This window comes from Anoxybacillus tengchongensis (genome assembly GCF_014201585.1).
GTDB classification, from domain to species: Bacteria; Bacillota; Bacilli; order Bacillales; family Anoxybacillaceae; genus Anoxybacillus; species Anoxybacillus tengchongensis.
In genome coordinates this window covers 1-57,671 of record NZ_JACHES010000007.1, presented here as the reverse complement: position 1 = coordinate 57,671, position 57,671 = coordinate 1, and the positions used below count along the sequence as shown (strand labels likewise).

Annotated in this window: 49 protein-coding genes, 1 rRNA gene, 1 pseudogene and 2 riboswitches (1 of these 53 running past the window's edge); of the genes and pseudogenes, 8 read left to right on the top strand and 43 right to left on the bottom strand. The window is 43.0% G+C overall.

All coding sequences use genetic code 11. The features are described 5' to 3' along the window. The 10 genes from qoxC to HNQ82_RS08900 all read right to left on the bottom strand — a co-directional run. On the bottom strand, positions 1-99 hold the 5' end (the start) of the coding sequence (qoxC, locus tag HNQ82_RS08945; RefSeq protein ID WP_032100978.1) for a cytochrome aa3 quinol oxidase subunit III. Its footprint begins 507 nt before the window's first position; the window shows 99 of its 606 coding nt (coding positions 1-99); the start codon lies at positions 97-99; its stop codon lies beyond the left edge, outside the window. Further along, positions 89-2,065 carry a cytochrome aa3 quinol oxidase subunit I gene (gene qoxB, locus HNQ82_RS08940; RefSeq protein ID WP_183248968.1) on the bottom strand — a complete coding sequence of 659 codons (1,977 nt, stop codon included), beginning with the start codon at positions 2,063-2,065 and terminating at the stop codon, positions 89-91. Before qoxB ends, qoxC begins: the two co-directional genes overlap by 11 nt. Continuing rightward, positions 2,055-3,035, bottom strand: coding sequence for a cytochrome aa3 quinol oxidase subunit II (gene qoxA, locus HNQ82_RS08935; RefSeq protein ID WP_183248966.1), 981 nt, complete (start codon positions 3,033-3,035; stop codon positions 2,055-2,057). Before qoxA ends, qoxB begins: the two co-directional genes overlap by 11 nt. Positions 3,036-3,411: 376 nt before the next feature. Next, a complete protein-coding gene (locus HNQ82_RS08930) occupies positions 3,412-4,761 on the bottom strand; it encodes an aldehyde dehydrogenase (RefSeq protein ID WP_246348966.1) in 1,350 nt (449 codons plus the stop codon). Beyond that, positions 4,754-5,377, bottom strand: a complete 624-nt coding sequence (locus tag HNQ82_RS08925; protein ID WP_183248962.1) for a PIN domain-containing protein — start codon at positions 5,375-5,377, stop codon at positions 4,754-4,756. Before HNQ82_RS08925 ends, HNQ82_RS08930 begins: the two co-directional genes overlap by 8 nt. Next, complete coding sequence (locus HNQ82_RS08920; RefSeq protein WP_183248960.1) at positions 5,361-6,029, bottom strand: helix-turn-helix domain-containing protein; 669 nt, start codon at positions 6,027-6,029, stop codon at positions 5,361-5,363. The genes HNQ82_RS08925 and HNQ82_RS08920 overlap by 17 nt, the downstream gene beginning before the upstream one ends. Before the next feature lie 57 nt (positions 6,030-6,086). Beyond that, positions 6,087-7,331, bottom strand: coding sequence for a TIGR02679 family protein (locus tag HNQ82_RS08915; RefSeq protein WP_183248957.1), 1,245 nt, complete (start codon positions 7,329-7,331; stop codon positions 6,087-6,089). Beyond that, positions 7,315-11,460: a TIGR02680 family protein gene (locus HNQ82_RS08910; RefSeq protein ID WP_183248956.1), complete on the bottom strand. Its 4,146-nt coding sequence runs from the start codon at positions 11,458-11,460 to the stop codon at positions 7,315-7,317. Before HNQ82_RS08910 ends, HNQ82_RS08915 begins: the two co-directional genes overlap by 17 nt. Beyond that, positions 11,450-12,616 carry a TIGR02678 family protein gene (locus HNQ82_RS08905; RefSeq protein ID WP_183248954.1) on the bottom strand — a complete coding sequence of 389 codons (1,167 nt, stop codon included), beginning with the start codon at positions 12,614-12,616 and terminating at the stop codon, positions 11,450-11,452. The genes HNQ82_RS08910 and HNQ82_RS08905 overlap by 11 nt, the downstream gene beginning before the upstream one ends. A gap of 13 nt (positions 12,617-12,629) precedes the next feature. Then, a complete protein-coding gene (locus tag HNQ82_RS08900) occupies positions 12,630-14,111 on the bottom strand; it encodes a TIGR02677 family protein (RefSeq protein WP_183248951.1) in 1,482 nt (493 codons plus the stop codon). Positions 14,112-14,291: 180 nt separating this feature from the next. Between HNQ82_RS08900 and HNQ82_RS08895 the strand changes: the two genes are divergently transcribed. Continuing rightward, complete coding sequence (locus HNQ82_RS08895; RefSeq protein WP_183248949.1) at positions 14,292-14,816, top strand: BLOC-1 subunit 2 family protein; 525 nt, start codon at positions 14,292-14,294, stop codon at positions 14,814-14,816. 40 nt (positions 14,817-14,856) lie between these two features. Here HNQ82_RS08895 and gatB read toward each other — a convergent pair whose 3' ends face one another. From gatB to gatC, 3 genes are read right to left on the bottom strand one after another with little or no spacing between them, the layout of a single operon-like run. After that, complete coding sequence (gene gatB / locus HNQ82_RS08890; protein WP_183242881.1) at positions 14,857-16,287, bottom strand: Asp-tRNA(Asn)/Glu-tRNA(Gln) amidotransferase subunit GatB; 1,431 nt, start codon at positions 16,285-16,287, stop codon at positions 14,857-14,859. A gap of 14 nt (positions 16,288-16,301) precedes the next feature. Further along, a complete protein-coding gene (gene gatA / locus HNQ82_RS08885) occupies positions 16,302-17,759 on the bottom strand; it encodes an Asp-tRNA(Asn)/Glu-tRNA(Gln) amidotransferase subunit GatA (RefSeq protein ID WP_183248947.1) in 1,458 nt (485 codons plus the stop codon). A gap of 12 nt (positions 17,760-17,771) precedes the next feature. After that, positions 17,772-18,062, bottom strand: coding sequence for an Asp-tRNA(Asn)/Glu-tRNA(Gln) amidotransferase subunit GatC (gatC, locus tag HNQ82_RS08880; RefSeq protein WP_183242883.1), 291 nt, complete (start codon positions 18,060-18,062; stop codon positions 17,772-17,774). 143 nt (positions 18,063-18,205) lie between these two features. Next, positions 18,206-18,307, top strand: a riboswitch (purine riboswitch). Positions 18,308-18,329: 22 nt separating this feature from the next. Between gatC and ade the strand changes: the two genes are divergently transcribed. Both ade and HNQ82_RS08870 read left to right on the top strand, forming a co-directional pair. Continuing rightward, a complete protein-coding gene (gene ade / locus HNQ82_RS08875; protein WP_183248945.1) occupies positions 18,330-20,042 on the top strand; it encodes an adenine deaminase in 1,713 nt (570 codons plus the stop codon). A gap of 42 nt (positions 20,043-20,084) precedes the next feature. Further along, positions 20,085-20,633, top strand: a complete 549-nt coding sequence (locus HNQ82_RS08870; RefSeq protein ID WP_183248943.1) for a hypothetical protein — start codon at positions 20,085-20,087, stop codon at positions 20,631-20,633. Between the two features lie 123 nt (positions 20,634-20,756). On the opposite strand, the gene HNQ82_RS08865 is transcribed toward HNQ82_RS08870, so the two are convergent. From HNQ82_RS08865 to HNQ82_RS08835, 7 genes are all read right to left on the bottom strand, one after another. Continuing rightward, on the bottom strand, positions 20,757-21,074 hold the full coding sequence (locus HNQ82_RS08865; RefSeq protein WP_171335084.1) for a hypothetical protein: 318 nt from the start codon (positions 21,072-21,074) through the stop codon (positions 20,757-20,759). 26 nt (positions 21,075-21,100) lie between these two features. Beyond that, the gene (locus HNQ82_RS08860; RefSeq protein WP_343053477.1) at positions 21,101-21,622 is read right to left on the bottom strand and encodes a DUF3238 domain-containing protein; all 522 of its coding nucleotides are present in this window, start codon (positions 21,620-21,622) and stop codon (positions 21,101-21,103) included. 186 nt (positions 21,623-21,808) lie between these two features. Then, positions 21,809-22,965, bottom strand: a protein-coding gene (locus HNQ82_RS08855) for an IS3 family transposase (protein WP_281380809.1) whose coding sequence is annotated in 2 segments (ribosomal slippage) — positions 21,809-22,710 and positions 22,710-22,965 — 1,158 coding nt in all. Because the reading frame shifts where the segments join, the coding sequence is not laid out codon by codon here. Between the two features lie 426 nt (positions 22,966-23,391). Continuing rightward, positions 23,392-23,763 (bottom strand): thiol-disulfide oxidoreductase DCC family protein, encoded by a 372-nt coding sequence (locus HNQ82_RS08850; RefSeq protein WP_021096031.1) that lies wholly within the window; start codon positions 23,761-23,763, stop codon positions 23,392-23,394. 152 nt (positions 23,764-23,915) lie between these two features. Then, positions 23,916-25,187, bottom strand: a complete 1,272-nt coding sequence (locus HNQ82_RS08845) for an MFS transporter (protein WP_021096032.1) — start codon at positions 25,185-25,187, stop codon at positions 23,916-23,918. Positions 25,188-25,199: 12 nt separating this feature from the next. Further along, complete coding sequence (locus tag HNQ82_RS08840) at positions 25,200-26,372, bottom strand: SagB/ThcOx family dehydrogenase (RefSeq protein ID WP_183248940.1); 1,173 nt, start codon at positions 26,370-26,372, stop codon at positions 25,200-25,202. Between the two features lie 21 nt (positions 26,373-26,393). Then, the gene (locus HNQ82_RS08835; RefSeq protein ID WP_183248938.1) at positions 26,394-27,539 is read right to left on the bottom strand and encodes a SagB/ThcOx family dehydrogenase; all 1,146 of its coding nucleotides are present in this window, start codon (positions 27,537-27,539) and stop codon (positions 26,394-26,396) included. A gap of 387 nt (positions 27,540-27,926) precedes the next feature. Here HNQ82_RS08835 and HNQ82_RS08830 point away from each other — a divergent pair, with 387 nt between their 5' ends. After that, the gene (locus HNQ82_RS08830) at positions 27,927-28,403 is read left to right on the top strand and encodes a GNAT family N-acetyltransferase (RefSeq protein ID WP_088223588.1); all 477 of its coding nucleotides are present in this window, start codon (positions 27,927-27,929) and stop codon (positions 28,401-28,403) included. A gap of 122 nt (positions 28,404-28,525) precedes the next feature. Further along, on the top strand, positions 28,526-30,061 hold the full coding sequence (locus tag HNQ82_RS08825) for a hypothetical protein (RefSeq protein WP_183248936.1): 1,536 nt from the start codon (positions 28,526-28,528) through the stop codon (positions 30,059-30,061). Positions 30,062-30,286: 225 nt separating this feature from the next. Here HNQ82_RS08825 and tnpC read toward each other — a convergent pair. The 10 genes and pseudogenes from tnpC to HNQ82_RS08775 all read right to left on the bottom strand — a co-directional run bounded on the left by tnpC (position 30,287) and on the right by HNQ82_RS08775 (position 43,587). Continuing rightward, positions 30,287-31,728, bottom strand: a pseudogene (gene tnpC, locus HNQ82_RS08820) (IS66 family transposase). Between the two features lie 108 nt (positions 31,729-31,836). Continuing rightward, positions 31,837-32,568, bottom strand: a complete 732-nt coding sequence (locus HNQ82_RS08815; RefSeq protein ID WP_183249136.1) for an HI0074 family nucleotidyltransferase substrate-binding subunit — start codon at positions 32,566-32,568, stop codon at positions 31,837-31,839. A 131-nt stretch (positions 32,569-32,699) separates the two neighbouring features. Beyond that, positions 32,700-34,247 (bottom strand): L-glutamate gamma-semialdehyde dehydrogenase, encoded by a 1,548-nt coding sequence (pruA, locus tag HNQ82_RS08810; RefSeq protein WP_183248934.1) that lies wholly within the window; start codon positions 34,245-34,247, stop codon positions 32,700-32,702. An 85-nt stretch (positions 34,248-34,332) separates the two neighbouring features. Then, positions 34,333-35,466, bottom strand: a complete 1,134-nt coding sequence (locus tag HNQ82_RS08805) for a CamS family sex pheromone protein (protein WP_183248932.1) — start codon at positions 35,464-35,466, stop codon at positions 34,333-34,335. A gap of 15 nt (positions 35,467-35,481) precedes the next feature. After that, positions 35,482-37,488 (bottom strand): NAD-dependent DNA ligase LigA, encoded by a 2,007-nt coding sequence (ligA, locus tag HNQ82_RS08800; RefSeq protein ID WP_183248930.1) that lies wholly within the window; start codon positions 37,486-37,488, stop codon positions 35,482-35,484. A 5-nt stretch (positions 37,489-37,493) separates the two neighbouring features. Next, a complete protein-coding gene (pcrA, locus tag HNQ82_RS08795; protein ID WP_032101069.1) occupies positions 37,494-39,659 on the bottom strand; it encodes a DNA helicase PcrA in 2,166 nt (721 codons plus the stop codon). 42 nt (positions 39,660-39,701) lie between these two features. Further along, on the bottom strand, positions 39,702-40,397 hold the full coding sequence (pcrB, locus tag HNQ82_RS08790) for a heptaprenylglyceryl phosphate synthase (protein ID WP_032100961.1): 696 nt from the start codon (positions 40,395-40,397) through the stop codon (positions 39,702-39,704). A 61-nt stretch (positions 40,398-40,458) separates the two neighbouring features. Further along, positions 40,459-40,776: a YerC/YecD family TrpR-related protein gene (locus tag HNQ82_RS08785; protein WP_032100960.1), complete on the bottom strand. Its 318-nt coding sequence runs from the start codon at positions 40,774-40,776 to the stop codon at positions 40,459-40,461. Positions 40,777-40,786: 10 nt separating this feature from the next. Further along, positions 40,787-41,809, bottom strand: a complete 1,023-nt coding sequence (locus HNQ82_RS08780) for a DUF3048 domain-containing protein (RefSeq protein WP_183248928.1) — start codon at positions 41,807-41,809, stop codon at positions 40,787-40,789. Positions 41,810-41,844: 35 nt separating this feature from the next. Next, positions 41,845-43,587 (bottom strand): adenine deaminase C-terminal domain-containing protein, encoded by a 1,743-nt coding sequence (locus tag HNQ82_RS08775; protein WP_183249134.1) that lies wholly within the window; start codon positions 43,585-43,587, stop codon positions 41,845-41,847. 85 nt (positions 43,588-43,672) lie between these two features. On the opposite strand from HNQ82_RS08775, the gene HNQ82_RS08770 reads away from it, so the two are divergent. Together HNQ82_RS08770 and HNQ82_RS14740 are read left to right on the top strand one after the other, a co-directional pair. Next, positions 43,673-43,936: a YgaP family membrane protein gene (locus HNQ82_RS08770; RefSeq protein ID WP_032100958.1), complete on the top strand. Its 264-nt coding sequence runs from the start codon at positions 43,673-43,675 to the stop codon at positions 43,934-43,936. Positions 43,937-43,986: 50 nt separating this feature from the next. Beyond that, positions 43,987-44,091: an EYxxD motif small membrane protein gene (locus HNQ82_RS14740; RefSeq protein ID WP_342413237.1), complete on the top strand. Its 105-nt coding sequence runs from the start codon at positions 43,987-43,989 to the stop codon at positions 44,089-44,091. On the opposite strand, the gene purD is transcribed toward HNQ82_RS14740, so the two are convergent. The 12 genes from purD to purE form a co-directional block, all read right to left on the bottom strand. Further along, positions 44,054-45,334, bottom strand: coding sequence for a phosphoribosylamine--glycine ligase (purD, locus tag HNQ82_RS08765; protein WP_032100957.1), 1,281 nt, complete (start codon positions 45,332-45,334; stop codon positions 44,054-44,056). The two genes, HNQ82_RS14740 and purD, sit on opposite strands and share 38 nt — an antisense overlap. A 15-nt stretch (positions 45,335-45,349) precedes the next feature. Continuing rightward, complete coding sequence (purH, locus tag HNQ82_RS08760) at positions 45,350-46,885, bottom strand: bifunctional phosphoribosylaminoimidazolecarboxamide formyltransferase/IMP cyclohydrolase (protein ID WP_032100956.1); 1,536 nt, start codon at positions 46,883-46,885, stop codon at positions 45,350-45,352. Then, entirely contained in the window at positions 46,863-47,465 is a 603-nt protein-coding gene (gene purN, locus HNQ82_RS08755) for a phosphoribosylglycinamide formyltransferase (RefSeq protein ID WP_183248925.1), read from the bottom strand. Before purN ends, purH begins: the two co-directional genes overlap by 23 nt. Further along, positions 47,462-48,499: a phosphoribosylformylglycinamidine cyclo-ligase gene (gene purM / locus HNQ82_RS08750; RefSeq protein WP_183248923.1), complete on the bottom strand. Its 1,038-nt coding sequence runs from the start codon at positions 48,497-48,499 to the stop codon at positions 47,462-47,464. The genes purN and purM overlap by 4 nt, the downstream gene beginning before the upstream one ends. Next, positions 48,462-49,889 (bottom strand): amidophosphoribosyltransferase, encoded by a 1,428-nt coding sequence (purF, locus tag HNQ82_RS08745; protein ID WP_183248921.1) that lies wholly within the window; start codon positions 49,887-49,889, stop codon positions 48,462-48,464. Before purF ends, purM begins: the two co-directional genes overlap by 38 nt. Then, on the bottom strand, positions 49,865-52,087 hold the full coding sequence (purL, locus tag HNQ82_RS08740) for a phosphoribosylformylglycinamidine synthase subunit PurL (protein WP_183248919.1): 2,223 nt from the start codon (positions 52,085-52,087) through the stop codon (positions 49,865-49,867). The genes purF and purL overlap by 25 nt, the downstream gene beginning before the upstream one ends. Continuing rightward, complete coding sequence (purQ, locus tag HNQ82_RS08735) at positions 52,071-52,757, bottom strand: phosphoribosylformylglycinamidine synthase subunit PurQ (RefSeq protein WP_171335091.1); 687 nt, start codon at positions 52,755-52,757, stop codon at positions 52,071-52,073. Before purQ ends, purL begins: the two co-directional genes overlap by 17 nt. Further along, complete coding sequence (gene purS, locus HNQ82_RS08730) at positions 52,754-53,008, bottom strand: phosphoribosylformylglycinamidine synthase subunit PurS (RefSeq protein WP_171335092.1); 255 nt, start codon at positions 53,006-53,008, stop codon at positions 52,754-52,756. The genes purQ and purS overlap by 4 nt, the downstream gene beginning before the upstream one ends. Continuing rightward, the gene (gene purC, locus HNQ82_RS08725; protein WP_183248917.1) at positions 52,996-53,718 is read right to left on the bottom strand and encodes a phosphoribosylaminoimidazolesuccinocarboxamide synthase; all 723 of its coding nucleotides are present in this window, start codon (positions 53,716-53,718) and stop codon (positions 52,996-52,998) included. The genes purS and purC overlap by 13 nt, the downstream gene beginning before the upstream one ends. Before the next feature lie 70 nt (positions 53,719-53,788). Continuing rightward, on the bottom strand, positions 53,789-55,081 hold the full coding sequence (purB, locus tag HNQ82_RS08720; RefSeq protein ID WP_183248915.1) for an adenylosuccinate lyase: 1,293 nt from the start codon (positions 55,079-55,081) through the stop codon (positions 53,789-53,791). Next, complete coding sequence (gene purK, locus HNQ82_RS08715) at positions 55,078-56,226, bottom strand: 5-(carboxyamino)imidazole ribonucleotide synthase (protein ID WP_183248913.1); 1,149 nt, start codon at positions 56,224-56,226, stop codon at positions 55,078-55,080. The genes purB and purK overlap by 4 nt, the downstream gene beginning before the upstream one ends. Continuing rightward, a complete protein-coding gene (gene purE / locus HNQ82_RS08710) occupies positions 56,210-56,698 on the bottom strand; it encodes a 5-(carboxyamino)imidazole ribonucleotide mutase (RefSeq protein WP_032100948.1) in 489 nt (162 codons plus the stop codon). Before purE ends, purK begins: the two co-directional genes overlap by 17 nt. 106 nt (positions 56,699-56,804) lie before the next feature. Then, a riboswitch (purine riboswitch) is annotated at positions 56,805-56,906 on the bottom strand. Between the two features lie 149 nt (positions 56,907-57,055). Between purE and HNQ82_RS08705 the strand changes: the two genes are divergently transcribed. Next, positions 57,056-57,445, top strand: coding sequence for an Hsp20/alpha crystallin family protein (locus HNQ82_RS08705; protein ID WP_183248911.1), 390 nt, complete (start codon positions 57,056-57,058; stop codon positions 57,443-57,445). A gap of 128 nt (positions 57,446-57,573) precedes the next feature. On the opposite strand, the gene rrf is transcribed toward HNQ82_RS08705, so the two are convergent. Continuing rightward, a 5S ribosomal RNA gene (gene rrf, locus HNQ82_RS08700) occupies positions 57,574-57,671 on the bottom strand; the annotation flags it as partial.

Sequence of the window (57,671 nt, the reverse complement as noted above, 5' to 3'; positions counted from 1 at the left end):
AATTTCTGCTCCAAGAAAAATCCAAAACCCTAAAATATTTAATCGGTTTTGCTCAGTTTGATATTCAAGTGGAAGCGAATGATTGACGTTAGCCGACATGGTTTTCCGTCCCCCCTTCTACATTTCTCCACGTTCGTTCGGTTTGCTTAATTTCATCGACGCTTACGTAATAGCCGTCATTGTAATCAAACGAACGGATAATAAGCCCAACGACAATTCCAATTGCCGCAACAGCTGCCGCGATATGTGCTTCAAAGACGAGGAAGAAACCTGTAATTCCAAACACAACCGCCATATAAAACGGCAATCCGGAGTTGCTTGGCATATGAATTTTCTTGATGTCGCTTTCTTTTAATGTGAGCGTTTCCCCACGTTTTTTCATATGCCAAAACGCATCTAATTGTTTCACTTCTGGCACGACCGCAAAGTTATAAAACTGTACTGGCGATGCCGTCATCCATTCAAGCGTACGTGCATCCCATGGATCGTGGGACACATTGCGCTTCGCATAACGGAAGCTCCAATAAATGTTATAACAAAATACCGCAAAACCGATCGCTAAAATAATCGAGCCGATCGCAGATACAAGGAAAAGTGGCGCAAAGCCGGATTCTGCTGAATACGTATAAGCGCGACGAACGGCTCCTTTTAAGCCAAGGAAAAACATCGGCATAAACGTCACGTTAAATCCGATTGTAAATAGCCAAAAATGATATTTTCCAAGCTTTTCATTTAACATAAAGCCAAACATTTTTGGCCACCAATAATACAATCCTGCAAATACCGCAAACACAACACCTGGAATTAATACGTAATGGAAGTGTGCGACTAAAAATAACGTGTTATGGTATTGAAAGTCTGCTGCTGCCATCGCCAACATGACGCCGGTCACTCCACCAATGACAAAGTTTGGCACGAAGGCAAGCGCCCATAACATCGCAGTTGTAAATTGAATGCGTCCTTTTCGCATCGTAAACAGCCAGTTGAAAATTTTCACCCCGGTCGGAACGGCAATTAACATCGTTGTAATCGAGAAAAATGAGTTTACCGCAGGCCCTGCATCCATCGTGTAAAAATGGTGCACCCATACGATCATACTTAAAAATGCAATACCAACAATAGAAATGACCATCGATGTATATCCATACAACGTTTTACGTGAAAACGTTGCAATGACTTCAGAGAAAATTCCAAACGCCGGCAAAATAACAATATATACTTCCGGATGGCCCCAAAGCCAGAACAAGTTTGCCCAAAGCATATCGCTTCCGCCTGAAGAAAGCGTAAAGAAATGTGTTCCGTACAAGCGATCAAACGTCATTAACGCTAATGCAACGGTGAAAATCGGAAATGCGGCAACGATGATAATGGACGTAATCAACGTCGTCCACGTAAACATCGGCATTTTCATTAATGTCATGCCTGGGGCACGCATTTTTAAAATTGTGACGATAAAGTTAATCCCCGTCATTAACGTACCGAGCCCTGCAATTTGCAACGCAATCGCATAGTAGTTGTTTCCGATTCCTGGACTAAACTCTTTTCCAGCTAGCGGGAAATACGATGTCCACCCTGCATCTGGTGAGCCACCAACAACGAACGAAATGTTAAATAACATCGCTCCGCTAAAAAATAACCAAAAACTAAGTGCGTTCAACTGCGGAAACGCGACATCGCGCGCTCCAATTTGCAAAGGGACAACAACGTTCATTAAGCCGATCAAAAATGGCATCGCCATAAACAAAATCATAATCACGCCATGCGTTGTAAAAATTTCGTTGTAATGCTGCGCATCTAAAAAGCTCATTTCTGGTCGAGCCGTTTGCGCCTTCATTAACAAGCCGTCCATTCCACCGCGGAAAAACATAAGTACACCAGATAAAATGTACATAATCCCGATCTTTTTATGGTCGACGGTCGTTAGCCATTCGCGCCATAGCCAACCCCATTTTTTAAAGTACGTTAATCCAACAACAATCGCAACGACAGTTAGTACGATCGCAATTTGTGAACCGACAAGAAGCGGGTCTCCCCCAACAAGCATTTCATTCCACTTAATGCCCATGATGTTCACCTCCGCTATCACTCTCTAAAGCTTGTTGTTCATCTTCTTCGTTACAATTGGATGATGAACTAGATTTATAGTTGTCTTCATCAGTAAAAGTTTTTCCTTGATACCCATGGCCACGATATAGCTCTGGGTTTGTGTACGTCTTGGAATGTGCATCCGCATGATTCACCCATTGTAAATGTGTACCTATAAATGTTAACCGTCCTAAATGTGTCGGCAACAATAATTCCTCATATTTTTCTTTCGTTAATTTCGGTGCCTTTTGTTTTACTTCTTGCACCCATTTTTCAAACTCTTTTGGCGTTTGCGCTAACACTTCAAACTGCATATGCGCATACCCACGTCCATTAAAGTTCGTATTTCGTCCTTCATACGATCCTGGGCGCTCCGCAACAACGTACAATTCCGTTTCCATTTTGTTCATCGTATATTTTTGCCCAGCTAATGCCGGTACCCAAAACGACTGCATTGTCGATGCGGAAGTCATTTTAAATAATACAAGTCGGTTTGCCGGAATATTGACATAGTTTACTGTTTCAATATTTTGTTCCGGGTAGCTAAAAATCCATTTCCAATCTGCCGACGTGACATGAATGACAAGTGGCTCTTGATCTTCGTACCCTTTCGGTGGTTTTTCTAAATCGTATAACGTTCTAACTGTTGGAATCGTTAATGCAATAACGATTAAAATCGGAATCACCGTCCATACAATTTCAAGCACCGTACTTCCGTGTTCCTCAGGCGGCTCCTCTCCCTTTCGCTCAGGTCGATCGCGATATTTCCATACGATATAAGCGAACAAAGCAAATACAACGACAACGACAAGAAGCATCCACCAAATCGACCAGTTAATCAACTCCGTAATGCTTCGTGCAGCTGGTCCTTGTGGTTGAAAAACGACCATCTCACAGCCTCCAAGGAGCGGAAGCAATCCAGCTACTAATAAGGAAAACAAACGCTTCATCTTTCTTCACCTCAACAAAAATTGTGATTCATTGAGCATCTCGATAAATGAGTAACGAACGAAATTTATTAACTTTGTAGTATTAACACTATTGAAATGATTTTAACATGTATTGTAAAAATAATTGTGACGAAAAAAGGAAGGAAGAAACTGCATTGAGGGGAAAATAAAAAGCAAAATCATTGACAAAAAGAAAAAAGCTTTTCTCAACTTTAAAAAATAAGCGAGAAAAGCGTTGTTTTTTGTATAATACATGGAAATGAAAAAAGAAATAGGATGTTCGTTTGAAAATGTGTCACATTTTCGTTAAATTTTTTTCGAAATTTGTTCAAATTTATTAACCAAAAACAAAAAGTACCCCGTTGGGAACATTTTTTCATCTCAATAACTTCCGCACCCATTTGAGCGCATGTGGAAAGTTTGGATAACGCAAAGGAATATCAAATTTCGTTGTCTGTTTGAGCACACTTTTGTAATGAGTAAATGCATCAAAACTTGCTTTTCCATGGTATGCACCAATTCCGCTTTGTCCAACGCCGCCGAATGGTAGATGTGGGCTGGCGATGTGCATGATCGTGTCGTTAATACATCCTCCACCAAAACTAACTTGTTGTAATACTTGTTGTTGCACATCGCGATCTTCTGAAAACAAATAAAGCGCAAGTGGCTTTTCGTAATCGTTGATCATTTGGATTGCTTCATCCATTGTCTTAAACGTAACGAGCGGCAATATCGGTCCAAAAATTTCTTCTTTCATAATGTCATCTTCCCACGTCACATCCTCTAGCAACGTCGGCTCGATCCAACGTTGCTCAATGTCATACGTTCCACCATGTACAACGATACCATTTGTTAAAAAACGAACGAGCCGTTCAGCATGACGAACAGTAACAATACGACTATACGCATCTTTATCACCGTATAACTGTTCTATATACTGCTTCATTCGCTCAATCAACAAAGATTTCACCGAAATATGAACGAGCACATAATCAGGCGCAATACACGTTTGCCCAGCGTTTAAAAATTTTCCCCATACGATTCGTTTGGCAGCTAAATCAATATGCGCGGAGGCGTCGACGATCACTGGGCTTTTTCCGCCAAGTTCCAGCGTGACAGGCGTTAAATGTTTCGCTGCCGCTGCCATGACGATTTTTCCAACCGGCACGCTTCCGGTGAAAAAAATATGGTCAAAGCGTAAATCAAGCAGCTGCTGGCTGACGTCCGCACCGCCCTCTACGACAGTAACATACTCTTCCGGAAACGCTTCGGAAACTATTGTTTTTAACAATGCCGACATCGCCGGCGTATATTCAGACGGCTTCACTACCGCACAATTTCCTGTCGCAATCGCGCCGATAAGCGGACTCATCGCAAGCTGAAACGGATAATTCCATGGCGAGATAATTAAAGTGACCCCATATGGCTCTGGATATATGTAACTTTTTGACCCAAAGTGCGTCAACGGCGTCGGCACACGTTGTGGCTTCATCCAATCGCTCAGTCGCTTCGTGATAAAATGGATTTCTTCATACACGATCCCGATTTCTGTGGTATATGCTTCCAACGGCGATTTATGCAGTTCTTTTGCTAGTGTATCGATGATTGCTTGCTCATGCGCTTGAATCGTTTCTTTCAAACGAGCAAGCTGCGCAAGCCGAAAAGACAACGAAAGCGTCGCCCCTGTGCGAAAATACCGCTTCTGTTTTTGCACAATGTCATTCATCGCTTTCCCTCTCTTTAAATACATATTCCATATCAGATAAATACCTATAAAACTCCCTCGGATGAATGCGCTTAATCGATCCAATCTGGGCTGGAAATCGCCGATAATTGGTCGTAAGTATGTAATCACATTCCTCTTGAATAGCTGTTATCCAAACATGAAAGTCTTCTTGATCAAAACGATAAAGTGGCTCAGACATTTCTTGCGAAGTAATAATCTGCTTAGCAGTTTCGTGATCGCATCCGCTTAACTCGACCAATACTTCTCCAATCGGACGATTCTCTTGCATGATTGTTTCAACACTATACCGACCAACTAAGCTATTAACAGGAAGGTTTGTATAGTACCGAAAGATTGGACATAAAAATTCGTTTAAAAATGCTTCGATTTCTTGCAGAGTGTATATAACCATCTTATCTCCTTTTCCAAGTCCTTGGAAAGCATTTCTAACAAACTCAAATAAACAAACACGTGATATGACTGGCTGAAAGAAATGTGGGAAACGAGCCGCTTTAAGAATCTTTCGGTTGATTCCATCGACTCGCAACGCACCGCATAAAACGGTCGTATCGATCAATACTTTAGGGGGACGCAGGGAATCATAGATTAAATTCATCTACATCCCCTGCCTCTTGGTTCTTTCTATCGATTTGGTGTAGGATTTGCTCTGCACGGTCATCTTGTTCTGGCGTTGTAACAAAAATGTCTTGTGGAATTCTCCAATGACCGCCATCTGTTTTATATGCCCCCGGGAATCTTCCAGTTTCACACATTCGCCGAATCGTTTGGTCACTTAACCCGAGCTTTTTCGCTACTTCAGTCGTCGTGTAATAAGCAATAGCAGTCTGTCTAGATGGAAATGAAACGATAGAGGTTGGTAGCTGGTAGTTTTTTATTTTATTGTTTAATTTAGCACTTTCACTTAACAGGGAAACAAGCAATTTTTTGCGAACATTCAGCGAATCCCCTTCCGCTATTTCGGACAGTTGTTCAATATAATCCACTAAATATTCATACGCCTTCTCCTGTTCTTTCGTTGTATAAGCCTCTCGCATTTTCTTTTCGATGTCCCGAAGCAAGGAAAGGTGCTCCTCATTTGGCAATGAAAAGCGAATGGTTGAAAAAACAGGGAGCGTAATCCCTAGTTGCCAAAAAGATTTTTCAATTGCTGCTTTAAATACAGCTTTCGCCTTTTCACTATTAATTTGCGAAAGAATGTACACACTATCCCACATATGTTCTTGTTCTCGGTCGATGGCACGTGTCACTTTTCCCACCTCCTGTTAAAATTATTTTACTACCAAAACTCCAACAAAATCAACAATTCAAATAAAATCAACATATCCCTCCACCTCCCTCCTCAACTGTTCCACAAGCGCCTCTTGGTATCCTGCTTTTTTCCGCCGCAACATTTCTTGTTTTACTGCTTGCAAGTCATGAAGCGTCACCGATTGCAATTTCGCTAAGCGCTCGCCCGGCAACAGAACGGTCGGTTTTGTCGCCAAATAATCAGAATAGTCGTAATGCCAAAGCCGAACAGATGAAGCGTATCGTTCAGCAAGGCGCTGCGCCATTTTTAATCCTTCTGGGTCAAAATCGCCCGAATAATAAAGGGTAACCCCTTCTTTTACGAGTAAATCAAGCAGCCATATCGTCGCTAAATTCAATTGACCATTTGTGCTGATGAGCGGCACGTTCGCGTCTAATAGCGTCGAAAACACGCCGGCATTTTCGACGACAAAGACGTTGTTGCCTACGGACGGATACGCCCGCACTAGCGGCATCACTTCCCGCAGCGGAACATTTAGCGCCATATTCGTTTTACATGCGGCAGCGAAAACAGGATGGCGGCCTTTCTCTGTTTCTGCCATCACGCCAGCGCATGTCACAAAGTTTAATACATCTTCCCGCAACAGCCGGTACGACTGCAACAGTTCGTTCACGTCTTCTACCGACGAAAGGTCGTATTCGGTATCCGCATAAAATTGCAGCGCCGAAAGCAATAGCTTCCCCGCAAGCGTATGCAAATCAAACGTATGTGGGTCGTTCGCTACTTTTTGCGCAAAAACGGGCAAGCGAACGTAGGTGGACGGAAGCTGTTCGAGCGCGCGGCAAACAGCAGAAAGCGCCGCCTCTAACGCGTGATGGTTTTGTTGATACGCTAATTGCACAAACCGCTGTTTTTCTACCGCCATCAACCAATCGCGCTGTGCCCGATACATACTTATAAGTCGTGCAAAATACGCTTCTTTTTCGCGCTCTGCTTCTATCTGCTGTTCTTTTTTCGTCACAAGCGGTTCGCCAAAATAGCATGACAGCAACTCCACGAGAGAAATGCCAGCAAACCTTGTATTCGCAAGCTGTTGTTCAAACGCCGCGAGCGACACGCGGCTCATTTCTTTGCCAAAAAACGACGCGATCGCTTCCTTTTCCTCCGCCGAAAAAGACGAAACGGAAATCGTACCCCCAATGCGGCCAAGCGATTCGTATTTCTTTTTCATTTCGCAAAAAAGGCGGTGAAACGAACGTTCACCGCGAAAAAATTGCACCGCCTCATCTAATCGGTTCAATGATCTCACCCTTTCTTGCATCCTCGACGACAAGCTGCTTTACTTTTCCGTTCCAATAATAGCGAATGACCGTCACGAACGAAGCATTTTTCGGACGAACGAGTTCGCAAATCGATAGCGCCGGAACGGTATCATAATCGCCCCAGAGCGCTTGCGAGTTCATCACATAGTTAAACCCAAGCTGCTCGACAAGCCCGAACATATTGCGAATATTATTTTCGTCTACCCCCGCGAACGCTTCATCCAACGAAATAATGTACGGCGCATCGTCTGCTGCTTCTTGATAGCGCGAATACGTCGCGGCAAACAAAGGAATATACATCGCCATCGCTTTCTCCCCGCCGCTAAATTGATAGAAACGTTGGTTCGTCAACTCCCGTTTCGGTTCATTCGTTTTTTGGTAATAAAGGGTAAACGAAAACCATTTCCGATAGTCTAATACTTCTTTAATAATTTGGTGGAGCGTATTGCCTTGGCCGCGCTCTTCTAGCAATTCGCGCGCCCGATGAATTTTCGAGCGGAAATGTTTCGTCACTCGCTGCAAATCTTCCTCTTTTAATAGCCGCGAGTTCATCCGCAACAACTCGACAAGCTCTTTCGTATCCATCTCTTCTTCCGTTTCCGCGGTGCGCGGCTTCCATTGAATAAACAACACAAGCCCGGAAGACGTGTCGAGCTGCTGCATTAGTTCATTCATATCTTTTACCCAACGCTCCGCCCGTTGAATGCGGCTGCGCAAAATTCGACCGATCGTTTTTAAAATAATTTCTTCATACAATTCGCGGTCTTGCTCTTTCATATATTCCCGCTGCAAGAAAATGTCGTTCTCGATTTCACGCAATACATAAAATGGTGATACGCGCTGCCCTTTATAATCAAGCAAAAGGACGATGCGGTCTTGCTTTTCTCTCCATCCGGAGACTTTTAATTCCATTTCTTCGTCTAGCTCGATATCCGTAAACAAATTGTCCTCCTCAGCTGCGACGGGCTCTTGGTTGAGCCGGTATTCCGTTAAATTCGCCGACTCTTGGAAAAAGACGCTATTTAATCGGTTCACAAGCGACGTTCGAGCTTCTTTCGCTAGCGCCCCGTATTGCTGCATCGCTTCTTTTGCTTTTTCCAACCAATCAGAACCGTGAAGCTCTACAAGCTCAAGGGAAAGCTCTCGCGCAAACGACCGCTTCCACGCCTCCGCTAGCCGCTTCGCGAACGTTTCTTTCACCGAAAGCTGCGCGCATTTTTCACGAATGGCTTTCAGCTCATGCTCTAGCGCAATGCGCTCGTTCATTTTCGCTGGCATTTCTCGCTGCAAAAATGCCAACCGGTCGCGGACGCGCTGAATTTCCGCTTGAACTTCTTCTGCGCCCATTAGTTGCAGCGTCCGCTCGATTTCTTGCCGTTTCAGTTCGAGTTTTTGCTGCTCTTTTGCGAGCATATGCCGTTCGCCTTTCGTTTCGTCGATCTCTTGTTGCAACGTTTCTAACTGCTCTGTCCGATGGTGAATCATGTCAAGCAAATGGAGAAACTCCCGATGGATCATTTGCAATTCATGAAGCCCGCGCATATACGATTTCATAAAAACAAGCGCCTGTTCATAGCCGTCTTTGGAAAACTCTAAATCGAGCCCCTCGGTTTGCTCGCGCAACGTTTGTTTTGCTTGTTGCCAATCGCGGGCAAGCTGGGCTAACTTTTCGTTTTTCTTTTCCCATTCGCGTTGTTTGCTTATTATCATTCGCTTCGTTTTTTCCCGTTCTTCAAAGGCTGCGCGCATGTCGCGGTCGGTTGGAAAGGCACGAAACCAGCGGGTTATTTGCGCAATCGTCTGATCGAGCTGTTTTAGCATGTCGGTTTCCTCATGAAGCTGGGCGCGAAGTTCGTGGAGTTCTGCTTCGAGTGCGGCGATCTTTTCTAGCCGCCAACGCTTGCGGGCAGTGCGTCCGATAAACAACGCTTTTTCCCGCGCCGGGGCATGCCCTTTGATTAAGCCGAGCGTATAACGCCCTTCTTCATGAAGCATAAACGTTCCGTCCATTTCTCCATCGGCAAGAACGATGCTTTGAAGTACTTCGTTAATGCGCGTTTTGGATACTTTGCATCCTTCATCTACATCCGGCTGCAAATAGTCTGCCAATGTATGCGCCAGTTCGACGGGGCGTGGAACAATCACTCGGTCACACGTTACTTCGACATCGGTTTCTGTAATTAACGCATCAAGTAGCCCTGCATGATACAATGCCGATTCAATCCGCTCCCGAAGCGGTTCTGGTACATGGTCTTGAAATTCCACCCCTGCATAAAACGGGACAAAAGCAATCCCTTTCTCATCTAGCTCCGCCCGCGCAGCGATCGTTTGTTCATCGCGCGTGAGCTCGGGGTCTTTTTGCGTTTTCCATTGGTTCCATTCGGCTTCTTTTGAGGCAATTTTTTCTTCTAATAACGTGCACGTATGCTTTTGCTTCATTTTTTCTTCGTTTTTTCGATTGAGTGCTTCGTAATACGCTTCCGTAAACGGTTGCTTCATCTCATCGACGTGATACGTTTCGTATAGTTCGTGAAGGCGCTGTAAAAATAGTTGGACAGAGGGTTCCGGTACGGAAACGTCTTGGTCTTGGCATTGTTCGAGCCAGCGAAATACTTCTTGTTGGAAACGCGCTTTTTCGTTTTCTAACAGTTCGAGCCATTTCGCTTCTTCATGGCGCAATTCGTCTACTTCCCGCTGCAGCTCCCCTGCCTCTTTACTCGTTTCTTCATAGCGCGCCTTCATTTCGTCATGGCGTCGCCAAAGCGCAATCGTTTGTTCTAGTTTTTCAACGTATTCTTGCCCTTCTCGCTTCCAGACGGTAAAGTCAAATTTCGTTTGGCGCTGTCGAGCAAAGTCCGCTTCGTTAAGAGCATGGGCAGAGAAGGAACTTTCCATCGCATCATGCCGTAAGTCTTCTACTTGCTGCGTGAGTTGCTTTTCCGTCTGGTACCGCCGGTCTTCGTCTTCTTCTAACTGGCGCTTATAGCGGCGTTCGAGCTGCTCTTTTTCATCGATTTGCCGCAATAGTTTTTGGTGCTTGTCATGAATGTCGCGTATTTCTTGTTGGACTCGCTCATATTCTTTCGCCGCTTGAAACACTTCGTGGCTCGCTAACTCTAATTCTCGTTGATGCAATACGTCCTGTTCGTTTGCAAGCGTTTGAATGTATTCGCTCAAATTGACAAGGTGCGCTTGCTTTTCCTGTTCCTCCGCAAGCCATTGCTTTTCTTCTTCTGCTAGCCGCTTCACTTGTTTGTCAGCCTTTATCCATTCGCTTGCTTTTTCCGCGATCATATACTCGTTATACGCTCGATATTGCGCACAAAGCCGTTTTAGTGATTGCTCATCGCGCTCTAGCTGCTCTAGCTGCTGTTTCGTTTGGTCCATATTTTCAATCGTTTCCGATAAATGGCGCAACTCGTCATCTGTCAACGCCGGAAGCGAGCTTTCTAAAATTTCGTAAATAACCGTCGGCTTAAAATCTTTCGATAGCTTCGGGCTACGCAATTGAATCAACAGCTCAATTAATTCTTGAAACGCCTCCATCGATTCAAATCGGAAAACGTGCTTATTGACGAGCTCCATATATTCTTTTTGCGAATCAACGACCGTTCCGCCGTTGCCAAGTACATTTGCTAGTTCGCGTTTGGTGAGCGGGATTTTTTCCGTTCCGTCCGCTGATTTTTCTGTTTTATATAAAAATAAATCGCGGCCGATGCGGCGGTTATCAAAAACGACGAATCCCCAAAAGTCCATATTTTTTTGCCGCTTTGCCCGTAAGCCAATCCCTGTCGTTACGTATTGTTCCGTCTGCATTCGCTTATATTCTAAAAATAAATAGCCTGTCCGCTCATCGCGATCGACAATTTCCTTTTCGCCAAGCAAGTAATCTTCCATTTTTCGTGCCCGAGAACCGAACGGGTCCAGCCGGTCGGGCGTTTTTTTTCCGTCCAATAAGACAGGAAGCAAGCTTTGCATCGTTACTGACTTCCCAGAGCCGTTCGTCCCGCGCAACAACAACTTGCCGTCTGCAAACTCGAAATATTGTTCGTCGTAATACCAAAAATTAATTAATCCCGCGCGATGAAGCACCCATTTATTTGTCATCATCGTCTCTTCCTTTCGTTGTAAAGTCGTCTGGATATTGACCGACAAGCCGTCCAAGCAGCGGATAAAGCACGACCATGCCCGTTTCCTGTTCATATTCTGCCATCTTCCAGTCTTTTAAAGCAGAAAGAAGTTCGGAGGCGAGCTGTGCCGTCGTCATTTCACGATACGTTTTGCTCCAGCCTTCGCCATACTGCTCGCTGCACCGGTGAAGCAGCTGCTGAAAATCGGACATCGTCATGTGGATTTGCCCGTATTCATCCGGTGGATAGTTGTCCAAATGAGCGCGAACGACAGAGGCAAAATGAAGGATAATATCCGACGTTCCCTTTTGATCTGGAAATAACGTATACACATGTTGCCGTTCTGGAATCGTCAGCAAGGCGGCATTTTTATATAGTTCGTAGCGAAAATCGGTATGCGCCTCGATATCATCACGCAATCGGTGGCGGAAGTTGCGCAAATAATAAAAGTTTGGGTCGTCTTTTTGCCGGCGATATACAACAGGAGATAAAAAGAGCTGCCGATAAATAAAGTGGCGGCGGTAGTCGTCCGGCGCTGCTTTCCATTCTTCTTCAAGCAGCTGCTCGATCGTTTCATATTGAATGAAGTCTTTCGGATAGGACCTCATAAAATAGCGGGACAGTACAGGAACTTCATACAACGCTTCTTCGTCTTCTTGGTTGGCAAACGCCTCAACTTCCCCGTCGACGTGATGTATAATCCCGATTTGCTCGGCTGTTTTTAAGACGCGAATTAACGCGCGCCGATGTTGGTAGTTCGTCCAGTCGAGCGCCGTTTCGCCTGGATACATCGCTTTTATTTCTTCACATACATCAGACAATAAAAATTTTTCTTCGACCGCTTTTCCTTCTAAATATGCTAACAAGCAACAAAATAACGCGTAGTCGAGCGGTTCTTGAAACGACTCCATTCCCATCCACGCTTCTGGCTCCGCTGGTATTTTTTCGAGCTTAGCAAAATAGCGGTGGACAATGAGCCGATAGCCGAATTTCTCTTGCACATACCGCTTTAACACTTTTTCACGTTCCCGTATTTTTTGAAAAAGTTCCGGCTCTTTTTCCCGAACAATCCAAAACTGTTCAAACAGCGCGGTTAACGCTTCTTTTGCTTTCTCATCGAACTCTTTTTCCATTCTTTCTCTTCTCCTAATCTAGCAAATGGATTTCGTAATTTGGCATCATGAGTGTGCCATCTTCTGCTTTCAGTATAATCGTTCCTTCGCGTTGGACTACTTTCACTTTCCATCCGTTTTCCGTTTGCACCATCCGGTCTTCTCGCCCCATCGCTTTCGCAATCCACCCGAGCAACGTTTTGCGAATATGCGAAGCAACGACCGGAAGCTCCTGAAGTACAATTTTTCCGTCGTTTATAAGCTGTGTGAGCTCTTCTTCTTCTTTTTGCTTCGCTGCTAAGTAGGCGGTCATCGTTTCCTCTTTTTCTTTTCGCCGATCAATCATTGCTTCTGGCTTTTTCTTTTCTCGGTAGTGGCGAACGCGCGGTTTTACGAGCCATTCTGCCGGCTGTTCCTCCCAAATATCGCGGTACATATTTTCCGTTGCATCGTTTTCGGCGACGATGTGCTTTGTATGAAAACAGCCGAACACAACCGCCGATAATTTATGCGCTTCTTCTATCGTTTCTAATGAAGAAAACCATTTCGCTAAATGCAAGTAATCTTTTTTTCGGCTGCGGAAGTGGTGATGGCGTTCCCCTAAGCGCTGAACGACGCGCGTCATTCGCCGAATCGCTTCGTTTGTCTGCTTTTGTAAAAACGACAGTTCGCTTTCATGCCCGTTTCGTCCTAAAAACCATTCGCTTAAACTGCGCCACGTGTCTAATTTCTCTTCTACTAGCTGTTCACGCGAAAGAATCGCCCCTTCAAAGCGTGGAATGGCAAGCTGGTAAGCGACCACTTCCTCAATAAAACGGCGAACACCGTCCTCTGGCAAGTCTTCGAGCAGTTTTTCAATTTGCATCGACGTTTTTTGCAATGCGACGATAAAATCGCGCAAATAAGCGGTAAACTGTTCTTTATAGACGAGAAATGAATCAGACATCATCCGTTCTTCCATGTTTTCTCCGTTTAAATAGGCAATATAGTCGGCAGAATTTTGGATGATTTTTTTAAAATAATCAAACGTTTCTTCCCACACTTGATTCATTTCTTCCCTTTTTTCGGCAAATCCATCGTGGATAATCGATTCCATTCGGACAAGCGACGCATACAAGCGGTCAAACCGCGTTTTTTCGAGCGAGCCGCCAAACGTCTCCCCTAGCTGCTCAAGCGTGCGAATCATTCGTTCGATTTCGACCGTATATGGGCTGCATTGATAGCGAAACCGTTTCTTTTTAAATTCTTCAATCGTCCGAATATGACCCGTTTCTTGTCTAGCGATTAAGTTTTTCCATTTGACGAGCTGCTCTAGGTCTTGTTGCAGCTCTTCTTCTGTATAATCTTGAAATTCATCGAATTGTTTTAAAAAAGCATACACTTCTTCTGGAAACAAATATTGCCGCATTCGCTCGTGCTGTGTATAAAAATAACGCAAAATCGCACGATACCGATATGCGTTATCAACTACTAAATATTTTGCCTCCGTAATTGGCTTTAGCCATGACGTATCCATCTTTTGCTCCCCTTCTATCCTTCATCTACTATCATTGTAATCGATTCGCCAGCCATTCTCTACTAAAACGTCGTTGGGAAAATGTGCTCACCTATAAGAAGCTTGCTTAAAACACGAACATGTTCGCTAGTCATCCGCTGTCGATTCGTGTAAAATGGAAACGAAAAGGAGGTGAATGGAATGGTGGAACAGCTGCTATACGAAATTCTTCATGAAGTAAAAGCAACCCGAGAAAAAGTCGAATTGCTGGAAAAACGAGTGGAAGCAGTCGAGAAAAGGGTGGAAGCTATTGAAAAAGAAGTATCTTCCTTACGCCAACAAGTACAAGCACTGGACGAGAAAGTTCAAACGCTAGATGGGAAAGTACAAGCACTAGATGGGAAAGTACAAGCACTAGATGGAAAAGTACAAGCGCTAGATGGGAAAGTGCAAGCGCTAGATGAGAAAATACAGTTACTTGACGAACGAACACTCGAAACGAAAGCGATTTGTGAAGCGGTTCGTCACGGTCAAGAGGCGCTCGCCGCAAAATACGATGCACTCGCGCTCGATGTCCACAACATGCAAGGAAACATCACCCGCTTAACAAACATACTAGAAGAAAAAGTACTCCCTGCCCTCACCGACCACGAATCAAGCATCCAAGTATTAAACCATCGTGTATTTAAAGTAGAAAGCACTTTACAAAAGCTTGTACACCTATAAAAATAAAGCGGCATTGTCCGATGGCAATGCCGCTTTGTTTTTATCGTTTATTAATTTCTTCAAGCAATAGCTTATTGACAAGCGGCGGGTTGGCTTGTCCTTTTGTTGCTTTCATAATTTGACCGACTAAAAATCCGATCGCACGGTCTTTTCCGTTTTTGAAGTCTTCGATCGATTGTGGATTCGCGTCGAGCACTTCTAACACAATTTTGCGCAACGTTGCTTCGTCAGAAATTTGCACAAGCCCTTGTTGTTTGACGATTTGCTCTGGATCGCCACCTTTTTCAACAAGCTCTTTAAAAATTTTCTTCGCAATTTTTGACGAAATCGTGCCGTTTTGAATGAGTTTAATCATGCCTGCAAGACTTTCTGGCGTTAACGCAATGTCATGTAATTCTTTTTGTTCTGCGTTTAAATAAGCAGATACTTCGACCATGAGCCAGTTTGAAGCAAGCTTTGGATCCGCACCATTTGCAACCGTCGCCTCAAAAAAGTCTGCCATTTCTTTTGTAAGCGTTAATACTTTCGCATCATACTCTGGCAAACCAAGCTCTTCGACATATCGCTTTTTCCGCGCATCCGGAAGTTCTGGAATGGACGCACGTACGCGTTCTTTCCACTCATCGTCAATATAAAGCATCACTAAATCTGGTTCTGGGAAGTAACGATAGTCTTCTGAACCTTCTTTCGTGCGCATTAAAATGGTTGTTTTCGTCGCTTCGTCGAAACGGCGTGTTTCTTGCTGGATGACGCCGCCAGACAATAAAATTTTCTCTTGGCGCTTCGCTTCGTATTCTAATCCTTGGCGAACGAAGTTAAATGAGTTTAAGTTTTTCAATTCTGTTTTCGTTCCAAATTTGTCTGAGCCAATTGGACGAAGGGAAATGTTCGCATCACAACGAAGCGAGCCTTCTTCCATTTTACAATCGGATACACCTGTATATTGAATGATCGACTTTAATTTTTCTAAATACGCATACGCCTCTTCTGGCGAGCGAATATCTGGCTCAGAGACAATTTCAATGAGCGGTGTCCCTTGACGGTTGAAATCGACTAACGAATAGCCATCACCTGTATGCGTCAGTTTCCCTGCATCTTCTTCTAAATGAATGCGCGTAATGCCGATTTTTTTCTTTTTACCATTCACTTCAATTTCAATCCAACCGTTTCGTCCAATCGGTTGGTCGTACTGTGAAATTTGGTACGCTTTCGGGTTGTCCGGATAAAAATAGTTTTTTCGGTCAAATTTCGTTTCTGTGGCGATTTCGCAGTTTAACGCCATCGCTGCTTTCATAGCATATTCGACCGCTTGTTTATTTAACACCGGAAGAACGCCCGGGTACCCTAAATCAATGACGCTCGTTTGTGTGTTTGGGGGCGCTCCGAATGCGTTTGGACTGCTTGAGAAAATTTTCGATTTCGTTTTCAGCTCGACGTGCACTTCAAGTCCGATGACGATTTCAAAATTCATCACTTATTCCCCCCTTACAACGTTGGTTTTTGTTTATGATAGTCTGTTGCTTGCTCGAACGCATGAGCAACGCGATAAATGGTGCTTTCATCGAAATGTTTGCCGATAATTTGAAGTCCTACAGGCAAGCCATTGACAAATCCGCACGGAATCGAAATACCTGGAACACCGGCAAGGTTCACTGGAATCGTTAAAATGTCGTTTGCGTACATCGTTAACGGGTCGCTCGTTTTTTCACCAATTTTAAACGCTGGCGTTGGCGTTGTTGGCCCGATAATGACGTCGTATTTCTCAAAGACGTTTTCAAAGTCTTGTTTAATGAGCGTCCGCACTTTTTGCGCTTTTTTGTAGTACGCATCATAGTAGCCTGAACTTAATGCAAACGTTCCAAGCATGATGCGGCGTTTCACTTCATTACCGAATCCTTCGCTACGCGTTTGCTTGTACATCTCCATTAAATTTTTCGCATTATCTGTCCGATAGCCGTAACGCACACCGTCAAAACGAGCAAGGTTTGCCGATGCTTCGGAAGACGCTAATAAGTAGTATGTTGCTAGCGCATATTTTGAATGAGGGAGTGATACTTCTTCCCACGTTGCGCCGAGGCTTTCTAACACTTTTAGCGCTTGAAGAACAGATCGGCGAACTTCTTCTGATACACCTTCGCCTAAATATTCTTTCGGCACCGCAATTTTTAAACCCTGAATGTCACCTGTTAAGGCAGAAACATAATCTGGTACATCGACATTTGCTGATGTCGAATCCATTGGATCTAAACCAGAGATGACTTGTAGTAAATATGCGTTATCTTCCACCGTGCGTGTAATTGGACCGATTTGGTCAAGCGAAGACGCAAACGCAACAAGCCCATAGCGAGATACGCGACCGTACGTCGGTTTTAAACCAACGACGCCGCAAAACGCTGCTGGTTGACGAATCGAACCGCCTGTGTCTGATCCAAGCGCAAATGGCACTTCTCCTGCCGCCACTGCTGCTGCTGAACCACCGCTTGAACCACCTGGCACGCGTTCTAAATCCCACGGGTTGCGCGTGAGTTGAAAGCCGGAGTTTTCTGTCGATGATCCCATCGCAAACTCGTCCATATTTAATTTTCCGATCGTCACTGCGTCAGCTTCGTTTAAACGCTCTACAACCGTTGCATCGTAAATCGGGTCGAAGTTGTACAAAATTTTGCTGGCACACGTTGTGCGTAGCCCTTTCGTCACAATGTTATCTTTAATGCCGATTGGCATGCCGAAAAGCAAACCAAATTCTTTCTCCGTAGCTAATTTGTCATCTAACTCTTTTGCTTTCGCGCGCGCTTGTTCTTCGTTTAACGTTAAAAATGCTTGTACTTTTTCTTCTACGTCATGAATGCGCTTAAACGATTCATCCACTAAATCCGAAACAGAAATTTCTTTTTTATGTAATAAACTGTGTAACTCAGATATGCGGTAGTCAAACAATGACATATTCTTCCCTCCTTACTCTAAAATCGCTGGGACACGAAATTGTCCATCTTGATGGTCTGGTGCGTTTTTCAATACGTCTTCTAGCGGAAGTCCAGCTGTCGGTACATCTTCCCGCATCACATTTTTCATATTTAATACATGTGACGTTGGTGGAACATTTTCAGTATCTAACTCATTTAACTGCTCCGCAAACGTAATAATCGCATCTAGTTGTTTCGCAAACATCGCTGCTTCTTCTTCTGTAATCGCTAAACGTGCTAAATGCGCCACATGTTTCACTTGATCGATTGAAATTCGTGACATGTCTTTCACCTCCGATATTGTCGACCTTTCACAATACTATGATGATACCAAACTTTCGCGCAGTGAAGCAACATTTGCCATTCATTTTACTTACAGAAAAAATCATTCATTGACGAAAAAACGATGAACGTTGTAGAATGAAAAAAATTTTTAAAAAAACAACTCGTATAATTTCGGAAATATGGTCCGAAAGTTTCTACCAAACGACCGTAAATCGTTTGACTACGAGGATTGCTCCTCGTATCGAGTTGGAGAGGAGGAACATCTATGAAACGACTTGCTGTAGCTTCAAAACAACAATTAGCCGATGTTGTCGTAAAAAACGGAAAAATTATCAACGTCTTTACACATGAAATTGTCCAAGCGGACATTGCCATTGCCGATGGCAAAATTGTTGGTATCGGTACATATGACGGGCAAACCGTCATTGACGCAAAAGGAAAGTACGTATGTCCTGGACTTATTGACGGACACGTTCATATCGAATCGTCGATGGTCACCCCAAGCGAATTTGCTCGTGTCGTCGTTCCGCACGGCGTCACCACCGTTATTACTGATCCGCACGAAATTGCGAACGTCTCGGGGACAAAAGGCATTGAATTTATGCTAAACGACTCCAATGACATTCCGCTTGATGTATATGTCATGCTGCCATCATGCGTGCCTGCAACCACTTTTGAACATGCTGGTGCGACATTGCACGCCGAACATTTAGCACCGCTTTTTTCTCATCCGCGCGTGCTTGGACTTGCAGAAGTGATGGACTATCCGTCTCTGCTACAAGGAAAACAACAAATGCTCGCAAAACTTTCCGCAGCCTATGCCGCAGGCAAACTAATTGACGGCCATTTAGCTGGTCTTGATGAGACAGCCGTGAACGTGTACCGAAGCGCAAATGTCCATACTGACCATGAATGTGTTACCGTAGACGAAGCGCTCACTCGTGTTCAACGTGGCATGTACGTTTTAATTCGGGAAGGGTCGGTCGCAAAAGATTTAAACAAACTCCTTCCAGCTATCAATACGTATAACGCACGCCGCTTTTTATTTTGCACAGACGATAAACATATTGACGAACTTGTCAATGAAGGAAGTATTGATCATCATATTCGTCTAGCGATTCAATCAGGCATCGAACCGATAACAGCCATTCAAATGGCGACATTAAATGCAGCAGAATGTTATCGCCTATATACAAAAGGCGCCATCGCCCCTGGATACGACGCTGACTTTTTGCTTGTCGAAGATTTATCGTCGTTTTCCATTACGCACGTCTATAAAAAGGGGGCGCTCGTTGCGGAAAACGGACGCGCTACCTTTTCTGTGGCGAAAGCAACTTCGATCGACAAAGCGATTACTCAATCGGTTCATGCCAAAAAGATAACAAAAGAAGATGTGCAAATTTCGTTTACACGCGGAAATCAAGCAAACGTCATTCAAATCATTCCGAATCATTTGCATACGAAACGAATCATCACAGAAGTGGATGTCGAAAATGGCGTCTTTCAACCGTCGATCGAGCGAGATTTATTAAAGCTCGTTGTCGTTGAGCGTCATCGCGGTCTCGGTGTCGGTGTTGGCATCGTCAACGGCTTTCAACTGAAAAAAGGAGCGATTGCTTCATCGATTGCCCATGACTCGCATAACATCATCGCTACTGGAACGAACGATGACGATATCATCACTGCAATTGAACATATTCAACACATAAACGGTGGACTTGTCGTTGTCGAAACTGGACGCGTTTTAGCAGAGTTGCCGCTTGAAATCAGCGGGCTCATGACAGCAAAAAGTTATGAAGAAGTATTAAAGCAATTACAAACCATACACGATGCTTTAGTCGCCATTGGAGCATCAAACGAATTCAACCCATTTATCACGCTCGCCTTTTTAGCATTGCCGGTCATTCCAGAACTGAAATTAACCGACCAAGGTTTATTTGACGTTTCACTGTTTCAATTTATTGATGTAGAAGTATAGGGGGATTTTTTATCTCCTTTTTTTGTCGAATGATGTTATAATATGGTTATGTACAAAGGAGGTGAGAAGATGAGCGAGCAATTATTGGAGAAAATTTTACTCGTCGTCACGGACATTCAAAAAGAGTTGCAGGACATTCGTGAAGAACAACGAGCCATTCGTGAGGAACAAATGGCTATTCGCGAAGAGCAACAAGCCATTCGTGAAGAGCAGAAAACATTCCGCGAAGAAATAAACTCGTTGCGGGAGGAAATGAATGCATTCCGCAAAGAGCAACAGCTCATTCTCGAAGAGCAACAAGCATTAAAAAATGGACAAAAAGAGCTCTACGATCTTATGAATGCTCTTCTCCATCGTCAAGACGAAACGGATGCGAAACTGGAAGCTTTAACGATGGACATCCATCATATGCGCGGTGAAATGACAGCAATGAAGCAAGAAATCCACGCACTAAACGAAAAAATTGACTCCCACTACAAACAATTCAACGAACGTCTCAACAACCTCCAACTTGACGTTGATTTCACCGTTCATAAAACAACGATGACGGAACGAGAGCTTTTCAAAATGAGAAATCGGTTGTTTTCATAGAGAGGGCATTTCCCTCTCTATGAAATTCGATTCATATGCTTCTTTCATTTATCATTCTCTCTATCAAACATCACATCACTTGCAAAAATGGATTAAATAATCCCGAACACACCTACATTGCCTCTAATGTAATCGAGCACATAGTCTTCTCCCTACATAATATCCCAGTGCTCCCATATAAATCGGAGCTGTAAAAACAAAAGAAGAATAAAAAGGAAGCGACGTAATCGTTGCGATCCCTAAAACAACCGCCCAATCCCATTTAAATCCCCATTTTTCATCGACAAAAGAAATGAGCGCCTCTGTTACTGCACATATAAACGGAACAGCTAGTACTGCAATTGGAAAAATGGCAATAAAGAAAGAAAAAGTGCTAAATAATGAGAGCGAAAGGGCAAACGTGACAAACGCCAACAAAACTCCTATTAAAAATTTTTTCACTTATACTATCCCCTTTTAATATAAAATTACTTACTCACTGCGATTTTCTTATTGGGGTACCAAGGAAATAAATAATTGACATTTGTACCTGCAGCATCAGGATTAAATTGATACAGAGTTTTCCATGTTCCACCATTATCCGATCTATAAATTTCATGCCAAGGATACTGGTCATGACTACCATTAATATAAGTAACTCCACTTTTTTGAATATTTAAACTATAGCTGTAATCAATATTCGGTGGGACATCCATGCGAAACGGCAATCCAACAGAATGGGAAATTTGAAATTGTGCTTCACTGGATGTAATCCATTCCTTTACAGCCGTTATACCTGATGTCCCAGCATTTTTTCTTGCCAATTCCGTTGAACCACATGTACCATTATCATTTTTATTATAGCGAATAGAATCGCTTGTGTATTTTGAAAATCCATAAGTCCTATCTTGCCAATAAATCGAGAGATCGACTCGAGTACGATAAGTGCTAGCAGAAGCAGAAAAGTCACGATTGTCTCCCCCATAGCAGTAACCATCTGGTGCGGATATTTTAGCGGGCTTAATAAATGTTGGTATTATGTCAAGAAAATGGACACGTAAAATCGAGAAAAACTTTAAAACCCTACTACCGCACTTCGTTTGGTGGCCTCTTGAGAAGGAAAACGGTTTGGTAAACCCTTCCCCTCCTCAAGAGGAAAGATGCCCCTTATATCGTGACTTTGTGGAGAGAAGAGTTCACTGCTTTTTGCCTTGCTGATACATCTTCTCATATGCCATCGGAGACATGTACTCATTAGCGGAATGAATTCGCTCGGCATTATAAAAACACTCAATATATTCAAAAATCCGATGTTTGGCCTCTTCCCTTGTTGCAAAGGTCTCGTGAAAAATCAGTTCCTTTTTGATGATGCTGTGAAACGATTCCGCACATGCGTTATCATAGCAGTTTCCTTTTCGACTCATGCTGGTTTGCATTCCGTGCTGTCGTAAGATGACTTGATACTCGTTCGATGCATATTGGCTCCCTTGATCCGAATGGTGAATCAGACCTGGTTGAGGCTTTCTCTCGTCGATGGCTCGGTTTAACGCTTTGATCACTAACTCTTTTGTCATTCGCTCGGAAAGACACCAGCCAACGATTTTACGAGAAAACAAATCCATGACCGAAGCTAAATACAGCCATCCTTCTTTCGTCCAAATATACGTGATATCCGCCACCCATACTTGATTCGGCTCATCTGCTTCAAACTGCTGATTCAATAAGTTAGGATACACAGGCAAATGATGCTGCGAGTTTGTAGTTGCCTTATATTTTTTCTTTGTTTTTGAACGAATATCACCATCTTTCATGATTCTGGCGACCGTTTTTTGAGATACCTTAACCCCTTGTTTCGGAAGGATTTTTGTGATTTTTGGACTGCCATACGTTTCTCTTGACTCGATATGAATCTTTTTGATTTGCTTTTTCAATGCTTCCTGTCTTTTCTTTTGTTGACTTTCTGGTCGTTTGACCCATGCATAGTATCCACTTCTTGAAACGCCTAAGACTTCACACATCTTCGCCACGCGAAACTCCTTTCTATGCGTATGAATGAATGTATAAATTACTTCTGGTTTTTGGCGAAGATGCTCATGGCCTTTTTTAAGATCGCGTTTTCCTCCTCCAGATCCCGAATACGTTTTTGAAGTTCACGCTTTTCACGATCTTCCGGCTTAAGGTTTCCACTCCCCACAAAGCTATGCTCATCATCTTTTTTATAATCTGCGACCCATTTGTGAAGAGTTTTTGGCGAAATATCGAGTTGTCTTGCGGTTTGAGCGACCGCCTTTCCTTCCTCGACAACTAATTTTACTGCATGTATTTTGAATTCTTTATCAAAACGTCTTGTCATTATAGACACCCCTCATCATTGATAGATTTACTGTACATTTCTCTATTCGTTGTGTCTATAATCTAGACTAACATCAGATAAACCCTTCGCTGTGCCAAGGAGAACATGGAATATCGGAGCGAAGCGAGGATATGCCGCGAAAGCTCCTTGACACACCTGTTCCTTGACAACATGAAGGCGACCGGCAGGAGACTTGTCGGACTTACCTACCATACGTCCAGTCTCCGGTCCATGTTTTCTATCAAAGGGGAATTTACACAATAATTTGGACTTGACCAAAAACCCAAATTGCCTCGTCAGGTAGATATTAGAGTTTTCCCATGCATGAATAATATTGTTCGTTTTCGGATTTTTCTTATTATATATGTAAATCAGTAATTTTAGATGTTCTTACATATATAAATTTCAAAAAAAGAGACTCCTGCTTTATTTTATATTGCAGGTGTCTCCATCACAGTTATTAACCGGAATAATTATTCTGGTTTTAGCTATATAATTGTAGAGTTTATGACCAAAAACAAAGTAGCTTGATAATTTTAAAGGTAACCAAAATAACATCATCAACGGAAGTCTTGCTGAAATAGAAGCGATTGCGTCAATACCTTTTGTGATTTTTCCTGTTTCTAAGTTTATACAATACATTTCTTTTTCAAGGTCAGTGATAGGTATATTTAAATTATTTTCTTCTCTAATACTCTCTAGTTCAATAAGGTTAAACCAATCTAGCTTATGAATATTTTCTTTAACTCTCATACAGATTGGACACCAGCTATCATACAATACTAAGATTTTACTCACCTTATGCTACTCCTTTTTTTAAAATTTTCACATCTTATGTTTATAATAAGGGGTGATATCAAAATCATCAAATTAATTAATTTCGAAAGGATTTGAATATTCAAATACACTCATCGCGCTTTACGTCTCGTTATTTTTAGCATTTTTTATACCTATAATATTGTTGATTCACGAGAACGCGATTGTTCAATTATATTGGGTAATAACATACACTGTAGGAATACGCCAACAAAAGCAAGCACCACAAAAAACAACCAACAGAAGGAAATATTTCTTGTTAATAAATATCCTACAATGAAGGGACCGATCGCGTTACTGATTCCATAGAGGAGCTGATAACTCGAAATGCTTTTCCCTCTTTTCTCAGCCGGACCAATTTCCCCCACAATTGTTGCAGACGCTGGATAAAAAAGTTGTTCTCCACAACTAAAGAGAAGAATTCCGACGAAAAGAAGTGGAACAAAAAAGTTCAAGTGTGCAGATGCTAAAAATGTACTTCCTAAGAAAATGATATAAGATAAGCCTAAAACAACCGAACCGACGATTATTTTTTGCAAATCGTTCAAGCGATGTGTAAAAAACAACAGCGGAACCTGAAGGACAATAACGGAAAGGCTGTTTACTGTAAATAACAAACCAGAAATCCAGCTAAGGTCTGGACTTATCTCCTTTATAAAAGCAGGCATTGCGAAAACTAAAACAACGTACATAAAGGTCATCGGAGCAACTGCTACCAAAAAACGCATTAAGTTTGAGTCGTATGAAAAACGAATAGCCCAAACCTTTTTGGAAATCGGCTCTTTTTTTATAATTGATTGGTTGCGCAACGGAATTTTTGCAATCAACACGGCTGCAATAAGAAAACTGAATGCATCTATGAATATTAACGTCCCATAAGCAAATGGTGTATTAAATATTGCTATGATACCTGTACCTATGAGCATTCCTAAAGAATTCCCCAAATTCCGTAAACTTCGAGAACTTCCAAACCACATCGTTCTATTCTCGCTGGAGACAAGTTGTGAGATGATCGTTTGGTTCACAACTGGCCATGCCCGCTGTCCCCAGACAACAATGGTCGCTGCGATTGTCAATCCCCAAATATTATGGAATATCAAATATCCAAGAGTTCCGATTCCTCGTAACCAAAAACTTGCAAGAGCAGCAGGCTTTGCACCTAATCGATCCACGATTACACCGCAGACAGGTATGGCCAGTAATCCAGCCAATGCACTAATCGATAGCATTTGACCTACTTGCTCCAACGAAAGACCACTCGTCTTTAGAAAAAAAAGAACTAAAAATGGCATGGTTAACCCCGATCCGAACGAATCTAGAAACAATGCCCCTAGAAAGGGCGCACTCCAAGGTTGTGAATGAACTACTTTCTTTATTTTCGAATATTGAGAAACTAGCAACTTCATGACATCTACACCTTACCCTAGTAACTTTTGTTCAGCTGTAGAAGAAAGAGCTTTTGGCAGGGCAATTTTAAAATCTGCCGGTACGTTTTCACTTAGCTCAATGCCGGCGCGAGCATATGGACCTATTTCATCTTTTTGTCCAGCTCCTGTTACATACATGGCCACTTCATGTACTCCGTCAATACCGAGTTTTGATTCTACTAAACTTTCCTTAAAAGCTGCCGTCGTGAAAACGCCTAAATTATGTGCTGTTCCCGCTAACAAAAAGTTTTGCGCGTAGTGAGCGGTTTCATAATGCATAAGTCGATAAATGCGTGCGCCTTTGTATTTCCATTTAATTCGATCTATAACACTTGTATAAAAAACTGTAACGGATGCATCCAGAAAGTAGTCTTGGCCATACAATGCTTCACCCAAAAATGATTTAACATCATCCATCTTAGAAAGAAGATGCAGGGCGTGATGTTTTTGACAATAATGATAAATGCCTCTTTCCAGACCTTCACAATTATTTATGACTGGATATAATTCCGTTGCATGCCGACCTCCAGGCGAAGGAGCGACCTTCTTTGCAACCCGTCCAAAGAACCGAGTCGAATTTGTGAAGAGGATTCCGCCTGTATAATACAGAAGATCGGAAAGTTCTTGTAGCTTGATTGATTCCGGCAAAAAGTTTCGATAGGTTCTTCGAAGTGTTAAAGCATCGGAAATGGTCATATTTGATAAGGTACTAGGTTTAGGCAAAGTGATATTTGATTTTTCACAGTTACATTTATATGTAGGGGGAGGTGATTCGGATGATTCCATAAATTCCTCACCCACTTCATCGGACGACTTATAATTGGCATCACGGCTTTCAAGATGGACAAACCAAGTGGATTCTCCCCACTCTGCCCATTCCATAACTATTTCTGAGGTTTGTGATTGTTTTTGTTCGTTTGCGGAAATGAGAACACCGACATCAATCAACTTATTAACAATAGCTTGTATTGTGTTTTTGGAGATGGTCTTCTCTAGCCTATGTAAAGTCTCTTCTGGGTTCCCTGTGAATGCAGAGACGACACTCATGACTTTCGAGTCAACTTCGAAACGACGATGTTGCGATGGTATCCTCAATTGAGGCTTCCTGTTGACGTAAGTAATAACCAAGTCTGGTGCTAGTTTGTATTTATAAATATCTTCCATTGACTCCTTTTCCCCTTTTCGTTAGCTATGGTCTCCTATAGGGAGACGAATCTCGATTCCTTCAGGCAGTACTTGTCCATATTCAATATCTGATCGCGTAGTCTTATCAAACACAATATGGCCCATACCGGAGACGTACATCGCAACTTCGTGAATCCCACAAATCCCCAATTTCTCTTCTATAACACTATCCTTGAAAGCTGCAGTAACAAAACTACCCAAATCAAGAGCAGTACAGATAAGTAAAAAGTTTTGCGCGTAATGGCCTGTTTCTAGATGCATGAGCCGATAGGCTCTACTGGTATTATACTTCCATTTTAAACGATCTATAACACTTGTATAAAAAACTGTAACTGCGGCATTCAGGAAATAATCTTGCCCATATAGGACATCGTATAGAAATGGCTTCACGTCTTCTTCTGCCTCAATAAGATGTAAAGCGTGGTGTTTTTGACAGTAATGGTACACACCGCTTCGTAAACCTTCACATGCATTCACAATCGGATATAACTCTATTGAATGTCGTCCACCCGGAGAGGGAGAGGGCTTTTTGGCTACGATTCCATAGGAGTGTGTGTCATTTGTGAAAAGAATCCCCCCCGTGTAAAATAGAACATCGGCTAAGTTTTGTAGTGAAATTGGTTCTTCAGAAAAACGTCGACAGGATCTACGTTTCATAAAAGAATTGACCAAAGTTTGATCTAAAAGTTTACTAGGAGTCGGTAGTTTTATGCTAGATGTTGTGCAGTTGCACTTGAAATATTGTGGTGCAGGAGATCTTTTTTTTCTGAATTCTTCAACATTTTTCAATCTACCTTCTTCAGTGGTTTCAAATTTTGAATCTTTTGTTTGTAGATGAAGGAACCAAGATGATTCATCCCAATCTTGCCATTCCTCTACGATTTGCTCAATGGTCAAATTGTAATCTGTTTCCTTGTCGATGAGAATTCCATTTTTGACCAAGTGTTCGACAATACTTGTTATCATTGATTCTGAAAAAATCGGTTGTAAGCTTGTGTCTTCACTCGAAAACATGGAGATAATCTCGCATACCTTCCAATCAACTTTAAAAGTGCGTTTTACAGAAGGTAGATGCAAGTGCGGTTGTCCATCAGGATATGTAATGACTAAATCAGGCGCTAAATAATAACGGTTCAATCGTGACATTTTCTCAAACCCTTTCCCAACATAATAAAATAATAAAAGTAAGAACCACCTGATTGAGTTTCAGATGGTTCTGATCATGCTAATTATTAGTCGGACGGGTGCATAACAACCATCGGTGTTTCCTGTTCTTCAAAAATAAATGTTTCTTCTTTTACTGTATTATTTTTTGATTTTTTATCCATTTATTCCACCCCCTTACATCACTTAGGTTTATATTATAATAGAATGATAATTTAGTCAAGTTTAAAATTTGAGAATTATAAGAAATATGGTAGTATTAAGTTAAGATTAGTAATAATTTTCCACCAAATTGCTGTGTAAATCTGCATTTGAAGCCGACACCATAGTCTATTTTGGCCGACAGAAATTAATCTAGGAGGAATATCCATGATAACTTTAGTTCGAATGAACGAAGAACAATATAAAAGGTTCTTCGAAGAGACAGTCAGAGAGTATGCCGAAGAAAATGTAAAGGAAGGTAGATGGACACCATCAGAATCGATTGGACGAGCAATCAAAGAAACAAATGAACTATTATCTAAAGGGATTCATACGAATGGTCATTTTTTGTGTTCATTGCATCACGAAGTAGTAGGCGCAATAGGCACGATTTGGTATGAAGTAAAAGAAAACAATGGCGAGAAATCAGCTTTTATATACAGCTTTAAGATATACGAAGAATTTCAAGGCAAAGGATATGGAAAGCAGTCACTTATTGCATTTGAAACTGACCTTGCCTCGATGAATGTAAGTTCAATCGGGTTACATGTTTTCGGGCACAACAAACGTGCATATCAGTTATATACCAAGATGGGGTATATTCCAACAAGCATTAAAATGAAAAAATATCTCAGAAGCAAATGAAAACTAACTCGTATCTCGATTTTACTAGACTTTAGCACTTGAGAAAGGCTTTCTTTTTATGGGTTCAGGAGTTCTCAATAATATGTCAATGGAGAGGATTTATCCTTTGGGGGGGTATAGCGATGAACATTGTCACGCATTGGTGGCTGTTCGATATGGCACCGGTGTCCGGGGTGCTACGGGCGGTCTTCTACACTGGTTTGCTTGTGCTGTGTATCGTCGACTTTCCGACGCCACTACAGGCGGCGAAGATTATGGACAGAACCGAGCGTGTCTTTTACACCCCGGTCTTGGCGATGCGGCTGCTGGGCCTCCGCTGGGTTAGTCCCCGCGTGCTGTCAGTTGTGGCCAAGCTGACAATCGCAATGTGGGTAGCGGCCGCGGCCGGGTTCTTCCAGCCGGTCACTGGTGTACTGACGTTCCTGGGTTTCGCATTCTTGCATATGGTAAATGCTGGTGCGCTAGGCGCCCACCACTCGAAGCACTCGGCGCTGTACGCGTTGCTGGCCATGTGCTTCTCGGTGTCCTACGACTTCTCGCTAGACGGTCTGCTCGCCCAGTACGTGAACTGGCCTCTGTTGGTGCCCGATCAATCGGCGTTCACCTCAGGGTTTGCCCCAAAATTGTTGCTATTGGTCCTATCCTACATTATGTTCGCCGGCGGCGTGTCCAAGCTCCTCTACGGTGGCCTCGGGTGGTTAAATGGCGACGCATTGCGGTTCTATGTTAAGTACTCGCCGTCCCGCTGGCCCTTCATGACCAAACTATTGGTGGGTAGCCCGGTGCTGTGCCGGGTGTTAGCATCTCTGACCGTGCTAATCGAACTGTTGGCCCCGGTCGCGATCTTCGTTCCCTCGTGGCGGATTCCGTTGGTCGTATGCTGGATTTGGCTACATATCGGCATCATGTGCGTGATGCGTCCCATGTACTTGGTACAAATGTGGTGCTACCTGCTTCTGATTGTGCCGAGCCTGACCGACCATTCGAGCACCACCTCCGCTGTCTCCTTGGGAGGCTTGTTCACCACCGTGGGAATGCTCGCGTGCGTGGTTCTAATCACGGTGCTAATACGACAGTCTGAGGAGTGGCCGTTCACCTCGGTGCCAATGTACTCTAATGGCCTGACGAATGGCGCCGTGCGAGCACCCTCCGAGTCCGAACTGTACGAGCGCGCTGTACGTGCTCAACGAAACCAGCACCGGGCGTGGCAAAGGGCGTGGTTGCCTGTGGATGCCATGGAGGAAATCGTAGTTCGGTCGACCGACGATGGCAAGAAGCACCGGCTGTTCCAACTGATGCTCGAGAACAAGGTGGCCAAGTTTGTCCGCTGGCCCCAATACGCCAAGGTGGTTCGCGCTACCGCGATTGCCGATTTGGCGGCGAAAGCAGCAGACGGCGTAGAATTGGGCGTGTGTGGACCGGAATACCCAGCGACCCGCCTGTTGCATGAGGTCGCGTTGATTTTCAAGAACGCGATCCCAGACTGGGATCGGTATGACCGCATAGAACTAGTTTGCCGTACCGACTCGGGTAGTGTAGTGATTGCCTCTGTGCCACTAGGCACGCAGGAAGTTCGAGGATCTGGTGACCCGCAACAAAGATCCGAAAGTATGCGAGTAGAGCAATACGGTGAACTCCAGGACAGATTAATGAGCTGATCAATAACGAAAGACCAAAAATGTTAGAGTTTGACGTAGGATAAAAAATAAATATAATTTTTTACACAAATTTTACAGATTGCTATCAGAACTACCAGTATTAAATAATATTAATGTGAATTTTGTAAGGGGGTTATATATGCCGATTAAAAGTAACTATTCATCCCGATAGTAGTATGTAAAGAAGCTCAACACAAATAGGGCATCCCCGTAATAGAAAATGCCCTAAGTGGTAGAAAGAACACGATCGAGCGTTTCGCCTGTCAACAGAAGACATAACGAATCCCACACGTTTTTTTCGTGTTTCGTCAGTGTGGAAACGATGCTTCTTGTGATGCAGACTGGGCGAATGTTTCTTCACGAAACGTACCCGAAATGTTCTCTTTGACTTTGACCATGCGAAGATCGCATTCGGCTTGGTTGTTGTCAAAGGGAACATGCACTTTACGTGAAAAACGCAGCGCTTCTTCCTTTCGTTTCTGAAGCCGTCGAATAAAAGCGAGTGATTTTTTCGGAAGAGGCGTCATCGTTTCCCATCCGTGCTGTGCTTTCGCTAGGATGCGATCATACATTCGTTCCCATCGTTTCGCTTCTTTTTTGGAAAGTGTACCGTGATGAGCTTCGACGGCCTGTTTGGCGGCTAATAGAAACGTGGTCATGCGCGATGCCCATGTATGCCCTTGTTCGATGAAACCCTTCAATTCACGCAAATGATGGGCATGGCAAAGAGCATGGGTGGCTTTCGTGTATCTCGGATACGTACCGAACCCATCGTGCATCATCGTCCCTTGATATCGGGGAAGAATCCCGATGTCATCGGTCGCTTTCTTTCCGCGAGAAACGTGAGGAGCCAAGTACGTATATTTCGATGTACACGCGACATGCACCCATGCGAGTTTCCCATCCATGCGCAAACTCGTTTCATCGACATGCAAGATATCAGAGTCAAGCAAGGCGTCTTCGATCATGTCCATATTGGATTCTAGCGCTTCGCGTCCTCGTTTCACCATATTGGCAAGGGTTCCTGTACTGATTGGGTGTTGATATCATGCTTCGATCGTATCACTCAAACGTTTGTAAGGGATCAATTGAATATGGTGCAAATATACAGCGAGCGCCGTGAGCCGTGGACCATATTGCACATGATTCGTGACATGTGGTGGAAACTCTGCTTGTTGAACACATCGGCAATGTGGACAGGATTTCACTTCACGTTCATGTTGTGTCACCTCGATCGTCACGGGAGGGAGATCGAACACTTGACGGACATCGACTTTGAACGGTTTGACTTCACGCAAAGAAGCCCCACATCCTTGACACGTGTGCACACGATGGACGATGCGATGATGTGGATGTTCCACTTGATGGAGCGTCGTTCCTTGATGCCCTTCTTGTCCGCCTGGTTTGTTGCCAGATGGCTGACGAGAAGAATGGGTGTGAAAACGGTCAGAAGATGGGGGCAAATGGCTATTGGAGCTGTTTTTTTTCGTGCGTGCTTCCAGCTCTTGAACGCAATACTTGAGTTGTTCATTTTCTTTGCGCAGCTGTTTGTTTTCTTGACGCAAATGTTCATTTTCTTGAACGAGTTGATGAATGAGCTGTTTTTGTTGTTGAACTTTGCCGATGAAGCTCTCAACTGTAAATACAGCTTGTTGTACCGTCAACATGCGATTCACCTCCTTGTCTATCAGTATTCACATCATAGACAGGAAAAGCAAAAAATATTCAGCTCACTTTATGATGTGGATGAATAGTTACCGATGAAAATATTTTCCCTATTCTTCCAATTCACGAACTCGTTTTTTCATCTCTACTAATAGCTGATCAAATAAATGAACATAGCGCTGGCGAACATGTTCATAAATTTTCATCGCTATTTGTTCATCGTATGTATGTGATGTCCTATTTCGATCTTCTAACATTTGAATCCACGCTTCTCCATCTTGAATAAGTCCTTCTTTAAATGCTTGTTTAATCGTTTTTCGCGGACTTGTGACTTCGTTGTTTCCGTTATATTCTAAGTAGCTTTTCATCCATTTCCATGCTAGTTCGTACGTAAATTCAAATCGTTGAATTGTCGCGTCAAGAACTAGGTCATCTTTTTCCACATCACGCGTAATGCTTTGATGTAGTTTATTTAATGCTTTTTCAAAGTCAAATAGTTTATCGATGATTTTATTCATCGTCACAACTGCCTCCCCTCGTTCATTCGTTAAAAAAATTGTCTTTCCTTCGAGCTCAATGTACGATTTGAGTTTTTCATTGCTGATCTTTTCATAATCAATAGCATCCACCGTATAAATGATATTTGCTTCTGCTAAATCGTCTTGAATGCGGTACAGCTGCTCGTTATGGCTTCTAAACTTAATCGCAATATCGATGTCCGACGTTTCTTTATAATCGCCTCTTGCCCTTGATCCGAACAAAATCACTTTTTCAATGATGTTAGCATAATTTTGAAACACACAAATGAGGTTATAAAATGTTTGCTTTTTTAATCCGTACATGTTTGTACTCAATCGCCCATCACCACCCACTTCTATATCATATGAAGGATGCTTTTCTTCATTATACCCTATCACTCTTATCTTACATATTTGAAACCCCTCTTAGCATTTTCGCCAAGAGGGGTTTTCCATTAAAACATTTCTGACACCGTTTTTGCTTGCATATGAAGAAGTAAGTAGTCTGGTCCACCTGCTTTCGAGTCTGTTCCAGACATATTGAACCCGCCGAATGGATGGTAGCCGACGATCGCGCCTGTGCAACCACGATTAAAGTAAAGGTTTCCGACATGGAACTCTTCACGCGCTTTTTCTAGGTTAAAGCGGTTATTTGAAATGACGGCGCCTGTTAAGCCGTATTCTGTGTTATTGGCGATTTCAAGCGCATGGTCGAAGTCTTTTGCTTTCGTGAACGCCACAACAGGTCCGAAAATTTCTTCTTGCATAATGCGCGCTTTTGGATCAACATCTGCAAACACCGTTGGCTGAATGAAGAAGCCTTTCGAGTCGTCTCCTTCGCCACCTGTCATGAGCTTACCTTCTTGTTTACCAATTTCGATATATTCCATAATTTTGTTGTATGCCGATTGGTCGATAACCGGTCCCATAAATGTGCTTTGTTCTTCTGGGTTGCCGACTTTTAATTGTTTCGTTAACTCAACGACGCGATTTAATACTTGGTCATACACTTCTTCGAGCGCCACAACACGTGAGCATGCCGAACATTTTTGACCAGAAAAGCCAAAAGCAGAGGCAACGATGGATTGAGCAGCTAATTCTAAATCTGCTTCTTTGTCCACAACGATTGTGTCTTTTCCGCCCATTTCCGCAATAACACGCTTGAGCCAAATTTGTCCTGGATGCACTTTAGCCGCACGCTCATAAATGCGAATACCAACATCGCGAGAACCTGTGAAGCTAATGAAACGTGTGCGCGGATGGTCAACTAAATAATCGCCTACTTCTGCACCGCTTCCTGGAATGTAGTTTAATACACCTGCTGGAAGCCCTGCTTCTTCTAACACTTCAACAAACTTATACGCCACGACTGGCGTTGCACTCGCTGGTTTTAACAATACTGTATTTCCTGTCACAAGCGCGGCAACGGTTGTTCCTGCCATAATCGCAAACGGGAAGTTCCACGGCGAAATAACAACGCCGACACCAAGTGGAATGTAGAAGAAACGGTTTGTTTCTCCCGGACGGCTTTCGACAGGGATGCCGTCTTTCAATTTCAACATTTGACGAGCATAATATTCCATAAAGTCAATTGCTTCGGCAGTATCCGCATCCGCCTCTTTCCATGGTTTTCCTGATTCTTTGACAAGCAATGCTGAAAATTCATGTTTGCGACGACGCACAATCGCTGCCGCACGGAATAAAATATTTGCGCGCATTTCTGGCTTCGTTTTGCTCCACCATGTAAATGCTGCGTCTGCTGCTTGCATCGCTTTTTCCGCTAAGTCTTTATTTGCTTTCGCCACGCGACCAACAATTTCTGTTTTATTTGCAGGGTTGATCGAAACAATTTTATCTTCTGTCATGATTCGCTCGCCGCCAATCACAAGCGGATAATCTTGACCGAGATAAGCTTGTACCGTTTTTAATCCTTCTTCAAACGCTTTTTTGTTTGCTTCGACTGTAAAATCAGTAAATGGTTCATGTTTGTAAGGTTGTACCATCATGTAAGCCCCCTTTGTTGAAATTACAAAAGCGTTTTCATACACACAATTTCATTCTAACGGATGAACGATACATATTCAAATGTTACGGCTGATATATATGAACAAACGGTTCACTTTTATCCGGGTTTTTTATAATAATACTTTCTGGTCCACGCACCGACGAAATATAAACGGAAATCGGCATATAATTAGGCATTTTCTCCATGAGAAGACCTGTGACATATTGCGTAAATCCGATGACTTCTGCTTTTCCATAAAACTGCATCACAATGTCAATCGTCAATTGTTGTAGTTGGTCATCGCGATAAAATGCTCTGCCAATGACTCCGGTGTAATTCGGGAAAAATTCTTCAATATCTGACTTTAAGTTTAAAAACTTCACTAAATCATCGCGGTGATTTTTTTCCGCTTCATCCGATGGGAAAACATAATATTCTTCATTGATTTTTTCCCAATCCTGAATCGTATTGCTCCCTTTATCTACGTAGCCAGCAGCAAAAAAGTGTCCTGGGACGATAGACGATTTTGGTTGCTGCTCAAATAAGCCAATAACAATTGGCACTTCCTTTAACCCATTAATTTTACGTAAGCGAGAAACAATTTCTTCTGCGGCTTTTTTCCCTTCTTTCTCCATATCGCTTTTCGAAATTTTTACTTCTCGTGGATACCCTTCTTCCGTCTCATAGTAATGAACCGAATTCATCGCAAGCCCAATGACGACTCCACCTAATTGGACTTTATCGTTTCCTGTTTTAACCAAATAGTTATGTTCTAAAATATGCGAAATGTAAAGCGGGTGTTTTTTGTTTTTCTCTTCATTCGTCCCTTCGTTTCCGAGCGAAGGATTTAGCCCTTCCCCATTCCCTTGTTTTCGTTTAAGCCACGACTCAATCGTTTTTCGGTCTAAATATTGCCCTTGCTGAAATAAATATTGTGACGGAGAAAACTTTTCTTGTGCAATGCGCATTAAACCGAGCTCAAATTCATCCATATCTAATCTCGTGTTTACATTCTCAACGACCAGTCCGCGTGCCTCTCCAGGTTGAAACGGTAAAATCGTACGATAATACGAGTTAGAAATATTGTACTTTGGAATAATCGCTTTTTGTTTTTTATTTTCCGTTTCTTGCACCACTTGTTCTTCTTGATTAAATTTTGGCGCGCATGCTGACAAAGTAAGAAGCGTACAAGTGAGCAATATGATTAACTTTTTCATCGTCCACACCTGCTTTTATTGTTGAATTTCTTGAAGAAAACGCGCTTCATCCCAAATCGTAATGCCAAGTTGTCTTGCTTTTTCTAATTTTGATCCCGCGTCTTCACCGACTACGACAACATCTGTTTTTTTGCTGACGCTTCCTGTTACTTTTCCACCTAACGCTTCAATTTTTTCTTTTGCTTCACTGCGCGACATCGATTGTAACGTGCCTGTTAAAACAAACGTCTTCCCAGCAAATGTTGCACTTGCATCCGCTGTCCGTTTTGCACCTTTATATGTCATATTGACGCCATGCGCTCGCAAACGGTCAAGCAACTGCTTCACTTCTTCTTTTGAAAAATACGTAACGATTGAATCGGCCATTTTTTCACCGATTTCATGAATGGCTGTTAGCTCTTCTTTTGTCGCTTGTTGAAGACGTTCCATCGTTTCAAAATGTTCTGCTAACGTTTTTGCAGCTTTCGCGCCAACGTGGCGAATACCGAGCCCAAACAATAAACGTTCAAGCGAATTTTGTTTCGACGCTTCAATCGCTTGCAGTAAGTTTGTTGCTGATTTCTCACCCATTCGTTCTAGTGAGACAAGCTGGTCTTTCGTTAACGTGTACAAATCTGCTACACTTTGAACAAGACCTTGTTCAAATAGTTGAGCAATCACTTTTTCGCCTAATCCATCAATATTCATCGCTTGACGTGAAACGAAATGAATGAGCCCTTCTCGAATTTGTGCGGGACATTGTGGATTAACACAACGAAGGGCAACTTCATCATCCAATCGAACAAGTTCGCTCGCACACGCTGGGCAATGCGTTGGCATATCAAACGGCTTTTCTTTTCCTGTCCGCCGCTCTGGCAATGAACGAACAACCTCTGGAATAATATCGCCTGCTTTTTTAATCACGACGTAATCACCAAGACGAATATCTTTCTCACGAATGTAGTCTTCATTATGAAGCGAAGCACGTTGCACGATTGTCCCTGCGACGCGTACCGGTTGCAAAATGGCGGTCGGTGTCACCACGCCTGTCCGACCAACGCTTAATTCAATATCAACAAGTTGTGTCACAACTTCTTCTGCCGGAAATTTATACGCAATCGCCCAACGCGGACTTTTTGCTGTTGCTCCGAGTTGCTTTTGCTGCGCAAATGCATCTACTTTAATGACGATCCCATCAATATCATATGGCAATGACGCTCGCCGTTCATGCCACTGCTCGATGTAAGCAAGCACGTCATCAATCGTTTCACATACTTGCCATGTTGGGTTAGTTTTAAATCCGAGCTCATCTAAATAACGAAGCGATTCACTATGAGAGACAAGTCCGATCTCTTCGCTATTAACAACACTATATATAAATACATCTAGTTGGCGAGCAGCGACGATTTTTGGGTCAAGCTGGCGAAGCGAGCCAGCAGCCGCATTGCGCGGATTAGCAAACAATTCTTCCCCATTCATTTTTCGCTGTTCATTTAGCTTTTCAAACGATTGTCGTGGCATATATGCTTCTCCGCGCACTTCAATTGTCACTTGTTTCCGTAATCGAAGCGGTAACGAACGAATCGTTTTTAAGTTTTCCGTAATATCCTCGCCCGTCGTTCCATCACCACGCGTCGCTCCTTGTACAAAATAACCATCTTCATAGCGAAGCGATACCGCTAAACCGTCGATTTTTAATTCACATACGTAACGTACATCGCCAACTTCTTGGCGCACACGGCGGTCAAAATCGCGCAAATCTCCTTCATTGAAAGCATTACTTAAACTAAGCATCGGCACGCGGTGGGTAACTTTTTTAAACGCTTCTAACGGGGCACCACCAACGCGCTGCGATGGAGAGTCTGGCGTTTTATATTGCGGATATTGCTCCTCTAACTCCATTAATCTTCTCATCAATTCATCGTATTCCGCATCAGAAATAGACGGTTGATCTAACACGTAATATGCGTAATTATGCTTTTCAATTTGTTCACGCAATTCACCCATTTGCTTTTTAACGTCGTGTTGTGCCACCTTTTCCACCCTTTCTACACCTTCATAATCGGAGCAAATTTCGCCAATAGTCGCTTAATCCCAATGGGACTTGAAAAAGCAACATCTAGCTCTTGATCGCCATCGCTTTCTTTTACGCGCACAATTGTTCCAATCCCCCATACTTTGTGGCTTACTTTATCGCCTACACGCCATCCTCCGTGTGAAACAGTAGATGGACGTTGAGAGGACGGGTGTTTTTTGACACGTTTATGCGCATATTCAATTAACTCTTCAGGAATTTCATCAATAAATCGCGATGGGGCGTTGACGTGCGTTTGTCCAAATAACGTACGCATATGTGCGCGCGTTAAAAAGAGTTCTTCCTCCGCGCGAGTAATACCGACATACGCTAGACGGCGTTCTTCTTCCATTTCATCTTCATCATTTAATGAACGGTTATGTGGGAAGATTCCTTCTTCAAGGCCGACTAAAAAGACAACTGGAAACTCTAATCCTTTGGCTGAATGAAGCGTCATTAAAACGACTGCATTATTTGTCTGTCCTTCGCTATCATTATCAAGCTGATCAATATCTGCCACAAGTGCCAAGTCTGTCAAAAAGGCAACGAGAGACTTATCTTCATTCACTTGTTCAAAATGTTGAGTTACTGATAAAAACTCATCAATGTTTTCAAGGCGGCTATGTGCCTCTAACGTTTTTTCTTCGCGAAGCATATCGCGGTAACCTGAACGATCGAGTACATCTTCAACAAGTTCGGTTACAGATAAATAATGTTGCATTTGACTCCAATGATGAATTTGTTCGCGAAATTGTATGAGCGGTGCAGCAATGCGCGCACTAATTCCAATCTCTTCAATGGAAGCAAGCGCATCAAACATTGATATCCCACGGCTAGAAGCATATGATGCAATTTTATCAATTGTCGATGTTCCAATACCGCGCTTTGGGACGTTGATGATGCGCGTGAAACTAATGTCATCATTTGGATTCGCAATTAAACGTAAATACGCTAAAATGTCTTTAATTTCTTTTCGATCATAGAATTTTAAACCACCGACAATTTTATATGGAATGTTCGCCTTCAATAACATTTCTTCAAGCACACGTGATTGCGCATTCGTCCGATATAAAACAGCAAAATCTTTATACGCTCGTTTTCCTGCATCAACATATTCTTTAATTTTTCCAACGACAAATTGCGCTTCATCTATTTCCGTCATCGCTTCGTAATACACAAGCGCGTGTCCCTCACTATTTTCTGTCCAAAGTTTTTTCGGTTTTCGTTGCGTGTTATGCTCAATGACCGCATTCGCTGCTTGTAAAATCCGTTTCGTTGAACGGTAATTTTGTTCAAGCAAAATGACTTTAGCATTCGGATAGTCTTTTTCAAACGATAAAATGTTGCTAATATCGGCACCGCGCCAACGATAAATCGATTGGTCAGAATCACCGACGACACATAAGTTTTGAAAACGTTTTGCAAGCATGTTCACGAGCAAATATTGTGATCGGTTCGTATCTTGATATTCATCGACATGAATGTATTGGAACTTTCGTTGATAGTATTCTAACACTTCCGGAACGCGTTGGAATAATTGGATCGTCGTCATAATTAGATCATCGAAATCAAGCGCGTGATTACGCAACAATCGTTTTTGATAATCTTTATATACTTCCGCCACAAGCCGTTCATATGGATTTGCTGCTTGTTCAGCATATTTTTCTGGCGTCATCAATTCATTTTTTGCGCTACTAATCACGCCTAACAGTGCACGTGGATCGTATTTTTTTGGATCAATATTACGGTCTTTTAAAATATGTTTTAACACTGATAATTGATCGGTTGGGTCCAAAATAGAAAAGTTCGCATGGATGCCAATGCGGTCGATGTCTCGTCGTAAAATGCGGACGCACATCGAATGAAACGTCGAAATCCATATATCTTCCGCTTGTTTCCCAACGATGCGCTCCACGCGTTCTTTCATTTCACGTGCGGCTTTGTTTGTGAAGGTAATCGCTAAAATGTTCCACGGGGCAACGTCTTTTTCCGCCATTAAATAAGCGATGCGATGCGTTAATACGCGCGTTTTCCCACTTCCTGCTCCCGCCATAATTAAAAGCGGACCCTCTGTCGTTTTCACCGCCTCTTTTTGTTTTTCATTTAACCCTTCTAACAGCATACGTGCTGACATACTCATTTTCCCACCACCAAAACATATGTTCTCTTTTTTATTCTCCATTTATGTTGATTTTCCTTTTACCACTTCAACTGTTTGTAATGCCATTTGTAAATTTGTATAAATGGCGTTTCCGACGACAACCGTATCCGCCCACATCGCCATTTCTTGCGCTTGTTCAGGTGTATGAATGCCACCACCATAAAATAAACGTGTGCGACTTAGCGTTCGCTTCACTTTTTCTACAAGCTCCACATCCCCGTACCGCCCACTATATTCCATATAAAAAATTGGGAGTTGATACATATGTTCTGCCATTCGAGCATACGCAATCACATCTTCATCTGTTACATTCGTTCGTGCACTTGTTAACGATGCAGCCTTACATTCCTCGTTTAAAATGCAATATCCTTCAACAAACAGTTCTTCCCAATTGATTAAATCACCAAACTGCTTCACCGCTTCATGATGCAAATCAATGAGCCAAGTAAGATCACGACTATTTAGCACCATTGGAATAAAGTAATAGTCAAATCCAGGAGTGATCGCCTCGATATTCGATACTTCTAGCACACAAGGAACGGAAAAGCGGCGCACGCGAGCAAGTAGATCGATGACGTTTTCAAGCGTCACACCGTCACTTCCACCAACAATGATCGCATCCGTACCTGATTCACATACTTGTTCTAACTGCTCATCTGTTATATCTTTATTTGGATCTAATTTAAACACATGTCGCCACGTTGTTATCTCATTCATTTTTTTCACCTCATCTCATTATAACAAAAATCATAGCAAAAAATCGTAAAAAGAAGCTGACTCATTGTGAGCCAGCCTCCCCCTGTTGTTCGTTATAAATGCGGTCGAGTGCCATCGCATACGCATCATTTCCGTAGTTTAAGCAACGTTTTACACGCGAAATAGTCGCTGTGCTTGCCCCTGTTTCTGTCTCAATTTTATGATACGTATATCCTTCACGCAACATACGAGCTACTTCCAATCGCTGCGCAAGCGCTTGTATTTCATTCACTGTACATAAATCATCGAAAAAACGATAGCATTCTTCTAAATCTTTTAATGACAAAATCGCTCGAAATAATTGATCGAGCTCTCTGCCACGCAATTTATTAATTTGCATATATTTCCCCCTATTCATATTGTACTCGCTTTAAATCTGGAACAACTTGAATCCATGTTTTTCCTTTAACAAACCCGAGCGGAACACCGTTTTTGTAAGGAAGAAGGCGTCCATTAACATTTTTCCATTGTATTTCTTGCACCGTTCCCTTTTGAAATAAGTACCCTTTTCCACCTGATGTAAAGTCGATTTCTCTCCGACCATAGTCATCAATAATTTCATGCGTTGCTTCAATGACGAACACGTTTTCTACCGCAATAGGTGTACGTGTCTCCCGATCGATTGTTGGTTCGCCACCACTCGAACGAACGTATTTCGTTCCATCATATGCATAATGAACGTGAGCATACGACCGTTTGGAGTATACCACATCAATATTCGTTGCTTTTATAGCATTTGTCAAATCGTTTGTAAAAAAAGGTAACGGTTTGACTTCTTCTTCAAAAACATAGCCGTTTTTTTCGGCACCTTTTTTAATATTTTCAAAGGAAATATACGAGTTGTGTGGTGCCTTTCGTGTACGATCCCGCCAAAATAACGTTCCATCATAAAATAAACCATTTACGTAATCTGTAGCACCAGACTTTAATAACGTTTGCGCTTCCGGACTCCATCCGTGACATACGTATAACGCATGAAAACCGTTGCTTAGGTGAACAAAATAATCTCTTGCGCTTCGAACAGGCCCGATGATATCAGGTTGTTCGCTTTGGTAAATCGCTAACAGCCGTGTAATATCTCCTTCTGCAAGCACTTCATACACGATGTCTGCTTTGTGTAACCCCGATTGTGGCCGTGCAGCAGGATAGTTATTGATCATCACTGCCACCGCACGTTGCATCGTTTTTTCATTTGTTGGCATGCCTGTTAACGGAAACATCCAAGCTATGTCTTTTGTTTCTGGTTCATTTTTTTGTTCAACGGTTGTTGGTGGGGACTCCTTTTCTTTTATGTTTGACTCTGTACGTTGACATCCGATGCCCAATAAAAACACCATCGTGATCATCAACAGAAAAAATAATCGCCGCAACATGAACCCAACCTTTCATTTTCCGTTCCTTTTATATTTTAACGCATTATTGTTGGAAAGAGTACTGTTTTATGCATCACATCGTAAATTCCTTTCGGTGTAATGCGAACATAAGGTAGATGGGTCGACGATAAAAAGAGCAGTGTGTAAATCGGATCAGCAAACGTATAACCGCGCTCCCGCAACAATTTCCCAAGCGCTTTTTCCTCTTGCATCAGCTCGCTCATTGGTTTCGCTGACATTAATCCTCCTAAAGGAAGAGGAATTTCATGAATGACTTCCCCTTGTTCACATAAGACGATACCGCCTCCGATTTGCTTCATCCGTTTAAAGGCAAGCAATAGATCACGCTTACTTTTCCCAATTAAAATAATATCTCCTGTATTTGAATACGAGCTAACAAGCGCTTGCACATGTGTAGCAAATCCTTTTAATACGGTGTTTACACGCCACTTTCCATTGCGGTCAATGAGCATTAAAAAGCTTTCGTCGTGATCAGTTGATAATTCATCAGCCGATGTATCCATCGAAATCGAATATGGCTTAATAATGACTGAGTTTTCCATATACATCCCTAATGGCATCGAAAACTGCAAATCATCCATCTGTAAGTCCCAAGATAGCAAAAGTGGCGCAAGACCATGTACATCCCATTCCATCGTTGAGAAAGCATGAACAGGAACTCCATCACGTTTTACCCATTGTCCACTTGCTAAAACAGAAATCGGTGTCGGATTGGAAGCATGTTCAAGAATATTAATATGTGCAATACGCCCTGGTGTAATGCTTCCGTGCAAATGATCGATATTATAATAACGAGCGACATTCCATGTGGCCATGCGATATGCTTCGATTTCAGGCACCCCTTCTTGCAAGGCGATGCGAATCATCTCATCGATCATTCCATTTTCATAAAATGCAGGTGTGGAGCCATCTGTCGTAAACATACAATGATCGTAATGATGAATGCCGCATTGTTTCATCTCTTTAAGCAATGTCGGCAAATCAGGCCGAATAGATGAATGACGCAGTGATACGGTATACCCTTGCATTAGGCGCTTATGTACATCGCTCCCAGTCATCGCTTCATGGTCAGCATCCGCGCCAAACAGTTTCATTTTCGTTAACGTGCGATCTGAAGCTCCCGGAAAATGACCTTCTACTTTTTTACCAAGCTTTTTCGCTTCTTGCATCCAATGGAGAATGAAATCGTCGCCCTCCAATAGACGCGGCCATCCGGTTAGTTCTCCGACCTGCAAAACCGCATCATTTTCAAGCCAACTTTTCATGTTTTTATACGAAAAGAAATGTTCTTCTCCGTCCATTTCTGTTTGCGGATCAAGTCGACACCACCAATACATCGTCACCGGTTGTTTTTCCATGGCCGCCAAAAAAGAAAACGCTTTCTTTTTTGTCAACTGCAAAAAAAGAAATAAATTGTCGCTAATAAGTGTTGTCGTACCGAACTGTGCTGCATATTCCGCTAACGTCTGGGGATTATATAACTGAAACGGATGAGCATGGGGCTCGATGTAACCAGAAACAAGCATCTGATTCGTGCAATCAACGACTTCGCATGAATCCAATCGCTTCGGTTTATTCGGACCGACGTATACAATTCGGTCATCGCAAATCCATACGTTCCCTTTCACCCATTGACGTATGTATGGATGTAAGTATGTGGCGTTCAGCAGCACTTTCGTTGGCGCTTGTTTTCCATCAACAATCGCAACGTGCCTACGAATTTGTTCGCTTTTCCATCGATACCGTTTTTCAATCATCATCGCTTTCCTCCTAAATCGTACCATCGTATATACACATTTTAACGGATGAAAGCGAAATTCACAAACAAAAAGGAGGAATAACATGAAACAAAACATCGGTATGATTAACGCGATGATTCGCATTACATGCGGGTTTACTATGCTTGCTTGGGCAACAGCCAATCTTTCCCGTAAACCGTGGCGCGAATCGTATATATGGGTCATTATGCTCGCTGCCATGAAAATTGCAGAAGGTATTGTTCGCTTTTGCCCTGTTATGGCGTTGTTTGAACGATATCAATGCCATTGTGAAAAAGATCGTGAACAAGAGAAAGCGATTCCTATTGAACCGGTCAACCCTTCGTAACAATAACCCCCTTGTATGCGTACAAGGGGGTAAAAAAGGAGAGAGCACATATGATTGCAGAATATATAACAGATACGTTCTTCGTTCTCATTCTTCTCATTGGCAGTCTCGTCGCTCTTAGTTTTGTATACGTTCGCAAGCGGCGTGCGCGATAGCTTTATGGCCAATATCGTGCCGATAAAACAGTTGATCGCATGAAATATGCTGAATTTGTTCATACACAAGACGTTGTGCTTCTTCTAATGTCTTTCCATTAGCAACAACGAGGAGCACTCGTCCTCCATCCGTTACCCACTCACCGTTTACAAACTTTGTGCCGGCGTGGAAAATTTGTGCTTTTTTTATACGTTCTAGCCCGCGAATAACACTGCCTTTTTCATATTGTTCAGGGTACCCTTTCGCCGCTAAAACAACCCCAATTGTTGCTTCGTCACTCCAATGTAATGTAATCGGTTGACCCTCTAATAACGAAACAATCACTTCAACAAGATCGTTTTGTAGCCGTGGTAAAATGACTTGTGCTTCAGGATCGCCAAATCGCGCATTAAATTCAATCACTTTTGGTCCTTCTTCTGTAGCAATTAATCCTGCATATAAAAATCCTGTAAATGGACATCCTTCTTGCTTCAAAGCCATTGCTGTCGGCTTCACAATTGTTTCAACCGCTTCATAAACCGTTTGCTCACTAATTTGCGGAACAGGCGAATACGCGCCCATTCCTCCCGTATTTGGACCTTGATCGCCATCAAATGCTCGCTTATGATCTTGGGCGATAACCATCGGATACACGTGCTCCCCGTGCACAAACGCCATCAACGAAAATTCTTCACCTTGTAAATATTGTTCAATGACAACTTGTGCACCTGCTTCATCAAACTTTTTCGCAACCATCAAGTCATGTAACGCGCCAAGCGCCTCTTCCACTGTCATGGCCACCGTGACACCTTTTCCAGCCGCAAGTCCATCGGCTTTAATAACGATTGGTGCACCCTGCTCGCGCACATAACGTACAGCGTCATCATAATTTGTAAATGTCGCATAGTTCGCTGTTGGAATGTTATATTTTCTCATGATTTCTTTCGCAAACGCTTTGCTTCCTTCAATGAATGCCGCTTGTTGTTTCGGGCCAAAAATACGCAATCCTTCCCTTTCAAAACGATCGACAATACCTGCTAACAGTGGGGCTTCCGGACCAACGATCGTTAAATCGATCGCTTCTTTTTTCGCCCACTGAGCTAGCGCTTCGACATCCGTTTCTGAAATCGGAACACGCGTAGCAATCGAAGCCATTCCGTCGTTTCCCGGCGCGACATATACGCGAGTGACAAGCGAGCTTTGGGCTACTTTCCATACAAGCGCATGTTCTCGACCACCGCGCCCGATAATAAGCACTTTCATCGTTCGGCGCCTCCTTTAATGTTTAAAATGACGTACTCCTGTAAATACCATCGCAATACCGTATTCATTTGCTTTTTGAATCGAATCTTCATCGCGAATCGAACCACCCGGTTGAATAATAGCTGTGACTCCCGCTTGGGCAGCCACTTCAACTGTGTCGCTCATCGGGAAAAAGGCGTCAGAGGCTAATACTGCGCCGTTGGCATTCCCGCCTGCTTGCTCAATGGCAATTTTCGCTGCTCCCACACGATTCATTTGACCAGCGCCAACACCAATTGTCATCCCATCTTTCGCTAACACAATCGCATTTGATTTCACATGCTTCACAACACGCCAAGCGAACGTTAAATTCGCCCATTCTTCTTCTGTCGGCTGTCTTTCAGTCACAACTTGAATGTTCGCATCATTAATCGTGTATATATCTTCATCTTGAACAAGTAATCCACCGCGCACCGATACGAAAAATGGTTCTTGTTTCCGTTCTGATTGAAAATCAACAGTTAATAGACGAATATTTTTCTTTTTCGTTAACATCGCAAGTGCTTGTTCTGTGAACGACGGAGCGATAACAATTTCTAAAAAAATGTCATGTAATTTCGCAGCTGTCTGTTCGTCAACCTCGCGATTAAGCGCCACGATGCCGCCAAAAATGGACGTTGGGTCGGCTTCATAAGCTTTTTGAAACGCTTCTGCAATCGTTTCGCCAACGCCGACTCCACACGGATTCATATGCTTCACTGCTACCGCTGCTGGTTCAGTAAATTCCGCAACAATTTGCAACGCTGCGTTGGCATCGTTAATGTTGTTGTATGACAACTCTTTTCCGTGTAGCTGCTTCGCTGCCGCAATAGAAAACGGTGAGCTGAGTGGTCTTTCGTAAAATGCTGCCGTTTGATGTGGATTTTCGCCGTATCGCAACGATTGTTTTTTCACAAACGTCATTGTCATCGTTTCTGGATATGTTTCTCCGATGACATTTGTCAAATATTGCGCAATCATTGCATCGTATGCTGCGGTATGACGGAACACTTTAGCTGCTAACGCTCGTCTCGTCTCGAACAATACTTCGCCATATTGTTTTAACTGTTCAATGACTACATCATAATCAGCAGGATCAACAACAGCTGTGACGTAAGTGTGATTTTTCGCTGCCGCTCTAAGCATTGTCGGACCACCAATATCGATCTGTTCAATAGCTTCCATCAAAGTCACGTTCGGCTTTGCAATCGTTTCTTGAAATGGATATAAATTCACCACAACAAAATCGATCGGTGTAATGTCATGTGCTTTCAGTTGCTGTTGATGTGTTTCGTCATCTCGAACAGCTAACAGCCCGCCATGAATGTTTGGATGTAATGTTTTCACCCGTCCATCTAAAATTTCTGGGAAGTTTGTGACATCAGAAATGCTTGTCACAGGGATTCCGTGTTCTGCTAATACACGCTTCGTCCCACCTGTCGAAATAATTTCCACTCCAAGCTCAGCTAGTTGCTTGGCGAATGTAACAATTCCTTTTTTATTTGACACGCTAATAATCGCTCGCTTTTTCATCCTTTGTACTTCCTTTCTCCGTCAGCAATTGTTGAATGACTTGTGAATACAATGTATGTTCAATCTCATGAATACGACGCTCAACACTTTCTAACGGCTCTCCATCATCAATATATAGTGCCCGTTGCGCAATAATTGGTCCGGTATCCATTCCTTCATCAACGTAATGCACGGTGACCCCCGTCACTTTCACGCCATAACGGTATGCTTGACCAATTGCATCTTTACCCGGAAACGCCGGCAAAAGAGAAGGGTGAATGTTTATGATTTTGTTCGGATATGCCTGTAAAAGCGTCGAACCGATGAGTCGCATATAGCCCGCAAGAACGATCCAGTCAATTTCTTTTTGTTGTAGTTGTTGTAAAATCTCACGTTCAAACTGTTGTTTTGTTTCGTACTGTTTAGGGTTAAAAACAAATACCGGCACGTATTCACAAATGGCTCGTTCAATCACTTTGGCATGCGGTCGATCACATACGAGAAGCGCTACTTCTGCTTGAATATCTCCTTTTTTTACCGCATCGATAATCGCTTGAAAATTCGTTCCGCTTCCCGACGCAAAAATAGCTATTCGCTTCATTCGATTTTTCCCCCAGCAAACGATACACCTGCTCCCTCTTTGATCCGACCGATGATATATACTTTCTCTCCGCACGATTCAAGCAACTGCACAACGTCTGGCACAACATCGCTATCGATAGCTAGCACAAAACCGATTCCCATATTAAAAATATTGAACATTTCCATTCGTTGTAGTTGTCCATGTTGTTGTAAAAAGTTAAAAATCGGCGGAATCGGCCATGAACCGTAGTCTATTTCGGCTTGTAATCCCTTTGGCAACATACGTGGAATGTTTTCGATAAAACCGCCCCCCGTAATATGTGCCATTCCTTTCACACGAAATTGTTTTAATGCCTCAAGTACCGATCGGACATAAATGCGTGTAGGCGTTAACAACTCCTCGCCAAGCGAGCGAGAAAACGGTTCATATATATGATTTAACTGTAAATGAGCATCTTTTATAATTTTTCTAACAAGCGAATATCCATTACTATGCAAACCACTTGAAGCTAAACCGATTAGCACATCGCCAGGGACAATCGCCTCACCTGTCACAAGCTTTTCTTTTTCTACCACACCAACTGCAAAACCAGCTACATCATATTCATCTTCACCGTACATGCCTGGCATTTCTGCTGTTTCCCCTCCAATGAGCGCACAGCCTGCTTCGATGCAACCATCAGAAATTCCTTTTACAATATGCTCGATTTTTTCAGGTACTGCTTTTCCACAGGCGATGTAGTCAAGGAAAAAAAGCGGCTCTGCTCCTTGTACGACAATATCATTCACACACATCGCTACACAGTCTACTCCAATTGTATCGTGCCGATCTAAGGCGAACGCAAGCATCAGTTTCGTTCCTACTCCGTCCGTTCCTGATACAAGGACAGGTTGTTTATACCCGAGCAAAGATAGATCAAACGTTCCTCCAAAGCCACCTAAACTTCCAAATGCACCCATCCGAGCTGTTTTTGCGACATGTTTTTTCATCCGCTCTACAGCTTCATAACCAGCTTCAATATTCACACCAGCTTGCTTGTACGCATGTGCCAACGTGCTCCCCTCCTATCTTCGTCGGATATTGTCCTGTAAAACAAGCTAAACATTGCCCACAGTTTGTGGAATCGTTCGGTCTTCCAATCGCTTGCAAAAGCCCTTCTTGGCTTAAAAATGCAAGGGAGTCCGCTTCAATGAGTTGTCGAATTTGTTCGATGGTATGATTAGCTGCAATCAGCTCTTCTTTCGTTGATGTATCAATACCATAAAAACATGGATGCGTAATTGGTGGGGAGCTAATGCGCACATGCACTTCCGTTGCTCCTGCCTCACGAAGCATGCGTACAATACGCTTGCTCGTCGTTCCACGCACAATAGAGTCATCAACCATGACGACTCGTTTCCCTGCTACAACCCCTCGAACAGGCGACAATTTCATTTTTACCCCTTGTTCCCGAAGTGATTGCGACGGTTGAATAAACGTCCGTCCAACATATCGATTTTTAATTAACCCTAACTCGTATGGAATACCTGTTGCTTCCGCATAACCAATGGCTACCGAAATGCTTGAATCCGGTACACCGGTGACGACATCTGCTTCAACAGGTGCTTCAAATGCTAATCGCTTCCCAAGATTTTTTCTCGCGGTATGAATGTTAATGCCATCCACATTGCTATCCGGACGAGCGAAATAAATATATTCCATACTGCAAATGGAGCGAGCGACCTTAGGAGCAAAACGTTCAGAGCGAACACCTTGCTTATTGATCATAATGAGCTCCCCCGGTTCCACTTCTCGCTCGTATGTGGCACCAATGACATCAAACGCACACGTTTCCGATGCCACAACGTACGCCTCGCCTAAACGTCCAAGCGATAAAGGGCGAAAGCCATGTGGATCAAGAGCGATATACATTTCTGTTTCCGTTAAAATTAAAAAGGCAAAAGCGCCACGTAAATGCGTCAACGCTTCTTTAATCCTCTCTTTTAAAATCGGTTCATCGCTACGCTTAATTAAATGAGCGAGCACTTCTGTATCAGACGTCGTTTGAAAAATACTTCCTTGTTGCTCTAAACGCAAGCGTAACTCATCAGCATTGACTAAATTTCCGTTATGTGCAAGCGCTAAACTGCCACCTTGAGAACGGAACAAAAGCGGTTGAACATTCGTATATCCGCCCCCACCAGCAGTAGAGTAACGGACGTGGCCGATCGCAGCCATGCCCGTTAATTGTTCTAGTTCACCGCGACTAAACACCTCTGTGACTAAACCAAGTCCTTTATGAAATTGTAACGTTCCGTTGCCTCCAACAACAATTCCTGCACCTTCTTGTCCACGATGTTGTAAACTGTGCAATCCGTAATACGTCAACGTTGCTGCTTCCTCATGTCCCCAAATGCCAAAAATCCCACACTCTTCATTTAATCCTTTGATTTCAGCAAGCATGGAATAGCTCCTTTCCATACATTTCGCATCGTTTCTACTGGAACATGGAGAATGCATGTATCTCCATTTGTCACATGAAGCGTTCCATCGTTTGTCACTTCTCCGATACATGCTGCTTGAACAAGCTGTTCAAACGTTTGTTGATGTTCCTTTTTCACAGAAACGACAAAGCGTGATTGCGTTTCGCTAAATAGTTCCGAAACGACATCGCCTTGAATGGTCACATGCGCCCCTAGACCTTGTGCGCTTATTAGACATTCCGCAAGTGCAACCGCTAAGCCCCCTTCTGATACATCGTGTGCTGATGCCACAACCCCAGCTCGAATCGCAGCGAGAAGCTGTTTTTGGCGTTTCGCCTCCACATGTAAATCAATCGTTGGAGCCTTTCCAAAAATGCGACCTGTTAGCCATTTTTGCAACTCACTTCCGCCAAATTCTTGCTTTGCTTCCCCAATGACATAAATGAAGTCGCCAGGTTGTTTAAACGATTGCGTCGTCACATGGCCCATATGTTCAACGATGCCAACCATGCCGACAATCGGTGTCGGATAAATGGCTTCGCCGTTCGTTTCATTATAAAGCGATACATTTCCGCTAATGACAGGCGTCTCTAGCACTCGACACGCTTCACTCATTCCTTCTACCGCTTTTTCTAGTTGCCAAAAAATTTCTGGTTTTTCCGGATTTCCAAAATTCAAACAATCGGTAACGGCAAGTGGCTGAGCACCGGAACATACGATGTTGCGTGCTGCTTCTGCGATCACAATTTTCCCACCGACTTCTGGATCTAAATATACGTAGCGAGAATTACAATCGGTTGTCATCGCCAGCGCTTTATTTGTGCCACGAATGCGTAAAACAGCTGCATCAGACCCTGGAGCAACAACCGTATTTGTTCGCACCATATAATCGTATTGTTCATACACCCATTCTTTACTTGCAATCGTTGGCTGACTTAATAGTGCAAGTAGTGTTTCTTCGTAATTGTCAACTGCCGGTGTGTATTGTATCGTTTGAAACTCGCGATAATACGCTGGTTCTTGCGAAGGTTTATGATAAACAGGCGCATCTTTGGCAAGCGCATCAACCGGGATTTCAGCAACGACTTCTCCGCGATGATACAACCGCAACATATGATCATCTGTTACACGACCAATCGCTTTCGCCTCAAGTCCGTATTTTGCAAATACATCTGCAATTTCTTGTTCACGACCTTTTTTGACGACAAGAAGCATGCGCTCTTGTGACTCGGATAACATCATTTCATACGGCGTCATCCCTGTTTCGCGTTGTGGCACGAGATCTAAATTCAGTTCGATCCCAGAACCTGCTTTGCTCGCCATTTCCGCTGACGAGCTTGTTAAGCCAGCAGCTCCCATATCTTGCATCCCAACAAGCGCATCGGAATGAATGACCTCTAAACAAGCTTCAAGGAGCAATTTTTCCATAAATGGATCTCCGACTTGCACAGCTGGACGTTTTTGTTCAGATTGTTCCGTTAATTCCTCCGATGCAAATGTCGCTCCGTGAATTCCGTCACGCCCCGTTTTTGCTCCGACATACATGACCGTATTTCCAACGCCTGATGCGATTCCTTTTTGAATATCTTCATGGCGAATAAGCCCAACGCACATGGCATTTACAAGCGGATTCCCTTCGTATACCGCATCAAATTGCACTTCACCGCCAACGGTCGGAATGCCGACGCAATTTCCGTATCCAGCAATGCCTGCGACAACGCGCTCAAATAAATATTTCACACGCGGTGACGTTAATTCGCCAAAGCGAAGCGAGTTTAATAATGCAATTGGTCGCGCACCCATTGAGAATACATCGCGAATAATTCCTCCAACACCCGTTGCAGCTCCTTGGTACGGTTCAATCGCAGACGGGTGGTTATGGCTTTCAATTTTAAACGCTACCGCTAATCCATCCCCGATATCTACAATGCCTGCACCTTCTCCTGGCCCTTGGAGCACATGCTTTCCTTCCGTTGGAAACTTTTTTAATACAGGCTTCGAATTTTTATAGCTGCAATGTTCCGACCACATGACAGAGAAAATGCCCGTTTCTGTATAATTTGGCGAGCGCCCAAGAATACGTTCCACCATCGCAAATTCTTCGTCTGTTAATCCCATTTCACGATATAATTTTTGCTCTTTAATTATTGCTGGACTTGGCTCAAGTAGTAACGACATGTGCGTCCCTCCAATATGTCACAATTGATTGAAATAGTTTTAATCCATCAGCTCCTCCAAGCAATTCATGAACAGCTCGTTCAGGGTGTGGCATCATGCCGAGCACGTTTCCTTTCTCATTCACGATGCCCGCAATATTATGCAAACTACCGTTTGGATTTTCTCCCTCGTATCGAAAAACGATTTGGTTGTTGGCAATGAGCTGTTGTAACGTTTGTTCATCACAATAATAGTTTCCTTCTCCGTGTGCAATCGGAATCGTAATGATTTCTCCCCGTTCGTATTGAGATGTAAACATCGTTTCGTTATTTTCAACACGGAGCTTTACCGGGCGGCAAATAAACGTTAACTTATTGTTGCGTCGCATCGCCCCTGGAAGAAGCCCTGCTTCGAGTAAAATTTGAAATCCGTTACATACACCTAAAATCGGTTTTCCGTCATCGGCTGCTTTTTTGATCGCTTTCATCACGTTAGAAAAACGGGCAATCGCTCCAGAGCGTAAATAATCACCATATGAAAAACCGCCCGGTAACAGAATCGCATCAAACTCATCTAAACAATCTGCATCATGCCAAACGTATTCCACTTCTTCTCCTAATTCATCCGAAATGGCATGATACATGTCGATATCACAGTTTGAACCTGGAAATACAACGACCGCAAATTTCACTGAACGACGACCTCCTCAATCTCATAGCGATAATCTTCAATGACTGTGTTCGCTAACAATTTTTCACACATTTCCTTCACGATTGCATCAATATCGCGGTCGCTTTTTTCCACGATCAACTCCATAAACTTTCCAATCCGTACATCTTGCACTTCACCATAGTTTAAGCTATGCAATGCCCCTTTCACCGCATTGCCTTGTGGGTCTAATACGTTTTCACGCAATGTGACATACACTTTTACTTTGTACATGATAATCCTCCTAATCTTTGTAACAGTTTCGTATATGTTTCTGTTAAGTCGCCTAAATCGCGGCGAAATACATCTTTATCAAATTTCTCTTTCGTGTGTACATCCCATAATCGACACGTATCTGGGGAAATTTCATCCGCCAACAGCACCGCTCCCGTTTCATCTCTTCCAAACTCTAATTTGAAGTCGACAAGCTGTAAATCACATGAACGAAATAAGGAAATGAAAATGTCGTTCACGCGTAGCGCCATTTGTTTCATATACAAAAGCTCATCACAAGAGGCGAGCTGCAGCACGGCAATATGATCTTCTGTTAATAGAGGATCGCCTAAGTCATCGTTTTTGTAGTAAAACTCTACAATCGGTTTCTCGAGTGCAGTTCCTTCCTCCAGCCCGATTCGTTTTGCTAGACTACCGGCGACAATATTGCGGACAACAACTTCGAGGGGAATGATCGTCACTTGACGCACAAGCTGTTCGTTGTCAGATATTTTACGAATAAAGTGATTGTTCACACCCGCTTCATGCAGCAAAGAAAATAGTAAACTTGTAATCTCATTATTTAGTCTTCCTTTTCCAGCAATCGTTGCTTTTTTTTCACCGTTAAATGCAGTTGCTTCATCTTTATATTCAATCCATAGTACGCGCTCTTCATTTGTCGCATATACTTTCTTCGCCTTTCCTTCATATAGAAGGTGTTGCTTTTGCATATTCTCTCCCCCCCATTTATACAGAATATTAGGAATTTTTATTATGTAGGCAAGGCATTTGCCTTACCTACTACAAACCAAGTCGACGAAAAATCGTATCGACATGTTTTAAATGATAGTTATAATCAAAGCAATCAGCAATTTGCTCTTTTGTTAAACGGCTTGTAATCATTTCGTCCGCCTCAATTAACGAACGGAACGGCACCTGTTTTTCCCACGCTTCCATCGCTTTCGGTTGTACGAGATCATACGCCTCCTCACGCGTCATGCCTGTATCAATAAGCGCTAGCAACACGCGCTGAGAATAAATAAGTCCAAGGGTGCGATCCATATTTTTCTTCATGTTTTCAGGGAATACGGTCAAGTTTTTCACGATGTTCGTAAAGCGGTTGAGCATGTAATTTAAGGCGATCGTTGCATCCGGCAAAATAATGCGCTCGGCAGATGAATGCGAAATGTCGCGCTCATGCCAAAGTGGTACATTTTCATACGCTGTTAACATATAGCCACGAATCACACGCGCCATCCCTGTCATATTTTCTGAACCGATTGGGTTGCGTTTATGTGGCATCGCTGATGAACCTTTTTGCCCTTTAGCAAAAAACTCTTCCACTTCACGCGTTTCACTTTTTTGCAGTCCTCGAATTTCAACCGCAAATTTTTCAATCGATGTCGCAATTAAAGCGAGCGTGGCCATGTAGTGCGCATGGCGATCACGTTGTAACGTTTGGGTTGAAATAGGTGCAGGCTGCAAGCCAAGTTTTTCGCATACGTACTGTTCGACAAACGGATCAATGTTTGCGTACGTACCAACAGCCCCTGAAATTTTACCAACGCGCACCGTTTCCGCTGCTTGCTTAAATCGTTCTAAATTGCGCTCCATTTCGGCATACCAAAGCGCCAATTTTAATCCAAATGTCGTCGGCTCGGCATGTACACCGTGCGTTCGTCCCATCATGACCGTATATTTATGTTCGATCGCTTTCTCTTTTAATACCGCAATAAATTTTTCTAAGTCGCGCAATAAAATTTCATTTGCTTGTTTTAATAAGTATGATAATGCTGTGTCAACAACATCGGTAGACGTAAGTCCGTAATGTACCCATTTCCGTTCTTCTCCTAACGTTTCTGACACCGCACGAGTAAAAGCAACGACATCATGGCGCGTCTCTTCTTCAATTTCTTTAATACGAGCAATATCGAATGAAGCGTTTTGACGAATTTTCACAACATCTTCTTTTGGGATCACACCTAACTCAGACCAAGCTTCACAAGCTAAAATTTCGACTTCCAGCCAAGCACGAAAACGGTTTTCCTCCGTCCAAATGGCACCCATTTCTGGTCTTGTATAACGTTCAATCATACGTTCATCCTCCGATCTGTCCAAATCGCTAACTCGTCTATTTTTCTTTGCATCGCATCGACATCTTCAGCTAACCACGTGATATGTCCCATTTTCCGCTTCGGCTTTGCCTCTTTTTTTCCATAAAAATGAACATGAGCATCACGAAATTGAGCGATATTCTGGATGACTGCATCGACATGTTCACCTAAAATATTGACCATTATTGTAGGTTTTAATAAATCGGTACTGCCAAGCGGCCAATCACAAATGGCACGAATATGTTGCTGAAATTGTGATGTGATACAACCGTTTATTGTATAATGACCTGAGTTGTGCGGTCTAGGGGCAAGCTCATTAATATACAATTGTCCGTCTTCTGTCAAAAACATTTCAATGGCTAACGTACCCACTAGTTGGAACGCTTCGGCTAACTGCTTCGCATATGTTTCTGCCTGTTCAATGATTAGTTGACTGACTTGAGCTGGGGCAACTGTTTCATGCAAAATGTTGTCGCGATGAATGTTTTCGACAACAGGAAACAATGCCATTTCACCAGAGACACTACGCACAACGATAATGGATAACTCTTTGACAAACGGTACCCATGCTTCCAATACACACTCACCATAAGCTAAAAGCGGACGAGCTACATGTATATCATCCAAGCACCTAATGACGACTTGCCCTTTTCCATCATATCCCCCGCGGCACGTTTTTAACACCGCTGGAATACCAATCTCTCGAATCGCTCGTTCTAATTCCTCTTCTTTTAGCACAAGACGATGAGGGGCAACAGGCAAACCTGCAGACTGAATAGCCCGTTTTTCTTTCCAACGATGTTGCGTAATAGCAAGCAGCTCGCTTCCTTGAGGCACATACCCCTTCTTTGTTAACCGATTTAACGCCTCCGCATCAATATTTTCAAACTCATACGTCACAACATCACTTACTTCGGCTAACTGACGTAACGCTTCCTCATCGCTATATGAAGCAACAATTTCAATATCGGCCACTTGCGCGCACGGAGATTGAGGAGTCGGGTCGAGTACCGCTACAAAAAACCCCATCTCTTTTGCAGCGATCGCCATCATTCTTCCTAACTGCCCACCGCCAATAATGCCAATCGTTTGCCCCGGGACAATCGTTTTAGTCAAGCTGATCACTACTTTCCATCACTTGTTTTCGAATGGCTTCACGTCGCGCACGTAACGCTTCCATATACGTTGGTTCATACGTTCCAAGAATCGAAGCAGCAAGCAGCGCGGCATTGATTGCACCTGCTTTTCCGATCGCTACGGTCGCAACTGGCACCCCACCTGGCATTTGAACAATAGATAACAACGAATCTAAGCCGTTCAACGTCTTAGACATAATTGGAACACCGATGACAGGTAATGTTGTTTTGGCTGCTACCATTCCAGGCAAATGAGCGGCTCCACCAGCTCCAGCGATAATGACTTTAATGCCGCGCTCTTCAGCTGTTTCAGCATACGTAAACATAAAGTCCGGTGTACGGTGAGCTGAAACAACTTTTTTTTCAAACGGAATATGCAATTCTTCTAATATATCACATGCATGACGCATCGTTTCCCAATCTGATTGACTTCCCATAATGACAGCTACAAGTGGCTGCATCCGTACTCACCTCTTTTTATAATCAGAAAAAAATCCAGAACAACGCCCCTCGACCATAAGGGAAAGCATCGTTCTGGACATATTTCGCCCCTAGGGAGAAAAAAGCCAATAAGATCCTTTCCCTCATAGTCCAATAATTTACGGTTATTGGGTAGAGACTTTCGGGCCATATTCCCAAAATTATATGAGGGTTTAGTCATGTATTCACTTACTTTCATCTTACCAGTCATTTTTCAATCATGTCAACATAAAATCGAACATTTTATTAATTAAAATAATTAATGTTCGGTTTTTGATTAAAATCACCATTTTACCTTTTCATCGTATAATGAAAAGAAAAAGAAAGAGGGGAAAACAATGGACTGGACGAAACAATGGGAAGCGTTTTTTTCTAACCCATTTTGGGGATCATCAAATGCTTTTTCTTCCCATTCTCCAGGAGTCAACATATACCGTCGTGAAAATGAGCTACTCATCGTTGTAGCTATCCCAGGTTTAGAACATATACATGATGCAGAAGTATATGTTCACTATAATACGTTGGAAATAAAAGCAAATATTCAATTACACTTCGAAGGATTTGAATTAATTGAGGAAGGAATAACACAAGGTCCATTTGAGCGAGTGATACAACTTCCTTTTCCTGTAGGTGAGAAAGTAGAAGCTGTGTACGAGAATGGGTTGCTTTTTATTCAGTTACATCGCCTTATTCCGGATCATATAAAGAGAAAAGTAGAAATCAAATAAAAAATGAGCTAACCGATATCGGTTAGCTCTTCACTATGGGGGAGAGGATTGTAAAAGCGTTAAACGCAAATACATGGACAAAAAAAGTTAGAGAACAAAATCGATATGCTCTCTAACTTGCTATGTCCGCTCGGCAACGTCCTACTCTCGCAGGCGGTGTCCCGCCAACTACCATCGGCGCTGGAGAGCTTAACTTCCGTGTTCGGGATGGGAACGGGTGTGACCT

Bases quoted from the DNA above. Each gene is read 5' to 3' on its own strand.
- purN (WP_183248925.1), bottom strand. From the start codon at position 47,465: ATGAAGCGAATAGCTATTTTTGCGTCGGGAAGCGGAACGAATTTTCAA.
- HNQ82_RS08825 (WP_183248936.1), top strand. From the start codon at position 28,526: ATGAACATTGTCACGCATTGGTGGCTGTTCGATATGGCACCGGTGTCC.
- purH (WP_032100956.1), bottom strand. From the start codon at position 46,885: ATGAAAAAGCGAGCGATTATTAGCGTGTCAAATAAAAAAGGAATTGTT.
- HNQ82_RS08840 (WP_183248940.1), bottom strand. From the start codon at position 26,372: ATGGAAGATATTTATAAATACAAACTAGCACCAGACTTGGTTATTACT.
- qoxB (WP_183248968.1), bottom strand. From the start codon at position 2,065: ATGGGCATTAAGTGGAATGAAATGCTTGTTGGGGGAGACCCGCTTCTT.
- HNQ82_RS08835 (WP_183248938.1), bottom strand. From the start codon at position 27,539: ATGTCACGATTGAACCGTTATTATTTAGCGCCTGATTTAGTCATTACA.
- purC (WP_183248917.1), bottom strand. From the start codon at position 53,718: ATGCAAAAGCAACACCTTCTATATGAAGGAAAGGCGAAGAAAGTATAT.
- HNQ82_RS08900 (WP_183248951.1), bottom strand. From the start codon at position 14,111: ATGGATACGTCATGGCTAAAGCCAATTACGGAGGCAAAATATTTAGTA.
- HNQ82_RS08905 (WP_183248954.1), bottom strand. From the start codon at position 12,616: ATGGAAAAAGAGTTCGATGAGAAAGCAAAAGAAGCGTTAACCGCGCTG.
- HNQ82_RS08845 (WP_021096032.1), bottom strand. From the start codon at position 25,187: ATGAAGTTGCTAGTTTCTCAATATTCGAAAATAAAGAAAGTAGTTCAT.
- purS (WP_171335092.1), bottom strand. From the start codon at position 53,008: ATGTACAAAGTAAAAGTGTATGTCACATTGCGTGAAAACGTATTAGAC.
- ade (WP_183248945.1), top strand. From the start codon at position 18,330: ATGAAACGACTTGCTGTAGCTTCAAAACAACAATTAGCCGATGTTGTC.
- HNQ82_RS08815 (WP_183249136.1), bottom strand. From the start codon at position 32,568: ATGTACGGATTAAAAAAGCAAACATTTTATAACCTCATTTGTGTGTTT.
- HNQ82_RS08830 (WP_088223588.1), top strand. From the start codon at position 27,927: ATGATAACTTTAGTTCGAATGAACGAAGAACAATATAAAAGGTTCTTC.
- HNQ82_RS08705 (WP_183248911.1), top strand. From the start codon at position 57,056: ATGGACTGGACGAAACAATGGGAAGCGTTTTTTTCTAACCCATTTTGG.
- HNQ82_RS14740 (WP_342413237.1), top strand. From the start codon at position 43,987: ATGATTGCAGAATATATAACAGATACGTTCTTCGTTCTCATTCTTCTC.
- HNQ82_RS08930 (WP_246348966.1), bottom strand. From the start codon at position 4,761: ATGAATGACATTGTGCAAAAACAGAAGCGGTATTTTCGCACAGGGGCG.
- pcrA (WP_032101069.1), bottom strand. From the start codon at position 39,659: ATGAGTATGTCAGCACGTATGCTGTTAGAAGGGTTAAATGAAAAACAA.
- purE (WP_032100948.1), bottom strand. From the start codon at position 56,698: ATGCAGCCACTTGTAGCTGTCATTATGGGAAGTCAATCAGATTGGGAA.
- HNQ82_RS08785 (WP_032100960.1), bottom strand. From the start codon at position 40,776: ATGCAAATTAATAAATTGCGTGGCAGAGAGCTCGATCAATTATTTCGA.
- HNQ82_RS08910 (WP_183248956.1), bottom strand. From the start codon at position 11,460: ATGACAAATAAATGGGTGCTTCATCGCGCGGGATTAATTAATTTTTGG.
- gatC (WP_183242883.1), bottom strand. From the start codon at position 18,062: ATGTCACGAATTTCAATCGATCAAGTGAAACATGTGGCGCATTTAGCA.
- HNQ82_RS08895 (WP_183248949.1), top strand. From the start codon at position 14,292: ATGGTGGAACAGCTGCTATACGAAATTCTTCATGAAGTAAAAGCAACC.
- HNQ82_RS08770 (WP_032100958.1), top strand. From the start codon at position 43,673: ATGAAACAAAACATCGGTATGATTAACGCGATGATTCGCATTACATGC.
- HNQ82_RS08775 (WP_183249134.1), bottom strand. From the start codon at position 43,587: ATGATTGAAAAACGGTATCGATGGAAAAGCGAACAAATTCGTAGGCAC.
- HNQ82_RS08780 (WP_183248928.1), bottom strand. From the start codon at position 41,809: ATGTTGCGGCGATTATTTTTTCTGTTGATGATCACGATGGTGTTTTTA.
- HNQ82_RS08925 (WP_183248962.1), bottom strand. From the start codon at position 5,377: ATGAATTTAATCTATGATTCCCTGCGTCCCCCTAAAGTATTGATCGAT.
- purL (WP_183248919.1), bottom strand. From the start codon at position 52,087: ATGTCGTTACTACTTGAGCCAAGTCCAGCAATAATTAAAGAGCAAAAA.
- HNQ82_RS08870 (WP_183248943.1), top strand. From the start codon at position 20,085: ATGGTTATGTACAAAGGAGGTGAGAAGATGAGCGAGCAATTATTGGAG.
- gatA (WP_183248947.1), bottom strand. From the start codon at position 17,759: ATGTCATTGTTTGACTACCGCATATCTGAGTTACACAGTTTATTACAT.
- pcrB (WP_032100961.1), bottom strand. From the start codon at position 40,397: ATGAATGAGATAACAACGTGGCGACATGTGTTTAAATTAGATCCAAAT.
- HNQ82_RS08805 (WP_183248932.1), bottom strand. From the start codon at position 35,466: ATGAAAAAGTTAATCATATTGCTCACTTGTACGCTTCTTACTTTGTCA.
- qoxA (WP_183248966.1), bottom strand. From the start codon at position 3,035: ATGAAGCGTTTGTTTTCCTTATTAGTAGCTGGATTGCTTCCGCTCCTT.
- pruA (WP_183248934.1), bottom strand. From the start codon at position 34,247: ATGGTACAACCTTACAAACATGAACCATTTACTGATTTTACAGTCGAA.
- purF (WP_183248921.1), bottom strand. From the start codon at position 49,889: ATGCTTGCTGAAATCAAAGGATTAAATGAAGAGTGTGGGATTTTTGGC.
- purB (WP_183248915.1), bottom strand. From the start codon at position 55,081: ATGATTGAACGTTATACAAGACCAGAAATGGGTGCCATTTGGACGGAG.
- purD (WP_032100957.1), bottom strand. From the start codon at position 45,334: ATGAAAGTGCTTATTATCGGGCGCGGTGGTCGAGAACATGCGCTTGTA.
- gatB (WP_183242881.1), bottom strand. From the start codon at position 16,287: ATGAATTTTGAAATCGTCATCGGACTTGAAGTGCACGTCGAGCTGAAA.